The following is a 57,671-nucleotide window of genomic DNA, read 5'->3' as shown; positions in this document are numbered from 1 at the left end:
GCGGGCGGGCGATCGCGCTGGTGGGGGAGCCGGGCATCGGCAAGAGTACGCTGATGTTCACGGCCGCCGCGCACGCCAGGGCGGCGGGGGTCCGGGTGGCTGCGGCCCAGGGGCAGTACGAGATCGCGGCCGCGCTCCCGGGCTTCCGGCCGCTGCTCGACGACAACTGCGACGTGCGCCGGCAGGTGGCGCGGGGCGGTGCCGCCGTGGTGGTCCTGGACGACGTGCACCAGCTCGCCGCCGACCAGATCCCGGGCCTGGAGCGGATGATCCACGCGGCGGCCACCGGCCCGCTGCTCTGCCTGCTGGCCTACCGGCAGCGCCAGCTGTCGCCCGCGATCGCCGCAGTGCTCTCCCGGGCGACGTCCGCCGGCCTGCTGGAGGTGTGGCAGCTCGGCGCGCTCTCCCGGGAGGAGGCCGCGGAACTGCTCGGTGAGCTCCCCGGCGTGAACCGCTTCGCCGACGTGAACCGCTTCGCCGACGTGAACCGCTTCGACGAGGCGCACCGCTTCGACGACGTACACCGCTTCGACGCGCTGTACCGGGAGGGTCTCGGCAACCCGCAGTACCTCCGGATCCTGGCCGCCGACGGCGAGGCGATCGCCGAGGCCGGCACGGCGGTCCTCGGTGAGCTCGCCGCCCTCGACGACGCCGCGCTCGCCGCGGTCCAGGCCGCCGCGGTGCTCGGCGAGCCGTTCCACCCGGAGCTGCTCGCCGCCGTCTCGGGGCTGGAACCGGCCGAGACCATGCGGGCGCTGGACACCCTCACCGGTCTCGACCTGCTGCGCCCGGCCGAACGCGCGCCGCAGCTGGTGCTGCGTCACCGGGCGGTGGCCGAGGTCGTCCACCAGCGCCTCGAACCCAGCCGGCGCCTGACACTGCACCGCCGCGCCGCGGCCGCGCTCGCCGAGCGGGCGGCCCCGATCGCCCGGCGGGCCCACCACGTGGCACGGGCCGCCGATCCCGGCGCGCCGGAGCACGTCACGACCCTGATCGCCGCCGCGCGCAACGCGCTGCACACCTCTCCCGCGACGTCGGCCGAGTACCTCTCGGCCGCCCTGTCGCTGCTCCGGGAGGGCGAGGACCACTGGCACGAGGCACGGGTGCTGCTCGCTCGGACCCGGCTGCTGACCGGGGACGCCGACGAGAGCCGGGCCCTGCTCGACGCACCGAGCGGTGCGGCGCAGGATGCCGGCGGCCGCGACGTCCCCGACCCGTCGGCCGTGCTGGCCGCGCTCACCGGACGGGAACGGGAGATCGCCCGCCTGGCCGGCACCGGTCTGACGAGCGGTGAGATCGCCGGCACGCTGGTCCTCAGCGTACGGACGGTCGACGGTCACCTCGGCCGGATCTACCGCAAACTCGGTGTCGCCAACCGGGCGAGCCTCACCCGCGCCCTGCTGACCGAGGCGCCGGGCGCGGGGTGAGGCGGTCGTGGTCCAGTCGCTCAGCCGCCCACGCCCCGGGCGAGGGCGGTGAGTTGGTCCCGCAGGGTGACCGCGTGGTCGAGTGAGGTGCGGACGAACGGGAACCCCCGCTGCCGCATCACGAACGTGACGTGCTGCCCGTCGCCGACCAGGTGCACGCCCGAAGGGACGAGCGGGGCGAAACCCTCCAACAGGCCCCCGAGCAGCTCGGCCATCGCGGGTGCGGAGGTGGTGACGAGGTAGGCGGCGTCGACCGCGGGCCGTCCGGTGTCCATCGCGGGCAGTTCGTGCAGGCGGTCGATGCTGCCGTGCGGGACCTTGCGGGACGTCACCTCGAAGGGCGGGAACAGCCGTCGCGCCCGAACGGTCATCCCGCAGGCGAACCGTTCGTCCCGGGTGACCGAGCCGAGGCCCCGGACCGACTGCTCCCGGTACTCGTAGGAGAGCTCGACCGGCACCCCCTGCGGTGAGCCGGCCAGCCGGACCCGGACGAGCAGGGGCTGGTCCGGCGCATGGCCGCGCCGCATCTCGGGGTTCGCGATCCGCACGCCCAGGTTCGTCGCCGGGTCGCCCTCGACCAGGTCGAGCCCGAGCAGCCAGGCCAGGTGTCCCGCCTGGTACCGGGCGTACGTGCGGCTGCTGCCGCGTGTCAGCAGCGTGCCCCGGGCCAGGACGAATCCGCCGATCAGGATGCCGATCGCGGGGATGATCAGGGCGGCGGTCACCGGGCGCTCCGTCCGGTCGTGTCCGGCGGCTGCCAGGCGGGTACCGGAGCGGGCTCCGCGCCGGCCAGGAGCCTCGCGAGCCGCGGCGTGTCCTGGACCGGTCCGACGAGGACTTCGTGCCCGCTGAGCAGGGTCACCGTCACGGCGTCGTAGGTGCCCAGCAGGAAGCTGCTGACCCTGGTGCGTTGCACACCCCTGATCTCGGCGTACCTGAAGCTCCGCGTTCCGGTCGGGCGCCGCCAGACGAAGCCCTGCTGGTGGACCTCCACCTCGTGCCGCCACGCCAGGACGGACGGCGACCAGGCCAGGACACCCACCACCAGGCCGTACAGCCCGTTGAGGAGCGCTCCCGTGACGACTCCGGCCACTCCCGCGATCAGCGCCAGGGACCCGATGTAGGGCAGGTACCCGCCGAAGCGGATGGTGCCCCGGAAGTGCGCCACGACAGGGCCGAGGCGGGACTCGCCGTGCTCCGACTCGCCATGCTCCGACTCGCCGTGCCGGGACCCGCTGCGCCGGGATCCGCTGTGCCCGGTCATTTGAGCACCGAGCCGGTGAGCTTGGCGCCGGTTCCGTTGTCGACGGCACAGGTGACCTTGCGGTCGAGGTGCTGCCAGGAGCCCGCGGTCGGGACGAAGTCCACGATGTTCGCACCGCTGCCGAGCTTGGTCCGGTCGACGTTCGGGCCCGCGGACAGCTTCTGACACGCCGCGGCGGCCTCGTCCTTGATCTTCGCCTCGTCGTACGAGGAGTCGGTGAGCATGGAGTAGCCGATCACCTGGGCGTCGTGCGGGTCGCCGCACGGGACGGCCGAGACCCCGTCCACCTGCTGCTGGGCGGCGCCGCTCGGCTCGTCGAAGCACTGACCGGTGGTCAGGTTGCGGAGGCCGAGGTCACCGCCCTTGGTGACGTTGCCGTTGCCGTCGACCTGCGCGTCCGGGGCCGGGTGGGGGCGGTTCAGGACGAGGAAGCCGACGAGGCCGAGCATGCTGCAGAACAGCACGCCCAGGAGCGCGAAGTAGGCGGTCCGGAAGGGGCGGCGCTTCGGCTTCGCCGGCGCGAAGTATCCGGGCGGCGCCGTGGCGGGCCGGCCGTACTGCTGCCCGGCCGACCGGCCGGGCGGGTCCTCCTGGCCGAACTGCCAGGTGTCGTCCGTGAGTTGCCGGACATCCGGGTCGTTCTGGTTGTGCGGTGCAGCCATCGCCTTGTCGTCACCTCTCCGCGTTCACTCGTGTTGCCAGGCCGAGTATGGGGAGGCGGGCGGTGCCGCGGCATCGGTAGAACTACGCGATTCGACTACCCGATCCTCGGGCGCGGAACGGCCGGCCGATGGGCCGGAGCGCACGCCGCAGGACGAGGCCGCGGGCGACGAGACGGCCGGCGTTCGGGCTCAGCGCATCGTCCCCAGGGCCGCGGCCATGGCGCCGAGCGTCTGTCCGTCGGCCGTGGCAGGGTCGATGGCGGGCGTGTCGCCCAGGGCCTGGACCAGGCTGATGACGTTGCCCGACTGGACGAAGTACTCGTGGGCGTCGGAGCCGACGTCCGCGAACGCGACGTGCGGCTTGCCGTCCTTGTCCCGGACGGTGGTGAGCCAGCTGATGCCCCCGGAGCCGGTGGCCGTCTTGACGACCGTGGTCCGGATCGAATCGTCGGACGAACGGGCGGCGCAGTAGGAGTAGTCGTTCTCGATCTTGGCCAGCGCGGCCTTCGCGGCGGCCTCGTCCTTGAAGTAGAGCATCCACTGGAAGGCGGCGGCCCTGGGGTCGTCCTTGAGGTCGGTCCGGTACTGCCTGGTCTGGTAGGCCGAGATCTTCAGGGCGTCGGTCGGTTCCTTGCTGCCGTCGCTGCAGGCGTACATCCAGTTCAGGGCGTCGTCGCTGGACTTCGGGTCCTCGGTGTTCTCGGACACCCACAGGTACGTGCCGTACAGCGGCAGGCTCTTCGCGGGAAGCCAGGCGGACGCCTGGTAGCGGGTGGCATCCCCGTGCGCCGCGGCCTGCGCCGAACCCGCCGAGCCTGCCGAACCCGCCGAGCCCGCCGGGCCGGGCGCCGCTGCGGAGCTCGGCGGGGCGGCGGCGGGCTTGACGGTGTCGGCGGGCTCGGCCGCACCGCCGGAACACGACGTCACGGTGCTCAGGCCGAGGCAGAGGAACCCGGCGAGGGCGGCGGCCCTCACCGAACCGGCGAGCGTGGTCTTCTTCATGATTCGGATGCCTCAGAGGAGTCGATGGTGTGTCAATCCCGGCGCAGAGCGGAGCGGACCTCGCCTCGACGCCGTGGAACCATCGTGTCGGACCTGCCACGCGGGCACATCCGTAGAACTACCGAACCGTCTCCGTTCCGGGAAGAGCACCTCGACCTCGGGTGGTGTCACGCCGCGCGCGCGGCGTTCCTGGGCGTCCGGCGGCGGCCGGCGGGGCCCTGGTCGTCGCGGCCGCCGGCGGACCGGCCCCCCGCGGAGGCGGACCGGGCGTCTCCGCCGGGGCGACCGCGGCGGCCGCGGCTCGTCGACGCGCTGCGGCGCGGCCGCTCGACCACGGGGTCGGCGATGACGACGGGCACGCCGGTGGGCACGCGGGCGCCGGTGATGCGGGCCAGGTCCTCGTCGCCGGCGCTGACCCTGGTGGTGACGGGGGTGATGCCGGCGGCGCTCATCAGGCGGGCCGTCGCGCGGCGCTGGCTGGGCAGGACCAGGGTGACGACGGTCCCGGACTCGCCGGCCCGGGCCGTGCGCCCGCCCCGGTGCAGGTAGTCCTTGTGGTCGCCCGGCGGGTCGAGGTTGACGACGAGGTCGAGCCCGTCGATGTGGATGCCCCGGGCCGCCACGTTGGTCGCGATCAGCGCGGTCACCTCGCCGGTGCGGAACTGGTCCAGGGTGCGGGTGCGCTGCGGCTGGGACTTGCCGCCGTGCAGGGCCGCGGCCTTCACGCCGTTCGCGAGCAGGTCCGTCACCAGGCGGTCCGCGCTGTCCCTGGTGTCGGCGAACATGATCAGTCCGCCGTCGCGGGAGGCGATGTGGGCGATCGTGGCGTTCTTGTCGATGTTCTGCACGTGCAGCACGTGGTGCTCCATGGTGCTGACCGTCGCCGCGGACGGGTCCACCGAGTGGGTGACCGGGTCCTTGAGGAACTGCCGCACGAGGCGGTCGACGTTGCGGTCCAGGGTGGCGGAGAAGAGCATGGTCTGGCCGCCCGCGGCGACCTGTTCGAGGAGCTCGGTGACCTGCGGCAGGAAGCCCATGTCGGCCATCTGGTCGGCTTCGTCGAGCACCGTGATGCCGACCCGGTCCAGCCGGCAGTCGCCGCGCTGGATCAGGTCCTTGAGCCGGCCCGGGGTGGCCACCACGATCTCGGCGCCGCGGTTCAGCAGCCAGGCCTGGCGGCTCATCGACGTCCCGCCCACCACGGTCGCCATCCGCAGGTGCACGGCGCGGGCGTAGGGGGCGAGGGCCTCGGAGACCTGCTGCGCGAGCTCGCGGGTGGGGACCAGGACCAGGGCCAGCGGCAGACGCGGCTCGGCCCGCTGCCCGGCCGTGCGGGCCAGCACGGGGAGGCCGAACGCGATGGTCTTGCCGGAGCCGGTCCGGCCCCGGCCGAGGAGGTCGCGGCCGGCCAGCGAGTTCGGCAGCGTCGCGGCCTGGATCGGGAACGGCGCGGTGACGCCCTCGCGGGCCAGCACGGACAGCAGCGCCTTCGGCATGTCCAGGTCCTCGAAGGCCTCGACGGCCGGCAGCGCCGGGGTGGTGCTCACCGGCATCGCGAACTCGCCCTGGGCGGACGGGCCCTGAGGGGCGCTCCGGCCGGCGGGGCGGCGGCCTCCGGCGGGCCGGTCGCCGTAGAAGGAGCTTCCGCCGGAGCGGGAGCCCCGGGAGGAGCGGGAGTTGGCGTTCTGGTACGAAGAGCGACTGGAGCGGGCCATGCGGAGAACCTTCCTCGGGGCGGCACGTCACGAGGAAGGCTCCGGGGCGCGGGGCGCGGGCGGAGACCGCAAGGGAACGGGCCGAGAATGTGACGGGCGGAGCGTGGACGGTGGAACCGTGCGGCACGTCACCTACGGTCGGCGCTCACCGCGGAGGGCGGGAGCGGGGAACCTCGAACCGTGAGCTGTCACGGCAGGGCGCCGATCCCGACGCGGCGCTGTGCGTCTCGCGTGGGGATGGCCGCCGGTGGCGGAGCCAGGGCCTTGAACGGCCGGGGGGATGCGTCGTGGCGCGATGCCGAGGGGCCCGCACCGGGCGTGTGCGCGGTGCGGGCCCCTCGCTACCAGGCGGGTGCCGTGGCAGAAGTACTACAGCGGGCGGATGTTCTCGGCCTGCGGGCCCTTCTGGCCCTGCGCGACGTCGAACTCGACCTTCTGGCCCTCAAGCAGCTCACGGAAGCCGTTGGCGTTGATGTTCGAGTAGTGGGCGAAGACGTCGGGGCCGCCACCCTCCTGCTCGATGAAGCCGAAGCCCTTCTCCGAGTTGAACCACTTCACGGTGCCATTAGCCATAAAAATTACTCCTTCAAGGGGCTGTCCGAAGCCCGCACGGTGCGGGTTTCGAGTCGCCGCATGGAGTGCCCACCCGGGGAAGAGCCGGGAAAACAAAAAATGCGCCTGCAAAACATCGGCAGGCGCACACAAAGTTCTTGGGAACCACTACTGCAACTAAAACGACTCTAGCAGGCTCGGGCCTGCGACGGGTCGATTTTCCACGCCCGATTCCGGGACGGGTTCCCGTGCCGCGGCCGGAGTACCGTGGAACACGTGGCGCACGAGCGCATGCGCGCGGCAGCCGACGACTCCTCGCAGAGCCCGGTCGGGGCTGTCGGCAGGGTGACGGTGCCCATTCCGCCGGGCGGTCCGGGCGAGGTCCTGGTCGCCCTGCGGGGCGGGTCTGAGGCGTTCGCGGCCTGGTGCTCGGAACCGGTCGGCCGGGACGTCCGGGTGGTCGTGGTGGACGCGATCTCGGCCCGCTCGGTGATCGTCGAGCTCCTGCCGCCCTAGGCGCGTGTCGGAATCCCCGCAGGTCAGGTGGTCGGTCATGTTCTTCTGGCACGTTCCCGCACCCAACGAGGCGATGCTCATATCCGGGTCCAAGCGCCAGTCGCAGGACACCCAGTTCCGCATCGTCACCGGTCACGGCAGCCTGGTCCTGCCGGTCAAGCAGAAGGTCCGGATGCTCTCCCTGGCCCTCCGGGAGGCGACGATCGCCGAGGACTGCGTCACCCAGCAGGGCATCCGGCTCACCGTGCGCGCGGTCTGCGTGTTCAAGGTCGGAGACGACGCCGTGTCGATCGCCAACGCCGCCCGCCGCTTCCTCTCGGAGCAGAACCAGATGGAGGAGCTCGTCGGCCGGATCTTCGCCGGCCACCTGCGGTCGATCATCGGCGGGCTGACCGTGGAGCAGATCATCCGGGAGCGCAGCAGGGTCGCCCAGGAGGTGATGGCGGGCAGCCACGGCGAGATGGAGAAGCTCGGCATCGTGGTCGACGCCCTGCAGATCCAGGAGATCGAGGACTCGACCGGCTACATCGACAACCTCGCCGCGCCGCACGTGGCGGCGGTCGCCAGCCAGGCCCGGATCGCCCAGGCCAAGGCCGACCAGGAGGCCACCGAACGGGAGCAGCAGGCGGCCGCGCTGAAGGCCGAGTACGAGCGGGACACCGCGATCAAGCGGGCCGGCTTCCTCGCCGAGACGGAACAGTCCAGGGCCCGCGCCGCCCAGGCCGGCCCGCTCGCCGAGGCCCGCGCCTCCCAGGACGTCATCGAGGAGCAGACCGCGCTCGCCCAGCGCCGGGCCGCGCTCGCGGCGCAGCAGCTGGAGGCGGAGGTGCGGCGCCCGGCGGACGCGGAGGCGTACCGGCAGCGGACGCTGGCCGAAGCCGCCCGTGACCGGGTGAAGTTCGAGGCGGACGGCAGCGCCTACAGCGAACGGACCCTGGCCCAGGCACAGGCGGACGCCAACACGGCCCGGGCCGACTCGCTGCGCGGCGGGAACCAGGAACTCATCGCCGCCAACCGGATCGTGGAGAACCTCCCGGCCCTCGCCGACGCGGCCGCCCGCGGCATGTCCGGGGCCGACCTCACCGTCCTCAACGGCAGCGACGGCGTCAACCAGATGGCCGCCGGCATCGTCAGCCAGGGCCTCGCGATCCTGCACTCCCTCCAGCACTCGACGGGCCCGCACGGCGACGGCAAGGCCAACCCGGCCCCCCGGATCCCGGAGCGCACCTGAACCCCGGCGGGAGCTCACTCCCGGTGGGTCCGCCCGCTCTCGGGGCGGACCCACCGGGATGATCGCTGCCTAGACGGGGACCGTCACGAAGGTCTGGCCGGACTCGTTCACGACCGACACCGAGGCCACGTCCTCCGGTGCGACGATCGCCGAACCATCCAATGTGGTACCGGACTTGGCGCCGACGGTGGAGACCAGCCAGCCGCCCGCGTCCGCCTTCGTCCCGCCCTTGCCGTTGACCACCAGGTGGCAGCGCTGGCCGGCCGGGATGCCGGTGACGGCCGCGTTGACCCGGACCCAGCCCATCGCCGGGGTCACCGTCAGCGTCATCCGGGCGCCGGTGGCCGGGTCCGTCGCGGAGCCCGTCCTGGTGCCGGCGGGGGGCGGGGTGGCGACGGTGGTGCTCGGAGCCGGGCCGGCGGCCACCGGTGGTGCGGGCGCGGTGGTGCGGCCCAGCGCGATCCCGGCGACGAGCGCTGCTGCCGCAGCGACAGCGGCGGCAGCGCCGATCCGGGCCCGGCGCCGGCGCAGCGCCGAGCCGCGTTCGGCCCGGGCCCGGCGCAGGGTGCGCTGCAGCAGCAGGTCGCCGCCCTCGGGCGGGCCGTCCACGAGCAGTTCGGGCGGCACCTCGCCCAGGGCGGTCTCCAGCTCGCGCAATTCGGTCACCTCCTGACGGCAGGCCGGGCAGTCGGCCAGGTGCCGTTCGACCGCCGCCGCCTCGGCCGGATCGAGCGCACCCAGCACGTAGGCGCCGACGAGCTCCGCGCTCCACTCGTGCGGTGTCGTGCTCATGTTGTTCCTGTTCGCGTCGTTCCCATGCGAGTCGTCCCTGGTCACGCCGACACCTCCTGCCACGTCCCCGACCTGCCGGTGTACGAGCGTTTGAGCGCCCGGAGCGCGTAGTGCGCGCGGGACTTGACCGTTCCGGCCGGCACCCCCAGCTGCTCCGCGGCCTCGCTGACGGACAGCCGCTGGAAGTAGATCGAGCGCAGCACGTCGCGGTGCTCGGGCGAGAGCCGCTCCAGCGCCTGCGACATCACCAGCGCCTCCACCACGCCCTCGGCGTGGTCGTGCTCGACCGGCACGGTGGCCGTCGCCTCGGAGACCTCCGCCACCTCGGCCGGCCGGGCGGCCCGGGCCCGGAACCGGTCGGTGATCAGGTTGCGCTCCACGGTCAGCAGCCAGCCGCGCACCGACCCGCGGGCCTCGGTCAGCGCCTCGGGGTTGCGCCAGGCCCGGATCAGGGTCTCCTGGACGGCGTCCTCGGCCGCCGCGCGGTCGCCGGTGAGCCGGACGGCGTAGGCGAGCAGCGCGGCGCCGTGCTGCTCGTAGAGCGTCCGGATCAGTGCCTCGTCGGCGGCGTCCTGCCGCCCGGCTGATCGTGTCCTCGCCATCCGCCATTCCTCCGTCGTCGGGTGCCACGTCCAGCACGTACGCGGGGGCCGTTCGGTTCAACCGGATTCCCGGCAGGTCCGGTTCTCGTTCAGGCAGGCCACCACGGCGGCGATCTGCCGGTCGGTCATCAGGCCGATGAACACCGCGTGGTCGGTGAGCGGACTGTGGTGCTGCTCGGGGAAGGCGTCCAGGGCGAACTCCCGGGCCGGCGGCGGGCGGTAGCCGACGGTCACCCGCAGGCGGGGGACCGGGAAGGTGTCGTGCGGGCAGACGCCGGCGGCGTCCGGGAACCGTACGTGCGAGCGGTGGCCGGAACTGTCCGTGCCGCGCCCGTCCCAGCAGCTGGGGAAGTCCAGGGTGCGGGTGAGGAGGCTCCCGGCCGGGCAGAGCGGGTAGCGGTCGGTGGTCGTGCGGCCGGCGAAGCCCGTGCAGCCCCAGCGGGCGCCGGCGTCCGCGCCGCCGTCGGTGGCGGCGGTCGGGTCGCCCTCCAGGAGCCGGAGGAAGCGCGGCATCGGCACGACCTTGGCCCATGGATTGCCGAGGTACTCGATGGTGACGGTGTCGGGGGTGAGGATCTCGCCGGTGTTGCCGTGCGGGTCGTCGTCGGGGGCCCCGGTCGTGGTCCGCGGTGCGGCGCCGTCGGTGCGGCGCAGCACCGGCCAGTAGTAGGTCGAGCGGTCGCCGCTGGTGCAGGTGGTCGCGGCGGCGGCGAGGCTGTCGTCGGTGGAGTCCGCGTCCGTGGAGAGGTTGCCGACGTAGTCGTGCACGTGGTGGGCGCCGCCCACGGTGCCGGGTGAGATCACCACGTTGTCCGCGTTGCGGTGCCCCTCCTGGTTGCGCCCGCAGTCCTGCGCGTACGAGCCGGTGGAGGCATCCGGTCCGGCGGCGGACGGAGGGGCGGGTGCGGCGACGGCCACGGCGGTGATGTCGACGAACCCGGCCGCCGGGTCCCGTTCGGCCGGCCAGTACCTGACCGCCAGCAGCGACAGCCCCAGGGTGAGGCAGAGCAGGACGCCGACCGGGAGCGCGACGCCGCCCAGCCGGTGGTGATCACGTTCCCGGTGCACCGCGACAGTCTGGGCGACGGGCCGCCGCCCGGGCAAGGCGGCCCATCACCCGGACCGTCGGGCGCGGCGGGGCGGGTCAGTAGCCTCCGGAGTAGCCGCCCTGCGACGGGGCGGCCGACGGGGTCTGGGCGGCGGACGGGGTCTGGGCGGGGGCCGGGGCGGAGGCCTGGCCGGGCATGCCCGCCGCCTTCTTCCCCTCGGGCGTGCTCGCGAACCAGGTACCGCCGACGCCCTGCCCGCTGGTCTGCCCCGCCGCGGTGTCGCCGGCGAAGCGGTAGAGCGGCCAGCCGTTGAGGGTCACCTGCTTCGTCCCGTCCGGCCGGGTCACGCTGCCGACCAGGGTGGAGTCGACCCCGGTGACCTTCACCGGGTCCTGGGCGGTGAGCGGCGGCCACTTCGCCGCGCAGGCGTCGGTGCAGGTGCTCGCGGACGGCTTGGCGGTGTCCTTGTCGAAGCGGTACAGGGTCCGGCCGGCCGAGTCGGTGACGATCGGCCCGAGCGCGGGCGAGTTCGCGGCGACGATCCGGACCCCGGAGGAGCCGCCGGCCGCGGGGGCGGACGCCGTGGCCGCCGGGGCGGCGGCGGTGCTGGAGCTGTTGCCGCCGTACCCGCTGCTCGTGTCGGGCCCGCAGGCGGTGGCGGCGAGCGCGAGCAGGGCGACGCCGGAGACGGCGACCAGGCGGCGGGCGGCGAAGGCGGGGACGGTGAACGTGGGCATGCTGAACTCCCCCTGGAGCAGGTGTGGTTGTGGATTCGGGCGGTGTCGCCCTGTGCACCCTCCACACGGATCCGCAGCGGGATCGGTTCAACGCCGTCGGAAATTTTTCCTGACCGACTGTCCGTTCCTGTCGGCGCCGGCATCATCGGAGCGGGATCAGCAGTTGCAGGCGCAGCCCACGGCGGCTGTCGGTTCGGCGCCCTGCTCGATGGTGGTGCAGCAGGTGTCGCCCACGGCGGCGGAGCCCCTGTCGAGAGTGTCGGCGTCGGCCTTGACGACGTAGACCTCCCAGGGTTCCTTGCCGGGGCCGTGTACCCAGACCTTGTCCTGGAGGGCGTAGCAGCAGGAGGTGTCGTTCTCCTCGAAGGTGGCCAGGTCGGCCTCCTTGAGCCGGACGGTGGTCGCGGCGACCTGCTCGGTGGATGCGACCTCGACGCCGAGGTGGTCCAGGCGGGTCTCCTCGTCCGCTTCGCCCTCGATGAGGACGAGTTTGAGCGGGGGCTCGGTGATGGCGAAGTTGGCGTAGCCGGGGCGGCGCTTGGCGGGTTCGGTGCCGAAGAGCTTGGCGTAGAAGGCGACGGAGCCTTCGAGGTCGGCGACGCGCAGGGCGAGCTGGACGCGGGACATGGTGATCCTCCCTGATCCGGATTCCCGTTTCGATGGATATCGATACAGGCGAGCTTGCCACCGGATTAGATGAGCGTCAACATAGACACATGTCGAATCTGGAGCTGAAGGTGCTCGACCAGGACGGGACGGCGGTCGCGTGCTGCTCGCCGATGGTCCGCGAGCCGCTGGACGAAGAGGCCGCCGTCGACCTGGCGAGGATGTTCAAGGCCCTGTCCGACCCGGTGCGGCTGCGGCTGCTGTCGCTGATCGCCTCGCACGAGGGCGGCGAGGCGTGCGTCTGCGACCTGACCGGTCCCTTCGACGTCTCCCAGCCGACCATCTCCCACCACCTCAAGGTCCTGCGCGAGGCCGGCCTGGTCGGCTCCGAGCGTCGCGGGACCTGGGTCTACTACTGGGTGCTGCCCGTCGCGCTGGCCAAGCTGTCCGCCCTGCTCCAGGCGCCGGCCACCGCCGGGGGGTCCAGATGACCGGGACGGCTCCGCTGGGCCGCCGGGCGGCCGTCGAGTTCACCGGCACCGGCGCGCTGGTCGCCGTCGTGGTCGGCTCCGGCATCCAGGCCACCGAGCTCTCGCAGGATGTCGGCGTCCAACTGCTGGCCAACTCGCTCGCGACCGTGTTCGGCCTCGGCGTACTGATCCTGCTCCTCGGCCCGGTCTCCGGCGCCCACTTCAACCCCGCGGTCACGCTGGCCGCCTGGTGGACCGGCCGCCGTGACGGGGACGGGCCCACGCTGCGGGAGGCGGCGGCCTACGTCCCGGCCCAGGTCGCCGGGGCGATCGGCGGCGCAATGCTGGCGGACGCGATGTTCGCCGAGCCGGTCGTGGACTGGTCGACTCACGCCCGGTCGGCGCCGCACCTCTGGCTGGGCGAGGTCGTCGCCACCGCCGGTCTCATCCTGTTGATCTTCGGGCTGGCCCGCATCGGCCGGGCGCACCTCGCCCCGGCCGCGGTCGCCGCCTACATCGGCGCCGCCTACTGGTTCACCTCCTCCACCAGCTTCGCGAACCCGGCCGTGACGATCGGACGCGCCTTCACGGACACCTTCGCCGGCATCGCCCCCGCCTCCGTGCTGCCGTTCATCGCCGCCCAACTCGTCGGTACGGCCGTCGGCGTAGCCCTGGTCGCGGTGCTGTTCGGCCGCCCGACCCCGGCCGGCGAGGACGTGGTGGTCCCGCACGGCGGCCACCACCCGGCCCCGGCCGCCCGCTGACCCCGCCTTCCCCTCACTGCCTTCCCCTCACCGCATTCTCCTGCCCGCCCCGAAGACCCGAGGACCCCGTTCGTGAGCACTCCCGCCGTCCCGTCCGTCCCGTCCGTCCCGTCCGTCCCGTCCGTCCCGTCCGTCCCGTCCGTCCCGTCCGTCCCGTCCGTCCCCTCCGTGCTGTTCGTCTGCGTGCACAACGCCGGCCGCTCCCAGATGGCCGCCGCCTTCCTCACCCGCCTCGGCGGCGACCGGGTCGAGGTCCGCTCGGCCGGCTCCGCCCCGGCCGAGGCCGTGAACCCGGCCGTGGTCCAGGCCCTGGCCGAGGTCGGGATCGACATCTCCGCCGAGACCCCGAAGGTGCTCACCACCGAAGCCGTTCGGACGTCCGACGTCGTGATCACCATGGGCTGCGGCGACGCCTGCCCCTACTTCCCGGGTAAGCAGTACCTGGACTGGAAGCTCGACGACCCGGCCGGCCAGGGCGTCGACGCGGTCCGCCCGATCCGCGACGAGATCGAACGGCGGATCCGGGGCCTGCTCGCCGACCTCGGCATCGAGCCCCGCTGACGGCGGCGACGAACGGGCGGGGGCCTCGGGCGAACTGCTGCCCCGCGCGGCGGGCAGCGGAGCACCGGCCCCGCCGGAAAGATCGATGTCAGGCCGTGCGACGCTGGAGCGATGCCGCCCGTCTTTGCCCCCGCGGAGCCGATAACGCCCGATCCCGTGGGCGACGTGCCGAGCACGCTGCTCACCCAGTCCTGGCTCGACCTGTCGTTCCTGCACTGGGCCGCCGACCCCGCGGACGTGGCCCCGCTCCTCCCTCCCGGGACGGTGCCGGACACGCACGACGGCCTCACCTACATCGGCCTGGTGGCCTTCCGGATGCACCGCGTGGGCTGGTTCAAGGTGCCGGGCGTCCCGTACCTCGGCACCTTCCCCGAGACCAACGTGCGGCTCTACTCGGTGGACCGGCACGGGCGGCGCGGCGTGGTGTTCCGGTCGCTTGAGGCCTCGCGGCTGCTGCCGGTGGCCATCGCCCGCAGCGCCTTCCGGCTGCCCTACATGTGGGCCAGGATGGAGATCCGCCGCGACGCGGACACCCTCACCTACACCAGCAGGCGGCGCTGGCCCGGACCGCGCGGCGCCCGCTCCCGGATCGCCGTCCGCGTCGGCGGGCGGATCGAGGAGCCGACCGCCCTCGAACACTTCCTGACCGCCCGCTGGGGCCTGCACAACGCCTTCTTCGGCCGGACGGTGCACCTGCCCAACGTCCACCCGCGCTGGCCGCTGCACCGGGCCGAACTCCTGGAGTGCGACGACGAGTTGGTGGCCGCGGCCGGCCTGCCGGCGCCGGCCGGGCCACCGGTGAGCGTGCTGTACTCCCCGGGCGTGCCCGTCCGCTTCGGGCCTCCCGCCCGCCCGGGCGGCCTGCCCACCCCCTGAGCCCTCCTCCGCACCGACCCCTTGCCAGGCGCGCCCGACCCCCGCTTCGATGCGAGTAAGCGAGGAATGGGAGGGGTTCCCGTGCAAGAGATCTGGTTCGCCGACGTCCTGCGGCACCTGCGCGTGCTGCTCGCCGCGTTACCGCCCCTGATCGAGGAGTACCGCGAGCGGCGCATCGCCGGCGGGATCGAGGGCCTGCTGGAGTGGACGCTCCCGTGGGGCATGGACGACGGCGTCGGGAACGTCCGGCTCACGGTGGTGGAGGTCCCCTCGGGCTGGGGCGAGCGGAAGCGCGTACGGGTCGTCGTGGCGGCGGACGCGAAGCCGTTCCACGAACGGAAGGGCTCGGACGACCTGCCCCTGCCCCGCTACGACGAGAAGGCCCGCCGCCCGCTCTGGTTCCCCCGGAGCGCGAGCCTGGCCAGCGAGATGGCCGGGTACCTGTTGGACCACGTCGACGGCGACACGGGCTCGCTCCGCGCGGAGGCCGGGAACGCGGCGAGCTTCACGGTGGTGATCATGCCGGCCGAGGCCGGGTGATTCCGCCCGGGCGTCGTCTGGAGGAGCCACGATCACTGGCGCCATGATCACCGGTCGACCGACCGGAGGCCGGACGCTGCCCCCGAACCCGCGTCGCCGGCGAGTCGAGTCGTTGAACGCGGTGACGGGCACGGGGACAGGCGGACGGCACCGGTCGCGACGGCCGCCCGGTACCGTCCGCCTGTCGGGACGTCACCGCCCCCGAAGCCACCACATGGCCAGGCCGGCCACTGCTGTACCGCCGGCAGTGGCCGCTGCGCGCACAGCGCTGAACAGGGCCGCCACGGCCAGTCGGCGTGCCGTCCGCTGCACATTCCTTTTCATCGGGTACACCCCCACTCGTTGCCCGGCCGGACGCCGGAGCAGTACTCCCACTCTCATTCGCGTGCGGCAACAACACCTCAAACCGCGGGCGCCCCGGGCAACTTCGGCGATACCCTGCAGCAGGTAGCACTGCCCGCCCCCACCCGCAGCGGGCGAGGCGGGCGGCATCCAGACAGGGGGCAGACCATCCCAACGCCGGATCCCCGCCGACGTCTGCACAGCGAGTTGTCGGCCCTCAAAGCAGCTGCTGATGCCAAGTGCCGGGAGAACGGCGGTCGGCCGCTGTCTCAATCCGATATCCAAAAGGCGCTCCGGAAGCCGCCCTACAACATCCCCGGCTTCCGGGGGCAACGCGTCAGCGATTGGGTTCCGACCGACTTCCGGCGGGCCCAAGCCCCCTCCAGTGACAGCGAGGACGCCCTGTGGGCGCTGGTCTGCCTCTGGAGCGAAACCGCCGGTCGTGCCCCGGGAAAGCGACGGGAGTGGGTGAGACTCGCCGAACAGGCACGTGAAGCCCCTGCCTCCACGGAGGTCCGCGACCTCGGCCGCCCGGACGGCTCTGACGTCGCGGACCCGCCCTGGTCCGGCCCGGAGAGGTCCGCCCGGTACAAGGTCAGCCACTTCCCCCGCGACGGCGCGGACTCCCCGGTGGAGTCGTTGCACGAGCAGCCCAGTCAACTGCTCATGGCACGGCATCAGATAGTGCCGTTCACCGGCCGCCTCGATGACCTCAAACGTCTGACAGCATGGCGGGACGATCCGGTCGGGCCAGTGGCCGCCGTGCGGTTGCTGCACGGTCCCGGCGGGCAGGGCAAGACACGACTGGGCGCGAGATTCGCTGCCGACACACCTGCCGGCTGGCAGGTGTGGCAGGCCGCGTACACCGCCGGTTCCTCGACGGTACCGACCGCGAGAAGGACCGGGCCCCCGGGGCAGCGGGTGCTGGTCATCGTGGACTACGCCGAACGCTGGCCCGCCACCACCCTGATGGAGCTCATGCACGACCTGGCGCGTCGTCGCTGCGAGCGGCTACGGGTTCTGCTCATCGCCCGCTCCGCAGGCTCCTGGTGGCAGAACCTTCCCCACGACCTCCAACTCCTCGGCTACGCGGCGGGCGCGGTCGAGCTGGATCCCCTCAGGGACGGCGCGACCGGGGACCGGGCCGAGGCGTTCCTCGCGGCCCGCGACCGCTTCGCCGATGCCCTCGGCGTAGCGGACGCCGGAGCCGTCGAAGTCCCTGGCAACATCGACGATCCTGCGTTCGGGCTGATGCTCACCGTGCACATGGCCGCCCTCGTCGGGGTGGACCGGCTTCGGCGCGGCCTCAGCCCGACACCCGACCCCGATCCCGAGGCACTCTCCGTCTACCTGTTGAACCGCGAGCGCGCGTACTGGCACAAGCTCCACACGCTCGCCGAGGGTCGTGTGCGCATCGACGCCGATGTCATGGCCCAGGCTGTGTTCACCGCAACCCTGGTTGGCCCTCTGTCCGATGACGAGGCGGAGACGGCGCTCCAGCGGGTGCGCATCAAGTCTTCCGTGCCGGTGGATGAGATCATCGATGACCACGCATTGTGCTATCCGGCGAGCAATCCGCTCACCGTGCTCGAGCCGCTCTATCCCGACAGGCTCGGCGAGGACTTCCTCGCGCAGACCACCCGCGGCCACCACGCCTCCCGTCCGCTCAACCGCTGGGCCGTCAGGGCCGCCGAGCGGTTGCTCGCCCAGCCGGAGGCCACGGACCCACCGGTGTGGACACGTTCGGCCCTGACCGTCCTCATCGAGACCGCCCACCGCTGGAAGCACGTCGCCACCGGCCAGCTCTACCCCCTTCTGCGCAGCCGGCCTCAGCTGGGTTTGGAGGCCGGTGGTGCCGCGCTGGCTCGCCTTGCCGAGATTCCCGACGTGGATCCTGCGGTGCTGCAGGCCATCGAGGCCCAGGTCCCGGATCGGCGCGTCGACCTCGACGCCGGCATCGCGACGCTCGCGCAACGCCTCGCCGACCACCTCCTCGCCACGACCAAGGACCCAGCTGACCGCGCCCGGATTCACCATGACCTCAGCGGGCGGTATTTCAACGCGGGATTCCATGGCCAGGGCGTGGAACCTGCCCAGGAAGCTGTCGACATCTATCGGGAACTGGTGAAAGCGGACGCGTCGGCCCGGTCCGTTTACGAGCCAGCCCTAGGCCGGGCTCTGGACTTGCTCGGAATCCATCTCGAGCTGACCGGCCGACGCGACGACGCCCTCAAAGCAACCGAGGAGGCGGCCTCCATCTTCCGTCGTCTCAGTCAGGCCGAGCGCGAACGCTACGAACCCACGCTCGTACGAATACTGGCCAACCTCGCTGGCCGACACCAGTCCGACCCCGAGCGGCGCCGCGCCGTCGCTGCGGAGGCCGCCGAGCGTGGGAGGCGTTGGGCCGACGCCCTCCACGGCGGTGTCGAGCTGGCCGGAGCGTTGGAGAACCTCGGCTCCGCGTTGGCAGATCTAGGACGCCACCACGAAGCCCTTGCACCGACCCGTGAAGCCGCCGACATCCGGGCTCGACAGGCACGCGATGCTCCCAAGAAGTACGAGCCGGATCTCGCCCGGGTCCTGTGGGCCCTCGGGTCCCGCCTTGAGCGGGACGGGCAGCGAGAGGAGGCGCTGGCTGTGACCCAGGAGGCGGTCGACGTCTGTCGGCGACTTGCCGAGGCGAACCCCGCCGGTTACGAATCCGCCTTGGCCGAGGCGCTGAACAAACTGGGTATCCATCTAACGGCGTTGGGGCGGCTGGACGAGGCACTGGCTGCGACCCAGGAGGCGGTCGACGTACACCGGCGACTTGCCGTGGCGGACTTCACCGCCCACCAACTCTACCTGGCCAAGCTGCTGAACCACCTCAGCATCGATCTGGCGGCGGTGGGACGGCTGGACGACGCGTTTGGTGCGACCCGGGAAGTCGTCGACGTCTACCGATCGCTGGCCGCCACGGACCCAGCCACCCATGAGCCCGGCCTGGCTGTCGCGCTGGACATTCTCGGCGATCGTCTGTGGGGGGCGGGGCGGCTGGACGACTCGCGGGCTGTGACCCAGGAGGCGGTCGACGTCTACCGGCGTCTTGCCGTGGCGGACTTTTCCGCCCACTGGCTAGGCCTGGCTGCGGCGCTGAACCACCTCGGCGCCCGTCTGTCCCGGGTGGGGCGGTGGAAGTAGGCGTCGGCCGCAACCGAGGAAGCGAAACGAAACACGATCCGGAAGGCTGATGAAGCCAGTGGGTTCTGGCTCCACCGCGCGAACGGTGAGGTCAGACTCGCCGGTCTGGGGACCTCCGCGCTATACGTCTTCTCGGCGGCGGCCCGGGGCTGACCCTGGCCGCTCCCGCCGTCACCACCCGTCAGGGGCCGGCGGGGCAGAGGTGGGTGTATTCGTGTGCGTGGGCGCTGTACAGCGTCGGCTGGTCCGGGGCCTCGTCGGTGATGAAGATGAAGTCCACCGTGACGTCCGGGAGATCGGCGACGGTGGTCCGCATGGTGAACTGCGGGAGGGAGTGGGTCTCGGGGACGCGTTCCCAGTGCACACCGGCGGCGGTGAAGGCGCCCGAGAGCTCCCGGAAGCCGGGCGGTCCGGGGAAGGAGCCGTACTCACCCGGCCCGCCGACCGGAAGGACGACGTCGTCGTACCACGTCCGGACGGAGACCGTGTTGACGATCCCGCACCGGCACACGTCGACCGACATGCACCCGAACCGGAACCACTGCGGCCACGGCAACTCGTCGACGACGCGCCCCGAATCCTCGGCCTCGCCCCGCTCGGGCACCGGGTACGGCCCGAGCGGGCGCAGGCCGGCGAAGTCCCCGGTCGAGCCGTACCGCGTCAGGAGGTCCACGAGCGCTGCTGTCGTCATGCGTTCATGATCGCACCGGGTGGCCGGGCAGCGGGGTCAGTCGCACAGGGCGGAGCTGAGGACGTCGAGCATCTTGGAGCCGGAGACGGTCATCGTGTTGGAGACCAGTGAGGCGTGGCGGCCGTTGGGGGCGAAGACGGGTCATCGTGGTGTAGCCGGGCACCCCGCCGCTGTGGCCCCAGGCCGCGCCGCCGCAGCGCAGCGGGAAGGTCTGGAGGCCGAGGCCGTAGCCCGTGCCGCATTCTGTGAGGTTGGATTCTGCGATTCCTTGATGCCGCTGGTGTGCTGGAGGAGCCGGCGCACGGTGATGGTGTTGCCGTCGAAGCCGTTCCCGTCCACGACGCCCGGAAGGTAGCGCTCGATGGGTGCGTCGAGGGAGACCTTGCCCTCGTCGACGATGCGCGCCGTGCACGAGAGCGTTATCGGTCAATCGGCTGTCGGCTGTCGGCTGTTGTCAGCGGAGGGCGCTGGGCGCCGGCCCGAGGCGGAGTCCCTCGGGCCGGTCCGGCGTCGCTCACTTGAGGCCCAGCATCTTCTGGATTTTCGGGGGGATCGAGATGTACCACGTGCCGTCCGGCCGTCGTTGTTTCCCGAGGAGCCGCTGGGCCTTGACGCTCTCGTGTTCCAGCACCCTTGCCCAGGCGCTCCCTTCAGGGGTGTCCCGGCCGAGCGAGTCGGGATCACCGGGAACCTGGATCATGAAACCGGGGGCCTTCGCGAGCCGGCGCACCAGGTCCAGCACCCCCGCCTCGTTCTCCCACTTCTGCGGGATGTTGAGGTTGGGCTCCGCCTGCGCGTGCCCCTGTGCCGGCGCGGCCGCGGCGGACGAGGAGGCTTCCGCGGGGGCGCTCTCGGTGACGACCGGCGGGGGCTCCGTCGGGACGTAGTCCCGCTGGAGGTCCGCCGTGGTGTCGCGGTGGCGCTTCAGGGCGTTGTCGATCAGGTCGCGGTAGTCGTCCTTGCCGGTGACCGGGTGGACGGGACGCGAGAACGGGTCGTAGTCGACGCCGAAGTTCGCGGCCATGTCCATCACGAAGTGGTAGCGGTGGATGTCGGTGAGGTCGCGACGGTAGTCGGTGTACCAGAGGCTGAGGAGCGAGAAGGCGAGGGCCTTCTTCTCCTCCGGGGTGGCGCCCGCCTCGTGGGCGAGCCTGATCAGCTTGCCGGTGGTGCGCGACGGGCCGAGCGAGACCGGGTAGCCCAGCCGGCCGGCGGTCGCGACGTGCGGGTCCAACTGGTTGGGGGTGGCCGCTGCGCCGCGGAAGGTCCGCTCGACGGGGGTCCGGTCCAGAGGGGGGTTCGGAGGCGGATCGGCCGTGGTGCTCGTCCAGTTGGGATACGTGCGTTCCGACGCGGGGTCCGGGACGTCGCCGAGCACGTAGCCCCTGAACTCGATGTCGGAATCCTGCTGCGCGGCCCTCGCGTCGGGCTCGGTGGTGGGCTTGATCTCCTTGACGGTGACGTGGTGCGCGAGGTCCTTCGGCTCCGCCATGTACATGAGTTCCGCCACGTCGTGGATGGTCGAGATCAGCGTGGAGAACGACTCGGTGTGGGGTGAGCCGAGGATGTCGTTGATCGTCTTCGTGCCGTGCTCGACGAACGGGAGGTACAGGCGCTTGAGGGCGGCCAGGTCCGCGCTGCTGCTCCCGAGGTGCTGCGTGAACTCGGCGTTGCCCGTCGTGTTCGCCGCCAGCCACGGGATCAGCTTCGTCTGCACGAAGTTCGAGTTGGACGCGTGGATGTCGGAGTCCTGGCGGACGGACAGGGCGAGGTCGCGCTCGATCTCGGCCATCGGGAGGGACTTGACCCGGTCGAGGACCGCCGAGGCCGCCTGGTCCTTCGTCTTGTAGACGCGGGAGAGCGCGTCCCGGGATTCCGCGCTCCGGCCTCCACCGTTCGCCGTCGGCATGGACGGCGGTGCGGGGGCCGTGACCCACTCCGTGAGGACCTTGACGATCGAGGGCCGTTGGGCCGGGTCGTACCACCGCCGATGGAGGTCCGGGTGGCCCTCCAGGCCGGCGCCGATGTCGTGGTAGCTGCGTTCCGCGTCCTCCTGGACGGTCTTCTCGACCTCCAGGACCTTCGGCGCGTCCCAGCGGGCCAGGTCGTCGGCGTCCATGTGCGGAAGGTCGGTGCGGGTGGCGGTCTCGGGTGCGTCGGGGGCGCCGTGCGGGTGGTCCTTGACGACGGCGGTGTGGTCCACCGTGTCCTCGATGGTCTCCAGGTAGCGGTGGGGCACCTCGGCGGAACTGCTGACGTCGTGGCCCATCACGCCGTCGCGGTGGACGCCGGGGCCGTCGCCGTTGCGGCGGAACAGGCTGTCGGGGTCCTGGTACTCGTCCTTGAGGCCCAGGTAGTGCAGGACCTCGTGGACGACCCGGGGCATGTGGGTGTCGTCGTGGGCCGGGTCGACGGGCACGTTCCAGGAGCGCTGGTCGAGCGGCACCCGCTGGTCGCTGCGGCCGATGGTGATGGCCTCGGGGTGGTCGTCGCCCGCGACGAGCTTCAGGTCGAGGTGGAACTGGTCGCCGGAGCGCGGGAGTTCGAGGCCGCCGTTGAGGTGGTGGTCGATCGCGCGCTGGATCCGCTCGTGCACGCCGGCCAGCTCGCCGGCCGACATGCCGCTGTGCCCGAGGTTCACCGGCAGCTCGACGGTGTGGTGGCGGACCCAGGTGCCGTTCTCGGCCTGGACGCGGCGCACCACGGAGCGGACCAGGGTCTGCGAACCGGCCAGCGAGTGCGGGGCGTTGCCCTTGAGCGGGTCACGCGCGGGGTCGAAGCGCTCGGTGTGCACGCGGGTGGTCGGCGCGCCGTCGAGGCGGGAACGCCAGTCGGGCGAGGCGGGCTGCCGGACCGGGCGGGCGACCGGTTCGGGGGTGGGCTCCGGGACGTGGACCTGCGGGACGACCGGGACGACGACGGAAGCGGGCTGTTCGTGGGTGTCGTGCGGGGTGCCGGGGTCGCTTTCGAGGCGTGGGGGCGGCGGCAGTTCGACGCTCACCGCGACGTGGTCGCCGGTGTGATCGGGCGAGCCCGGTTCGAAGTCCTGGTTGCCGCGCGAGCGCGGGATGACGGTGACGTCGTCGCCGTGCAGCACCACCGGGCCGTCGCTCTGGAGGGTCTCCAGCCGGTCCATGAGCTCGCTGCGCAGGGCGGTGGCGACCGCCTCGGCGCGTTCCTGCCCCAGCTTCAGGGACTTCCCGAAGTGGGGGAGGCCCTGGTCGAGGACGTTCGCGCGTCCCTCGACGGTCACCACCGGCGGGCCGCCGCCGTCGCGGGCGTTGCGCACCCCGAGGTCGGCGACCTGGCGGGCGGTGGAGCTCAGGGCCTGCTGCCGGGGAGCGGTGAGGTCGGCGGAGCCGCCGTCGAAGGCGATCGGGCCGAGGTCGACCCGCACCGGCTCGTGCGGTGCGGCGGGCAGCGGGGGCTCGGGCGGTGCCGTGTGGGGCGGGAGCGGCGGCGGGACGTCGGGGGCCGTGGAGGTGTGCTCGGGGGTTGTGTGATGGACGTCGACCGGGCCGGTGGAGACGTGATCGGCCGGGGTGTGCTCGACCGTGGTGTGATCGACCGGTGCATGGACGGACTGGGGCTGGTCGACCGGGGCCTGGGCGGTGGGGTTGCTTTCCGTGTGGGTGACGGCCGGCTCGCCGGTGGTTCGCACGGGGGCGGCGGTTCGGCTGTCCGTCGAGGTGCTGGTGCTGCTCGTTTCGGTGGTGACCCGGGGGGACTGTGCCGGTGTCTGCGCCGGTGTCTGCGCCGATGTCTGCGCCGGTGCCTGTGCCTGTCCTTCGCCGGGACGGGGCTGGTTGGCCGTTGCCGTGGCCGTGGTGTTGTTGCCGCTCGTGGCGGGGGAGTCGGTGGTGCGCGAGGCGTCGGCGCCGGTCGTCGTCGGCTTGTCGGCGACGGCGGGTCCGGTGATCCCGGTTGTACCGGGCGTACCGGTCGTACCGGGCGTCTCGGCGGGGCGGGTGGCTCCGGCGGTCGTGTCGGTCGGCTTGGTCTCGAAGCCGGGGAGGCCCAACTCCTGGTGGGGCGTCGGGGCCGAGGTCGTGGTTTCGCTGCCGTGGAGGCCGGATCCCGTCGTGCTGCCGGTTTCGCCTCGCGATGCCGTCGTCCGGGCGGGTGACTCGACGGTGGTGTCCGTGGTGCGGGGGCTGGTCCGCTCCTGCGTGCCGACGGAGGTGTCGGGCTGCCCGTGGGTGGCCTCGTTCGTCGTGTGGCTCTCGGAGACGGACGGCGTGTTGACGGTGCGCACGTCGGGCGTGCCGACGGAGTGGGTGTCGGTGTGGGTGCCGATGTCCTCCGAGACCGTCACGGGCCGGGTGTCGGGCGTCGTCGTCTCCTTGACCCCGGCGGTGTTGTCGCCCGATCCGGTCCGTATCGGGGCGGGCGCGGTGTCCGTCGGGTGGACGGCAGGTGTGTGCACATCCGGCGTGTGCACGTCCGGCGCGTGGACGTCCGGAGTGTGCACGTCGACCGGGTGGACGTCCGGGAGATGGAGGTCCGGAGCCTTGATCTCCTTGAGGTTGACGGGGTCGATCTTGGTCTTCCCCTCCTCCTCGCCGCGCCCGTGCTTCCCGCCGCCCAGGGCGCCGATCAGGCCGGAGGTGAGGGCCGAGGTGTAGTCGGCGTCTCCGCCGAAGGCGGCGGTCATCGTGGCGGTGGTGATCACACCGGTGGCGCCGCCGACGGCGAGCTTGCCGATCAGCGAGCCGCCGAACTTCGGTGCGAACGCGCCGAGTCCGCCGCCGAGGATGCCCCCGATGGCGCCGCCGATCGCGCCGCCCTCGACGGCCTGGATGGTGCTGTCGGTGTCCCACTTGGTGCGGTCGTGCAGGAGCAGGATCTGGATGCTCTGGATCAGGGCGTCCATCCCGACCATGAACCCGACGCCGGAGATCACCGACACCAGCAGCCGGCGGAGGATCATCTGGACGATCAGGCGCGCGGAGGTGATCGCGGCCGGGATCGCCTCCGGTGCGGCGAACGAGAGGGTGCTCAACTCATACGCGAGCCAGATGAGTTGAGCGAGGACCATGAGTTTGGCGTATTCGACCTGCACCCCGGTGTTGTCGCCCAGGTCACCGATCTGGTTGGCGGCCTCGGCCATCTGCGGCAGGTTGGTCTGCAGCTGCTGGGTGAACGCGTTGAACTGCTCGGCGACCGGGCCGCTGATGCTGTTCCGCACGCCGAGGGTCGCCGGACCGATCTCCTTGGTGATCGAGTCGAGCTGCTGGGCGGTGTCGTACCAGGCGGCGCCCAGCGCCCGCAGCTTGTCCTCGTCGCCCTTGGGCCAGGACTGGCCGACGGCCAGCCGGGCGACCCAGGCGAGCTCCGGGGGCATGTCGATGCTCATCCGTGCACGGGCCTCTCGGGGGCGGGCCGGTGCTCGCCGGCGCCGGTGTTGATCCGGCGGACGGACTCGATGTTGTTGTCCTCCAGGCGTTCGAAGTTGACGGCCATGGTGCGGATGCCCTCGGCGGTGCTGTGGACCACCTGGCCGATGCCGCCGATGCCCTTGTGGATCTCCTGGTGCGGGGCGTCGTACTGCTTGAAGAACTCCTCGCCGGTGGCGTCGTCGCCCCAGCACGGGCCCAGGTCCGACAGCCGGCCCTCCAGCCCGCCGGCGATCCCCTTGAAGCGGGCCGCGAGCTGCTGGACGTAGGGCAGCTGGAGGTGCAGTCCGTCGGTGTCGACCGAGAACGACTCGTTCGCCATCGTCAGTCCTCCGTTCCGCTGCGCCGGGCGCTGCCGCGGGTCGCCGAGGGGCCGCCCGCGGCGAGGTAGTCCCGCACCGAGTCGGGCATCGTCGGGTCCTCGGCGAGCATGGCCGTCGGATCGGCCTTGCCCTGGAGCAGGTCGGCGACCGAGACGCCGGGCGGCAGGCCGAGCGACGTCAGCTCGGCGACCTGCTGGAGTGCCTGGGCGCGGGCCTGCCGGATGGTGGCCAGCAGGAGCTCGGACAGCTCCTTGGGAGCCATCCGGCGGAAGGCGCCGGTGGGGAAGTCGATGGCGGTGACCTCGCCCTGCGCGGTGACGGTCACCTCGACGGTCTGACGGGGGGCCGTGGCGGTCGAGGTGACCTCGTTGATCCTGCGGCGGGTCTCGACGGCCTCCTCGCGCTGCCGGTGGTACAGCGCCAGCAGGTCCTCGATGCCCTGGTCGTACGGTGTGGTGCTCATGCGCCCCTCCTCGGGGGTGTCGTGCGGTCTCGCGGGCCGGCGGGGGCCCGGGGCGTGTCTTCCGGCTCGGGTCGGTGGGCCGGAGGACACGCCCGAGTGGGTCGGGTGCTCCGTCAGCCGAGGGCCGAGAAGCCCTCCTTGGGTGCGCTGCCCCAGGCGTCGCTCTCCTGGACCAGCAGGTCGGCGATGCCGCGGGGAGCCTCCGGTTCGGCCTCCGGCTCCTCGGCCGACTCGTCCTCCATGAGGAGCGGCTCGTCCCCGGCGGCGCCGGCCCCGCACGAGACGGTGGTGGGGTCGAAGGCGAACGCCGACTGCCCCGGTGCGGCGGCGGCCGGTGCCGAGCGGTCCGGCCGCCAGACCGCGAACTGCGGCTCCTCCGGCTCGGGTCGTCCCGCTTCCCCGCTCCAGGTGGCCGTTGCCTCCGTGGTGTAGCCGGGGGCCATGACCTCCTCCTCGTCCTCGGTCGGCACCGTCCAGAGCAGCGGGACGAAGGCCGAGCCGGCCGCCTCCCAGGCTTCGTGCTCCTCGTGCTCGCCGCTCTCGGTCGGCAGCGGCAGCGGCGCGGACAGCGGGTCGGCAGGCGAGGCCGCCGCCGGGGCCACCTCTTCGAGCTCGGGCTCGGGCTCGACCACGGTGATCTCGGGTGCCTCCGCCTCGACCTCTGCCTCCGCCGAGCTCTTTTTCTTCTCCTCGACGGTGGTGGCGGCGACCGCGACAGCGGCGACAGCGGCCGCCGCGACGATGACCGGCGCGACCGGCGCGACCGGCGCTGCGGGCTCCTCCCACTCCGGCACGACGACCGGAGCGGCAGGTGCGACCGGCGCGGCTGGTGCTGCCGGAGCGGTCGGTGCCACCGGCAGCGGCAGCCCGTCCGAGCCGAGGACGGCCTGCTCGGCCGGAGCCTCCTGCCCGGCGATCGCAGCGGGTTCGGCGCCGAGAGGCGCGTCGCCGGAAACGGTGACGGGGCTCCCGCCGGCCGTGGTGAGACCGGGACCGCCCGCGAGCGCACCGGCGGTGATCTCCTCCTCCGCCGCGTCCAGTTCGTCCGCCCACGGCTCGATGTCGCTGTCCAGCAGACCGGAGGCGTCGCTGCGCTCGCCGGGCGCGTTCTGCCCGGCGGCGCCGCCGCCCATGCCGGGCATCATCGGCATCCCCATGCCGGGCGCCTCCGCTGCGCCCGCCGCGCCCCCGGCCGCGCCGAAGCCGGGCAGGACGGTGGCGCCGGGCGCGGCCTGGGCGTCGGGCAGGCCGAGCCCCGGGCCGTCCAGGTCGGCGGTCTTGACCGGCGGGAGGTCCAGGGCCGCGCCACCGGCGGCGGTGCCGAGCGGGGAGCCGACCTCCTCGCCGGTGAGGGGGCTGCCGGCCCACGGCTCGCCGTTCGCGTCCAGCAGGCCGGAGGCGTCGCTGCGTTCGCCGGGTGCGTTCTGCCCGGCGGCGCCGCCGCCCATGCCGGGCATCATCGGCATGCCTGCGCCACCCATGCCCGCGCCGCCCATGCCGGCGCCGGGGCCCTCGGAGACGAGACCGGTGCCGCCGGCCGGGGAGAAGGCGCCGGGGAGGCCGGACTCCGTCGTGGTCTGGCCGGGGAAGGCGGTGCCGGTGCCCAGGCCGTCGGTGAGACCGGGGAAGGCGGCCGGGGAGCCGGCGTCGATGCCGCTGCCCAGCCCGTCGCCAAGGCCGCTGCCGAGCCCACCGCCCAGGCCGTGCGAGCCGGTCCCGGAGCCGACGCCGGTGGCGCCGGGGAAGGCCACCGGCTTGCCGGTGCCGAACGTGCCGTGCGGGGAGGAGAGTTCGCCGGCGCCGCTGCCGGTGCCGGTCTGGCCGGGGAACCGGGCGCCCCGGGCGTTGGTGGTCGTCCCCGGCAGGCCGACCGGCGCGACGCCCGGCAGGTTGCCGAAGTCGCCCACGCCGGTGCTGCCGGGGAAGCGGACCCCGCTGCCGGTGCCGGGGTTGATCGCGTGGTCGAAGGCGAGCGGGTCGAGGCCGGCCGTCTCCGGCACGCCGGTGCCGGGCCCGCCCGTGCCGAGCTTGCCGGGGAACGGCAGTCCGGTGGTCGGCAGGCCGCTGACCGGCAGGCCGGTGCCGGGGCCGTTTGTGCCCAGGCCGCCGGGGAAGTGCAGGCCGCCGGTGCCCGGCCCGTCGCTCAGCGCGGAGAAGTTCTTGAGGCCGCCCGCGCCGGGGCCGTGGCCGGTCCCCAGGTCGCCGGGGAAGGGCTGCGGCGCGCCGCTGAACTTCTTCAGGTCGGGCATGTTGAAGCTCTTGGCGGGGCCGAGCTGGTTCGGGCCGCCGTGCTCGAAGTCCTTGAGGTCGGGCAGCTTGGTGTTCGGCGCGTTGGTGTCCGTCAGCTTGGGCTGGTTGACCGGCGGGGTGATCGGGGCCGGCGCGCGGACGGAGTCGATGGTGACCTGGTACTCGCCGGCCAGGCTCTTCAGCACCTTGCGCATGTCGGCGGTCATCATCTTGACCAGCTCGGGCTTCTGGCTGATCGGGATGAGCCCGTTGGACATCGCGGTCACGCCCTGGGCGATGGCCTGGTTGGCGTACCAGGTGTCGATCTGGGAGATCAGGTTCTGGGCGTTGACCAGGTTGACCGCGTTGTCCGCGAGTTGCTGGGGAACGGAGTAGGTGTGGGTCGAACCGCCGGACAGGACGTCGGCGGTGGCCTGCACCTGCTTGGAGAAGGTGGTCAGCATGGTCGTGAAGGCGTCGGCCGCGTCGCCCTTCCACGGGCCGTGCTCGCCGGCGAGGGCCTTGCCCTGGTCGACGAGGCTCTTGGCGACGCCGGCGAGGAGCAGCTGGACCTGGTAGAAGGTGTCGGCCGCGTTCTGCAGCGACTGCGGGTCGGAGACCGACTTGCCGTGGCCGCTGTCGTCGCCGGTGCCGGCGGCCATGCCGTTGATGGCGGCCTCGATCTGCTTCCAGTCCCAGGTCTCGTAGTCGCCCGTCGAGCCGGGGTCGCTGCCGGGCGCGCCGTAGACCGCGCCGTCGTTGCCCTGGTTGAAGCCGTTGCCGTTGTAGTTCGGGTCGCCCATCGCGCCCTCTCCCTCCTGTCGTTCCGCCGTCCGTCGGCCGTCCCGTCCGGTGTGGTGCCCGGTGTGTGGCCCGGTGTCCGGGCCCGGCGGTCCCGCCGGGTCCCCCGCGTGTGGTGCGGGGGACCCGGACGGGGTTCCTGCGCGGGGTCGTCAGGTGTTGCCGTTGCCCGGCTTGCCGCCGCCCCCGCCTCCGCCGCCGCCACCGGGGGCCGGGCTGCCCCCGGCATCGGTGACCAGGCCGCCGAAGTCCGCCGACGAGTTGCCCATGAAGGTCTGCAGCTCGGTCGACGCCATGTGGTTGGCGTCCTCGATGGTCTTGTACTTCGTCGCCAGGTCGATGACGCCCTGGTGCAGGTCGGTGAGACCCTTGGCCAGGTCGTCCAGCACCTTCTCGAACTGCTTCTTCAGCCCGTCGTCCCCGTTGGGGCCGTTGACCGCGATGCGCATCTTGTTCGCGTGGTAGAAGGCGCCCGGCGCGATGTTGACCGCGTCCAGGAGCTTCCGCGCGTCGTTGGTCGGCTGGATGAGCAGCTGGATGTTTTTCGCGAAGGTCTCCATCGAGGCCGTGTCCACGGACGTCCCGCTGTGCTGGCCGTCCGGGGGCGGCACCGGCGGCGCGGTGAACGTGGTGTGCGCCGTCGCCGTCCCGGTGCCCGTGGCGTCGGGGACGCTGGTGCTCCCGTGGTACGGGTCGATCGGGGGCTTCGGCTTCGGCTTGTAGTGGTTCGGGGGGATGTAGCCCGGCATGCCGTCAGCCCCAGAGCTGAACGCCCTGGCGCTCACCGTGGGAGTAGTACTCGTTGATGGTGCCGAGCATCTGCACGGCGGTGGCGGCCTTGGCCGTCATGTCGGCCGCGGCCTGGTCCCACTGCGCCTTGACCTGGGTGTAGGTCGCCTGGGCGTCGCTGGTCCACGCCTGCAGGTTGATCCTGGCCTGGCTGTCCAGCTCGGCCAGGGTCTGGTTGAGCTTCTGGGTGATGGCGTTCATCTCGCCGACGATGTAGTCGACTTGCTCCATCTGGACCGTGTACGTGCTCATGCTGCGTTCTCCTCGACTGGGACGGGGTGCCGGGGCGGTGCGGACCGCCGCCGGCGGTGGAAGGGGGTGGCTCAGACCGGGAAGCCGGGCAGGCCGGTGACGCCGGAGGCCATGGCGGAGGCCACCTGGCCGGCGATCTGCTGGGTGTTCTCGTGGGTGTTGGCGTACACGTTGGTGTTGGCCGCGAGCTTCTCCAGCATCGTGGTCAGCGCCTGGTTGACCTTCTGGAAGTCGGTCAGCCAGTCCTGCATCGCCTGGTGGTAGACCTGCGCGGCCTCGCCGCTCCAGCTGCCGCGCAGGCCGTCGATCTGGCCCTCCATCTGCGCGTACGAGCCGCTGGCCTCGTCCAGGGCGGTCTGGAAGGTGCCCTGGGCGGCCGTCATGCCCTGGATTTCCACGGAGGTCAGTGCCATGGGTACGTCCTTTCATTTCGGGGGTCGCACGGCGCTCGCGCACCGTGCGGGGTCTCGGAGCCGGGGTCAGGAGTGCACCAGGGGTGCGGTGCCCGGCGTCCGGGGCTCTTGGGGGACCGGGACGGTCTGCGGCGGCGGCGCGGCTGGCGTCTCCGGTGCGGTGGGCACGGGCGGCAGGTCCTCGACGGTGACGGTGCGCGCGCGGGCCGAGCGGGCCAGCGCGTCGCCCAGCCGGTGCGCCGCGAACGCGCCGCCCTGCGGCGGCTGCGTGGTGTACCGCGCGACCAGCTCGGTGCCCGCCGCCTCGCCCAGCTGGAAGCCGAGCGAGCGCAGGCGGCGGTCGGTGAGCGTCACGAGCTCCTCCGCGCGGTACGCGGCGAGTTCGACGTTCTCGGCGAAGGCCTCCATCAGGTCGGTGTGCTCGCCCAGCACCTCCATGACGTGGGCCGTGCTGCCGCTCAGGGCCAGCACCACGCCCGGCCCCGAGGCGGCCAGCCGGGTCAGCGACGTCAGCACGGCGGTGCGGGCGGCGGGTGCGCGCTCGGCGAAGGCCGGGTCCAGGTCCAGCAGGAGGAGCCCGCCCTCCGCCTCGGCGCAGGCGGCGGCGAACCGGAACCCGGGCTGCTCGGCCCACCGGGCCGGGACGGTGGAGAGCGCCAGCCGGTGGGTCACGCCGGTGGACAGCAGGCCGAGTTCGGCCAGGCCGCGCCCGTATAGCCCGGCGAGCGCCCGACGGCCGCCGCCGGGCGGGCCCTGGAGGATGATGTTGCCCAGGCCGGCGAGCGGTTCGCCGGCGTCGCGGAGGCGGGCCAGCTGCGTGAGGCGGGAGCGCAGGGTCCGCCGGGCGCCGTCCAGGCCGACGAGGCCGTCGATGCGGCGCAGCGCAGGCGTGTCGAGCGGGAGAGTGCCCTCGCTCACGGGGACCGGCGCGGCGGACGCCGTCGGCGCGGTGGCCCGGGCGGCCGGCTGGGTGGCCGGTTGGGCGGCCGGTTGGACGCCCGCCTGGTCGCCGGGGACGGTGATGACGTCCTCGCTGCTCAGCCGGCTCAGTTCGCTGTCGTCGGTCGGCGGGTGGACGGCCAGCCGGGACGCCTGCCGGCTGATCATCTCCTCGAAGACCTGCCGGGCGACGCGGCCGTTGCCGAACGTGGCGCCCTTCGGCACGTCCTCGAAGTAGCGGTTGAGCGCCTCCAGGGCGCCGGCGTCCAGTTCGTAGAAGTGCTTGGCGCACAGGCCGCGCACGATCGTGACCAGCTCGGCGGGGCTGTAGTTGGGGAACTCGACGGTCCGGGCGAAGCGGGAGGCCATGCCCGGGTTGGAGGCGAGGAACTGGTCCATCTGCGCCGAGTAGCCGGCCACGATGACGACGATCTCGTCGCGGTGGTCCTCCATCAGCTTCATCAGGGTCTCGACGGCCTCCTGCCCGAAGTCCGGTCCGCTGCCCCGGGACTGGTTGGTCAGGGTGTACGCCTCGTCGATGAAGAGGACGCCGCCGAGCGCCTTGGTGAAGACCTCGGAGGTCTTGATCGCGGTGCCGCCGATGATCTGGGCGACCAGGTCGGCGCGGGCGACCTCGACGATGTGGCCCTGGCTGAGGATGCCGAGCTCGGCGAGGACGGCGCCGTACAGCCGGGCGACGGTCGTCTTGCCGGTGCCGGGCGGCCCGGCGAAGACGAGGTGGCGGCTCATCGGCGGCATCGGCAGGCCCATCTCCTGGCGCCGCTGGGCCATCTTGTTGACGTTGATCAGGCCGGTGACCTCGTGCTTGACGCTCTCCAGGCCGACCAGGGCCTCCAGTTCGGCGAGCGGCCCGGTGCCCAGGTGGCGCGGCGCGCCCGCCGGGTCGGCCGGTCCCTGCCCGCCACCCCCGGCCGGCGCGGTGCGCTCGTCGCCGCCGGTGTCGAGGCGCTCGACCGAGACCCGTCCGCCGGACTTGAGCTGGTGGACCGCGGTGCCGCCGTTGTCGCGGATCTCGCAGTCGTGCACGCGCACCGGCTCGTCGGTGTTGCAGCGCACGCCGTCACCGGAGTTGTCGAAGACGGCGCAGTTGTCCAGTTCCGCGCGGGAGGACGCCTGGACGTTCAGGCCGTGGCCGCGCGCGCCGCTGATCCGGCAGCCGACGGCCGTCACCGCGCCGCCGCCCGAGACCTTGATGCCGTCGGCGTCCGAACCGGCGAACCCGCTGTCCCGGGCGGTGAGTTCGCAGTCGGGGCCGACGACGGTCCGGCAGCCCTCCAGGAGGGTGGCGGTCAGCTCGGCGCGGGCGCCGCCGGCCATCGCCAGGCCGGTGCCCGCGGTGGCGCGCAGGCGCAGACCGGTGAGCGACGCCTGCGCGCGGTCGGCGAGGTCCAGGCCGATGCCGCCCGGACCGCCGTCCATCGTGAACTCGCCCTGCCGCACCGTCAGTTTGGCCTCGCCGGTGGCCCTGGCGGCCACGCCCGCGCCGGTCACCGTGAGGTCGGCGCAGTCCGCCTCGCCGCCGGCCTCGACCAGCAGGCCCACCGGCGTGCCGGCGATCCGGCAGTGCTCCAGCTGCGCCCGCGAGCCTGCGGCGACCTGCACGCCGCCGCTCGTGGCGCCCTCGATGACGCAGTTGCGCAGGACCGGCGCCGCGCCGCCGCTGACGTGGACGGCCTGGCCGCCCGAGCCGGTGAACGTGCAGTCGGTCAGCAGGGTCTGGACGGCGCTGGTGAGGTAGGCGTCCAGGGCGGCGCTGCCGGTGACGGTGAGTTTGCGCAGGTCCGCGCGGCCGTTCTGCTCGACGGCGATCGCGGGCTTGCCGCTGCCGTCGATGCGGCAGGACTCGACCAGCGCGGTGCCGTGGCCGTTGACGCAGATCCCGTTGCCCCGGGCGCCCCGGACGGAGCACTCGCGCACGGTCAGCCGCCCGTGCTCGGCGACCACGACGGCCGACGAGCCGACGTCGGTGATCTCGCAGCGCTCCACGACGTTGCCGCCGCCGGAGGTCACGACGATCCCGGCGCCCTGCGTATTGGTCACCGTGCAGTCGCGCAGGCCGAGCACGCCCTCGTGCCAGGCCAGGACCGCCGCCCAGGCCTCGCCCGCGACCTGGCAGCCGTCGAGCGCGGCCTGCCCGCGCCGCACGTCCAGGACCGGCGCCTCGCGGTCCGCGCCGCTCAGGTGCAGGCCGGACAGCTGGACGGCCTCCGCGTCGAGCACCACCGTGCTGCCGGCCGCGGAGTGGATCCGCACGGTGCCGGCCGGGCCCTCGGCGGCCAGCGTCACCGCCTTGGTGACCGTCAGCGCCTCGTCGTAGCGGCCCGGTGCGACGGTGATCAGCGCGCCGTCCACGGCGTCGGCCAGGGCGGCGGCGATGGACCGGTGGGCGCCCGGCCGGTCGCCGGACACCAGGAGGACTTGCCGGGTCACTTCTCTGCTCCCTCGATAGGTGCACGGGTGCCCTGGGCGGCGCGGGCCGACGGCTCGGGCGGGGCGGTGATCAGTCCGGGCGGGGCGGTGAGCGGCGGGCCGCCGGGCCCGGGGCGTCCGTGGGTGGGCAGTTGCTCGGCGGCCTGGGTGAGGCCCTCCAGGGCGATCTCGTCCAGCGGCAGCCGGGGGGCGTCCGGGTCGGTGTCGTCGTCGCCCTCGGACGGCAGCAGCTCGCGCAGCAGCACCGGTTCCGTCGCGGAGCCCGCGCGCAGCACCTTGAAGGCCGTCCCGGGCGGGAAGAGCACGCGGTCGGGGTCGGAGGGGTCGAGCAGGCTCGTCCGGCGCGCGGTCATCGACCAGATCAGGAAGTCGGTGGTGCCGTCGCCGGGGGTCTCGGGCACGGTGATCCGCGCGGTGCAGAACGCCCACTCGGTGGCCGCCCTGCCCTCCTCGTACCAGTCGAGCTCCGGACCGGAGACCGCGGCCCGCAGCAGGGCCACACCCCGGTACGAGGGCAGGCGGTTCAGCCCGGACGCCACGCAGCGGGCCAGCGGCACGTGCGGGCCCGCCGTTCCGGCGCGCACGGCGGCGTCGACGGCGGCGCTGTCGCCGGAGAGGTAGAGGCGTACGGCGACGAGGTCGGTGAGGGCGTCGCCGTCCAGTGCGCGCGAGGAACTGCGCAGGCCCGGCGACTCGGACATCACCCGGGCCACCGTGCCCGCGACGGCGTGGTACTGGGCGCTGAACTTGCGGCGCACCCAGTCGCGTTCGCGCTCCAGCCCGCGCTCGGGCGGCAGCGCGAGGGCGGCGGCCGACGGGACGGGCTGCACGCGTACGGCGGTCGCGCGGGTGGCGGCCGGGGGAAGCGTCGGCGTGGTGGGTGTGGTGGGCGCGGTGGGCGGGGGCGCCGGGGCGTCGAGGGCAGGGGAGGGCTCGACGGGCGGCGTGCTGGGGGCGCCGGACTCCAGGCGGATCCGGGGCATCGCCGGGACGGGCGCGGGGGTGGGAGCGGGCGTCGGCGGGGCTTCGGCGGGCGGGGCCGTCGGCGCTGCCTCGGGGGCGACGACAGGGGCGTTCGACGGCTCGATGGACGGCAGCGGCGGCGTGACGGGCGCGACCGGGGGGACCGGCGTCGCGGGCTCGGGTGCCGGGGCAGGCGTCGTCGGTTCGGGGTTGGCGGCAGGGGCGTTGGAGGGCTCGATGGACGGCAGCGGCGGCGTGACGGGCGTGACCGGGGGGACCGGCGCGACGGGCGCGACGGGCGCCACGGGCTCCGGCGGAGCCGACTCCAGCAGGGACGTGAGGACCGGGGGACTCGTCGGGGCGGGCGCGTGCTCGGGGAGGGCCTCGGACTCCGTCTCCAGCACGGGGACCTTCGGCTCGAAGGCCGGAGCCGGCCAGTCGGCGACCGGACCCGGGGAGGACGTCACCAGCGACGTCGGCAGCGGCAGCGGCGCGGAGACGGGCTCCGCCACCGGATCCGGGCCGCTCACCGGCTCCGGGTCCGGCTCGGCGACCGTCCCGGCGGCGGGCGTGGGCGCACTCACCGTCACTGGGTTCGGCTCGATGACAGCCCCGGCCGCCGGCATCGGCGCGCCCACCGTCACCGGCTCCACATCGACGACCGTCCCAGCTGCCGGCGTCGGCGCGCTCACCGGCACCGGGCCGAGCTCGACGACCCCCTCGGCAGCCGCCGTCGACACCGGCACCGACACCGGCGCCTCGACGGGCGCGACCGGCGGCTCCACCACCCGCACCGCAGGGGCGTCCGCATCCGCGTTCCACGCCGGCGGCTCCGCCAGGTACCCGGGCGCCGGCGAGTAGACCACCTCGCCCTGGAGCACCGGCCCGCCGCCGACGGCCTCGGCGGCCGTCGGCCCCGGCGACAGCACGACGCGCTGGCGCAGCGCGTCCGCCAGCACCTGTCCGAGCGCGCCGCTGCCCTCCGGCAGCGCGACCGGCCCGAAGTGGACGAACCGCACGCCGGTGCGGGCCGAGGGCAGCACGGTGCCCCAGAAGCGGGTCACGTCGGCCAGCGGCACGGCAGGTCCGCCGGGGCTGCCGAGGACGACGGTGAGCGCGTTCGGGTGGCCGGGCAGCGAGGCGATCAGTCGGCGCCGTCCGGCGGCGAGTTCGGCGGGCCGGGCGCTGCGCACCCACACGCCGCCGGGCACGGGTTCGACGACGCCGAGCGGGCTGGTCTGCCAGATGCGGTCGTAGGTGGCGAACTCCCACAGCGGCTTGGGGTAGCGGTGCGAGTCGCGTTCGGCCGCGCGGCCGGGCCGCAGGCGCAGCCAGCCGGTGCCGCTGTCGGCGGGGACGAACAGGCCGCCGCCGGCGGTGGGCAGCGCCTCGCCGTCGGGGGTGAGGACCGTCCGCCGTAGCTGGTCGGCGATCCGCTGGCCGACCGGCGGGCCCTCCACCGAGGGGTGGAAGACCAGGCGGAGGCTGCCGGGGCGGCGGGCGAGCAGGTCGGCGAGTGCCGGCCAGGCGGTGTCGAGGTCGGCGGGCAGCAGGTCCACCACGACCAGCGTGTGCTCGGGGTCGGGCGTGAGCGCCCCGGCGAAGGCCAGCGCGCTGGGCTCCGGCGGTCCCTTGGGGTGGACCAGCAGGGCGTGCCCGGCGGTCCGGATCCGCAGGGCGGGGCCGGCGGCGCGGGCGGGCTTCATCGCGAGGCGCACGGCTAGCCTCCCTGCACGGTGTCGGCGGCCGTCCGGGCGGTGAGCGTCGGGCCGTGGCCGAGGAGCTTGAGGAGGTCCTCCGGCAGCGCGGTCGCGGGGGCGCCGGTGATGCCGAGGGCCGTGCCGGCGCGGCTGTCGCCGAGCGGGTAGGCGATGCCCTGATCGGTCACCAGGAACGTCTGCGCGTTGCCGTTCTGGCGGGCGAGCTGCTCCAGGTCGACGGCGAGCATGCCGCGGGTCGGCGGGACGAGCACGGTCCGGGTCCCGGTGGCGGCCTGGCCGCCCTCGACGACCAGCTGGCTGGTCAGCCTGGTGCCGTCCGCGCGCTGGCGCAGGCAGGCGGTCTGGGCGCCGGCGTCCAGGCCGGGGGCGCCGAGGACGTCCGGCAGCGCGGTGAGCAGCGACTGGTCGGGGGAGACGGGGGCGGCGGCGATGTCGGTGGCGCCGACGGTCAGGACGGCCGGGGCGCCGGGGCGGGCCGCCAACAGGGCCGCGGCGGTGGCGCTGGCCGGGGCGACGCCGGCGTCGGTCATCACGTAGGAGTGCTGGACGCCGCCGGTGGCCGTGCGGAAGAGCTGGCCGACGGTGACCTCGTGTCCGGCGACCCGGCCGGCCGGCTTACCGGTGTCCGGGACGGCGGCGGCCAGCGGGGCGCCGGTGGGCAGGGCGCCGAGCCAGTTCTGCGGGGTGGGCACCGGGCGGTCGCCGTCCAGGCCGAGCGCGATGAGCGCGGTGTCGGAGGGCACGGGGTAGCGGACGCCGCGCCAGAGCAGCCAGTGCGAGCCGTCGGGGGCGGCGAGCAGCACCTGCCGGTCGTCGGGGAACGCGGCGGTCTGGCCGTCGGGGGCGAGGTCGAGCAGCTGGCCGCCCGCGAGGTCGGGCCGCAGGCACCAGGTCCAGGGGCCGGGCAGCAGGCCCGCGGGCGCGGGCAGCGAGTCGGGGGCGCCGGGGATGCCGACGGGGGCGCCGTGCGGGGTGGTGCCGAGTTCGGCGCCGGAGACGGTGTGGACGGCGCTGCTCTTGCCGCCGAGGAGGAGGGCGGAGGCGTAGTTGCGCACCGGCCGGAGCTGTCCGTCGAGGAGCAGGTACCGGTTGCCGGTCTGCTGCTCCACGATGATCGACCCGGGGTTGCGCCAACGGGTGTCCGCGACGGGCGCGATGAGCCCGTAGACGGCGAAGCCGACGCAGAGCAGCACCACGACTCCGGCGCCGAGCACGGTGGCGAGCGTGGCCCGCCCGGTCGGTCCCTCGCCGCGGCCGACGTCGCCCCGGACGAGGGCGGTGGCCAGGCGGGCCATGGCGAAGCGGTACGCCTGGAGGTGGTCGCGTCGTGTCTGCATGCCCGGCCCCCGCTCAGCTCGCCAGCACGCGCAGCGCGCTGTAGACGTGCAGGGCCTGGAGGACCAGCGGCAGGAGGGCGATCACGGTGGCCGTCTCCAGGATGTCCCCGGCGTGCCCCCAGATCGGCAGCAGCCGGTCCGTCAGCCGGGGCGCGCGGACCAGCAGGAGGACGGCCGCGGCGAGCAGCGCGGCGGGCACCAGGATCCGGGCGGCGGTGCCGTGCGAGGCGGCGTGCGCCAGCAGGAGCAGCGCCAGGCCGAGCGTGCCGGCGAGCACGGCGCAGACCCGCTGCAGGACGCCGGTGAGCCCGCGCGAGCGCAGCAGCACCGCGCCGGCGAGGACCAGCGGCAGCACCCAGTTGATCCAGCCGGGCTCGCGCACCAGGAACCAGAAGGCCGCGGCGTACAGCACCGCCGACGCCAGGGCCAGCGCGTCCAGGTAGTCGTTGGCCGCCCCGGCGGCGCGCTCCAGGCGGGCCTGGGGTTCGGGGGTGATGTCCTGCTGGAGCTCCTCGGCGTCGTGCGGCAGGGCGGGCACCCGCACCCCGGCCAGCCGCAGCGCCAGCCGCGGGCCGAGCTGCCCGAGGACGAACAGGGCCGCCGCGACCACCGCGAGGGCCTGCGCGGCGTCCCAGTGCGCGACGTGGACCAGGCCGGCACCGGCCGCCGCCGCGACCGCGGTGAGCAGCGCGGTGCCTGGCAGCAGGAACGGCAGCGGACGGACGATCAGCAGGACGCCGCAGACGACGGCCGTGGCGATGGCGCCGGCGAGGACCTCGGCCGGGCCGAGCAGGAACGCGTGGTCCGGCCCGCCGCGGAAGGTGAGCCCGGCGAGGGCGGCGAGGGCCATGGCGCCGACGGCGGCGGTCAGCACGGTGCCGCGCCGTGCGCCGGGCCGGGTGCCCACCAGGCAGGCGGCCGCCAGCAGCGCGGCGGCGCTCACGCCGGTGGTGGCCGCGGTGAGCGGTCCCGGGCCGCCACTGAGCAGGGCGGCGGCGAGGACGGCCAGCAGCAGGGCCCCGGCCGCCAGCGCGAGGCGGACGGTGGCCACCGGCTGCCAGCGGTCCGTCCGGCCGCCGATCACCTGGGCCACGCCGTCGGCGACGTCGTCGAAGTGCAGCGCGGGCAGCGCGGCCTCGGCGGGCCGCAGGTGGAGCACGTCGCCGTGCTTCAGCCCGAGGCTCTCGGGGGTGCCGTCGGGGTCGAGGGGGTTCTCGCCGAGCCGCTGGAGCACCTGTACGGTGCCGCGCTCCTGCGGGCTCAGCGTAAGCCTGCCGAGGAGCACGGGGAGCAGGGCCGAGACGGGGGTGGAGACGGGGACGGAGACGTCGAAGCGGCCGTCGGTGTGGACGACGGTCAGCCGGCACACCTCGGTGACCGGCGGGGCACCGGCGGGCGCGGGGGTCGACATGTTGCTCCTGGACGGCGAAGAGGCGGAAGAGGCGGAAGGCACGGTGGACGGGGCGGTGGACGGGAGAGCGGCGGTCACGCGGGCGTCACCAGCCCGGTCTGGACGAGGCGCACCGCCCGGCGGGTGACGAGCTGGGCGCGCCCGGCGGGCAGCGTGCGCGGCTTGGCCTCGCCGAGGAACTTGCCCTCCTCCTTGGGGTAGGAGAAGAGCAGCGCCGGGTTGCCGAGCTCCCACATCCGCCGCAGGACGGGGTCGGTCATCGACCGCATCGCCCCCGAGGTGCTGCGGGCGATGATCACGTGCATCCCGATGTGCTGCCCCTGCGCGAGGAGCGGGACGAGCGGCGCCAGCGGGGTGGGTGCGCCGGGCGCCCCCGCTAGGAGGTCGTAGTCGTCGACGACGACGAACAGCCGCGGGCCCTCCCACCAGTCGCGCTGCGCCAGTTGCTCCGGGGTGATGTCCGGCCCGGGCACCCGCTTGCCCACCGAGTGGGCGGCGTTCGCAGCGAGCTGGGCGAGCGAGTCGCGGTCGACGACGTAGCCCGCCCGGTACTCCTCGGGGACGGAGGAGAGCAGGCCGCGCTCGGGGTCGGCGACGACGATCCGGGCCTCGTCGGTGCTGAAGCGCGAGGTGATCGCGCGGACGGCCAGGCGCAGCGCGTTGGTCTTGCCGGTCTCGCCGTCGCCGAACACCATGAGGTGCGGGCTGGTCGAGAAGTCGTGCCAGGTGGGCTCCAGGCGCTGCTCGTCCCAGCCGAGGCAGAGCCGCAGGTCACCCTCGGCGGGCGGCAGTTGGTCGGCCGGCAGCCGGGTAGGCAGCAGGCGCACGCCGGGGGCGGGGGAGCCGGTCCAGAAGGCGTCGATCTCGGCGACGGCCGCCTTGGTGGCCGGGGTGAGGTCGGCGGTCCCGCCGGAGCTGTCCAGGCGCGGCAGCGCGGACAGGAAGTGGTGGCCGCCGGCGCTCAGGCCGCGGCCGGGCTGGTGCGGGACGGCATTGGCGATCCGCGAGCCGACCTCGGACTCCAGCGCGTCGCCGAGGCGCAGTTCGAACTTGGTGCCGAGCAGGTCGCGCAGGCGGGGCCGCAATTCGGACCAGCGCACTGCGGAGGCCAGCAGGTGCAGGCCGAAGGACAGGCCGCGGGCGGCCAGGTCGATGACCCTGGCCTCCAGGTCCTCGAAGTCCTGGCGCAGCGTCGACCAGCCGTCCACCACGAGGAAGACGTCGCCGTACGGGTCGTCGATCTCGCCGGCCGCGCGCAGCGCGCGGTAGGCGGCCATCGACTCCAGGCCGCGCGAGGTGAACTCGCGCTCGCGGCGCTCCAGCAGCTGCGTCAGCTCCTCCACCGTGCGCAGGACGCGGTCGCGCTCCAGGCGGGTGGCGACCGAGCCGACGTGCGGCAGGCCGGCGGTGGAGACGAGGCCGCCGCCGCCGAAGTCGAGGCAGTAGAACTGGATCTCGCCCGGGGTATGGGTGAGCGCCAGCGACAGGATGAGGGTGCGCAGCATGGTGGACTTGCCGGTCTGTGGGGCGCCGGCGAGCCCGACGTGGCCGTCGGCCCCGGACAGGTCGGCGACCAGCAGTTCGCGCAGCTGCTCGTAGGGGCGGTCGACGATGCCGAGCGGGACGCGCAGCGTGCCGAGCGACGTATGGCCGGCGGCGCTCATGCCGCGGACCGGGTCCGGCACGATGCCGGGCAGCAGCTCGTCCAGGCTGGGGGAGGCGGCCAGCGGCGGCAGCCAGACCTGCCGGGCCGGCGGCCCGCTCTCCTTCAGGCGGCCGACCAGCACCTCCAGGAGGCTCTCGGCGTTCGCCTGCTCGTCGGGCGCGGCGGCGGCCGGTTCGGGACGGCCGGTCGGGGCGAGTGCGGCCAGCGACTCGTCGGTGCTCTCGGAGCGCAGCACGCCCTGCCGCGCCAGGCCGAAGTCGGTCAGCACGCCGGACGCGCCGGCCTCCTGGGCGGGCTGCTCGTCGGCGGCGAGCGGCTCGGGCGCCGGGCCGGAGACGTAGGCGGCCTTGAACCGCACCAGGTTGGTGGTGTCGATCTTCAGGTAGCCGTTGCCCGGCGAGGACGGCAGCTCGTAGGCGCTGGCGACGCCGATCACGCTGCGCGACTCCATCGCGGAGAAGGTCCGCAGGGCGATCCGGTAGGAGAGGTGGCCCTCCACCTTGTGGATGCGGCTCTCGTCGAGGCGCTGCGAGGCGAGCAGCAGGTGCACGCCGAGGCTGCGCCCGAGCCGGCCGATGGAGACGAAGAGGTCCACGAACTCGGGTTTGCTGGCGAGCAGTTCGGAGAACTCGTCGACCACGATCAGCAGCGAGGGCAGCGGGGCGAGGCCGGCGCCGGCGGCCCGCGCCTTCTCGTAGTCGAAGAGCGAGGAGTACCCGGCCTCGCGCAGCAGCTCCTGGCGGCGGATCATCTCGCCGTTGATGGAGTCGCGCATGCGGTCGACGAGGTGGATCTCGTCGGCCAGGTTGGTGATGACCGCGGAGGTGTGCGGCAGGCGGTCCATGTGCAGGAAGGTCGCGCCGCCCTTGAAGTCCACCAGGACGAGGTTGAGCACCTCGGAGGAGTGGGTGGCGGCCAGGCCCATCACGAGGGTGCGCAGCAGCTCGCTCTTGCCGGAGCCGGTCGCGCCGATCAGCAGGCCGTGCGGGCCCATGCCGCCCTGCGCGGACTCCTTGAGGTCCAGCTCCACGACCTCGCCGTCGTCGGTGACGCCGAGCGGCACGGTCAGGCGGGCGGACTGCACCTGCCGGGGCCGCCACTTGGCGGCGACGTCGAAGGTGTGCGGGTCGCGCAGGCCGAGCAGGGTGACGAGGTCGAGGTCCGATTCGAGCGGACGGTCGGCCAGGTCCACGCTGCCGCTCGTGCGCATCGGTGCCAGCGAGCGGGCCAGGGCCTCGGCGGCGGTGGCGGTGAGCGCGTCGGCGTCGGCCGAGTCGGTGTCCTCGCCGGAGGCGAACTCGACCTTCCCGTCGTTCACGGTCAGCCGCAGCACCTTGGGGCCGCCGGGCATCGTGCCGGTGACGTCGAGCAGCACGACGTTGCGCAGACCGCCGCCCGCCAGGCGGGAGTTGGCGGGGATCCGCACGCCCTGGGCGACGACCACGACGAACGGCTCGGCGACGCTGGGCGAGGCCGCCGGGTCGTGCTCGGGGCGGTCGCGGACCTCCTGGCCGAGCAGGTCCAGCAGGGTCTCGGGGTCCTCGGCGGCCAGGCGCGCCGGCCCGGCGGCGTCCTCCTCGCCGGGGTGGGCGTTGTGCGGCAGCCACTTCAGCCAGTCCCACTGCGCGCGGGCGCCCTCGTCGCCGAGGAACGCCACCCGCAGCTCGTCGGGGGAGTGCAGGACCGCCAGCTGCCCGACGATCGCCCGCGCGAGGCCCAGCGCGTCCTCGGCCGTGCCGGCGAACTCGACGCTGCTGAAACGGCGCAGACCCACCGGGACGGGCAGCCCGGGGACGCTCTGGTGGGCGTGCGTGAAGCGGCGCAGGGACACCGCGCACAGCGGTTCCAGGTCCTCGACCGGCTTGGTGCGCGGCGGCAGGAACTCCAGGGCGGCGCGGCGCGCGCCCAGCCCGATCCGCACCCGCGCGAAGTCCTCGTGCCCGGGGCGCCGCTCCCACAGCCGGGTGCCGCGGGCCAGCGCCCACAGCTCCGACGGGTCCGGGTGGTCCCACAGCACGGCGGCGCGCTGCTCGGCCGCGGCCTGCCGGGCCTGGACGCGCTTCTGCGTCAGGTAGCGGAGGTAGTCGCGGCGTTCGGCGCGCATCCGGCGCCGGCGCTCGGCGCCCGGGCGGCCGATCTGGGTCAGCGTCATGCTGACCATCGCGACGCCCATCATCCCGGACATCATGTAGGTCGACGCACCGCCGCCGCGCATGGAGAACATCAGCACCATCGCGCCGGCGCCCAGGCCCATCGGCAGGTACATCAGCGCGGAGCCGAGGTCGGGGGTGGCGGGCTCGCCCAGCACTGGGGGCTCGGCCAGTTCGATCTGCCCCTCGGGGAGCGGGGGGCCGTCGGCGCGAGGCGGGCGCTTGACGAGGACCGTGCTCAAATCCCGTACTCCGTTTCCTCTTCTCCGCGGAGGAACGAGCTTGCCCCCAGTCGATCAACGTGGGATACGCGCGTGGTCTACGCGGCCGGGGGCCGCCTCGGCGGCGGGTTGCGGTGCGGCGAAGAGCGCCGGATATCGGACGGATATCGGGGGCTGGGAGGCTGTGGCCGCAAGCGGTGCCGTGCACGCGGCCGCCGCGAGGGGAATCCGCGCTCACGGAGATGCGCGCGGGAGCAGCGAAGGAACTCGCGCTCACGAAGATGCGCGCGGGAGCAGTGAGGAGGGCCGGCGACATGAAGGTCTGGAACAACACCGGGTCCTGACCCCGGCGGGTCGCTGCCCGCCGGGGTCGCCGTTCCGGCCCCGGCGGGCCGGGGTGTGTTCTACGCGACGCCCACGACGTACCCGGTCTTCGCCGGTGCTTCGGGTGCGTCGGCCGAACCGTCCAGCCGGGCCAGCACCCGCCGCACGTCCTCGGCGTCGGGCAGTCCGAGCCCGTCGAACAGCTCCTGCGCCTCGCGCAGCCGGTCGAGGGCCTCCTCGGTGCGGCCGAGGCCGTCGAGCGTCCTGGCGACGATCACCAGGGCGTGGCCCCGGTCCCGCTCGGCGGCGAGCTCCCGGCAGTCGGCCAGGGCCCGCAGCGCCTGGTCGAGGGCCTCCTCGTGACGGTCCAGCAGGCGCAGCGTGTCGGCCAGGCGGTAGCGGGCCTGCGCCTCGCGCAGCGGGATCCCCGCGGCCCGGCAGATCCGCAGGCACTCCTCCAGCGCGGTGACGGCCTGCTGGTGCTCGCCGAGCTCGTGCGAGGCCAGGCCGAGCACGTAGAGGGCGTAGGACAGGCCGGTCCACTCCTCCGCGTCGGTCAGGCCAGGCAGCAGGCGGCGACAGGCGGCGGCGGCCTCGGCGGGCCGGCCGTCGCGCACCTGGGCAAGCGCCGAGTTGAGCGCCGTCGCCGTCTGCCCGTCGCGGTGGCCGAGCGCGCGGGCCAGCGAGTTCGCCTCGTCGTAGAGGCGCACCGCCTCCTGGTAGCGGTGCTGGAACTGTGCGAGCAGGCCGAGGTCGTTCAGCGCCTGCTGCAGCACCACCACGTCGCCGCCGGCCCGGCAGGCGTCGGCCGCGCGGCGGCTGTGCTCGGCGGCCTCGTCCAGCCGGGCCGCCTGGACGGCGAGGTTGCCGCGGACGAACTCGGCGCGGCCCAGCGAGCGCTGATCGCCGAGCGCGTCGGCCGCCTGGGCGACGGCCGCGGCGGCGTCGGCGAGACGCCCGTAGCGCGGGTCGGCGTCGAACGGGCTGAGCGCGACCAGGAGGTCGGCGGCGGCCCGGACGTCCTCGACCGGCGCCGCCCGGCGGGCCGTCGCGAGGACCGCGGTGATGGCCGCCTCGAACTCCTCGGCCACCCAGTCGGCCGCCGCCTGGGCGTCCTCGAAGGCGGGGCCCGGGGTGAGCGCGGGGGCGAGGGCGGGGGTGAGCGCGGTGCCGATCGGATCGCCGGGCACCAGCCGCTGGAAGGCGGCGCTGGCGTTCGCCAGCAGGAAATGCAGGTGGTGGCGCTGCGCCGTGGCCTGCTCCTCGGCCTGCTCCTCGGCGCCGTCGGGGCCGTCGGGGCCGGTGATCTGGAGGGCGAAGACCCGCAGCAGGTCGTGGTAGCGGTAGCGGCCGGGCCGCGGGGCGGTGAGCATGCCGGCGTCGACCAGCGACTCCAGCAGGTCCTCGGCCCGGCGCGGCCCGGTCCCGAGGACGGCCGCCGCGGCCCGTGCGCCGATGTCCGGCCGGCACACCGCGGCGACCACTCGGAACGCGTCGGCCTGCTCCGCCGTCAACTGGCGGTAGCCCCACTCGAAGGCGCCCGCCACGGCCAGGTCGCCCAGCCGCAGCTCGGCCATCCGGTCCTGCTCGGCGGCCAGCCGGTCGGCGAGCCGGGCCACCGTCCAGGCCGGGCGCGAGGCCAGCCGGGCCGCCACGATCCGCACCGCCAGCGGGAGCCGCCCGCAGTGGCGGATCAGCTCGCCGACGGCCGCCGGGTCGTCGGCGACCCGCTCGGCGCCGGCCGTGCGGGCCAGCAGTCTGCGCGCCTCGGCGACGCTGAACACGTCCAGGTCGACCTGGACGGCGGTGGCCAGGCCGAACAGCCGGGCGCGGCCGGTCACGAGGACGGCGCAGCGGGCCGAGCCGGGCAACAGCGGGCGGACCTGGGCGGCGTCCCTGGCGTTGTCGAGCACGACCAGCACCCGGCGGACGTCGAGCAGCGAGCGGAAGAGCCGGGCCCGGTCCTCCAGTGCCTCCGGGACGGCGCCCGGCGCGATGCCGAGGGCGGTCAGGAAGCTGGCCAGCAGGACGTTCGGGTCGGCCGGCGTGTCCTGGTCGCCGCGCAGGTCCGCGTACAGCTGGCCGTCGGGGAAGCCGGCGCGCAGCCGGTGGGCGACCCGCAGGGCCAGCGCCGTCTTGCCCACCCCGCCCATCCCGGAGACCGCCGCGATGGGCAGTGCGGAATTCCCGGCCGGCTCGCGCACAGCTGCGGTCAGCGCGGTGTGCAGCGCCTCGAGTTCGGCCTCCCGCCCGGTGAAGTCGGCGATGTCGGCCGGGAGTTGGGCCGGCACCGGGCCGGGCTGCACGGCCGGTGCCGGACGCGTGGCGGCCGTACCGAGCAGGGTGGGGTCGTTGCGTAGGATCCGCTGGTGGATCTCGCGCAGCTCCGGGCCCGGGTCGACGCCCAGCTCCTCGGCGAGCAGCCGGCGGGCCCGGTCGTAGAGCGCGAGCGCGTCGGCCTGGCAGCCGCTCTGGTAGAGCGCCCGCATCAGGAGCGCGTACGGCCGCTCGCGCAGCGGGTGTTCGGCGGTGAGGTCGCGCAGCACCGGGATGGCGAGGGCGGTGTCGCCCAGCTCCAGGTCCAGGCCGCAGCGCTCCTCCAGCAGGCTGGTCCGCAGCTCCCCGAGCCGGGTGCGCTGCTGCTCGGCGAACGGTCCGGGCACCCCGGTGAGCGGCTCGCCGCCCCACAGCTCCAGCGCCTCGGCGAACAGCCGCCGCACCTGCGCGGGTTCTTCACCGCCGCGCGCCGCGCCCATCGCGGCGGCGGCCAGCTTCTCCATGTGCAGCGCGTCCACGGCCCCGGCCGGCACGACGGTGCGGTAGCCGTCGCCCACCGAGGTGAGGATCACCGGTGCGTCGCTGTCGTGCTCCAGGACCTTGCGCCACCGCCAGGCGTACGTGCGCAGCATGGCGGACGCGCTGGCGGGCGCCTCGTCGCCCCACAGTGCCTCGATGAGTTCTCCGGCGCCGGCCGCCCGGCCGTCGCGCAACAACAGTGCGGCCAGCATCGCCTGCTGCAGCGGCGATCCGACCGGTAGCCCCTCGTCCCCGTACTGTGCCCGAATCGTGCCCAGCAGGAAGAACCGGACGGGATGGATCATGGACTGCGGTCCCCTCGTGCGTGACGCCCAGGCGTCCCGGTGAGGGCCCGTGGCCGCCATGTCCGATGTGTGGTCCCGGGTTCCCCGCCTCCCCGAGGGGCGTCATTATTCGTATTACTAGCACACCTTTGTCATGGCACCGCATCTCGGTGATCGTGACCCTTGACGCGGCGTCAGCGTTCGTTCACGATCGATGGCCGCGCTGCCGCAGGCCTCCGGGAATGCGCGCCGATCGGGCCGGAAAGGCGGAGTGGGAAAACCGGATCGGGTTGCTCCGCGGGAAATTTGACCAAGGTTTGAATCTTGCGTCGCCCGGATCCGCATACCGCCCCGGCGGGAGGGCGGTCCCACCGGGGCGGCGTCGGTCCGGGCGGCGTCGGTCCGGGCGGCGTCACGAGGACGGTGTCACCAGGGCGGTTTCGGTCCTGGCCGCGTCACGAGGTGTGCGCCGGCTCCCGGTCGGACGTGCCCTCAGCGGCGGCGCCCCGGCCGTCGGCGACCGGCGCGGTGCGGTCCGCACGCGCGCCGCGGCCCGCACGCGCGGCCGGACGCAGGAGCACGGCACACGTGAGCGCGGCCAGCAGGGCGAGCGAGGCCGACACGACCAGGCACAGCCGGAGGCCGTCGAGGAACGAGCCGCTCAGGGCGGTCAGGGCCGGTCCGGTGGCGGCGTCCAGGTGGAGTGCGGCCACGGCGCTGAGCCCCTGGCCGTGCGCGGTGGCGAGGACGCGGTCGACGGTCTCGGCGGGCATACCCGCGTCGGCGAGGTGTGCAGGAAGGGTGTGCAGGGCCCGGGTGGTGAGCAGGGTGCCGAGCACGGCGGGGCCGAGCGCGCCGCCGACCTGACGGAAGGCGTTGTTCCCGGCCGCGGCCATACCGGCCAGGTGGTGCGGGACGGAGGCGACGGCCGAGGCGGTCATCGGAGTGAGGACGGCGCCCAGGCCCAGGCCGAGCAGGACCAGCCGCCAGGCGATCGAGCCGAAGGAGGTGTGGGCGTCCAGCGTGGTCAGCGACAACAGCGAACCCGCCGTCACCACCAGGCCCGTGGTGATCAGGACCCGGGCGGACACCCGGTGCATCAGCCGGCCGACCGGCCCGCCGGCGACGATGGCCGCCCCGGTCACCAGCACCATCCGCAGCGCCGCCTGGATCGTCGTCAGGTGCTGCACCAGACCGAAGTACAGGCTCAGCACGAAGAAGAAGCCGATCAGGCCCAGGAAGCTGATCATCGCCACCAGGGCGGTGGCGGTGAAGGCCGGGCTGCGGAACAGCGCCGGGTCGAGCATCGGGCTCGTGCTGCGCCGCTCCACGGCGACGAACGCGGCCGCGCTCACCGCGCCCAGCACCAGGGCCGCCACCACGGCGGGCTCGCCGAAGCCGTTCGCGCCGCCCTCGATCACGCCGTAGACCACCGCGGTGACCGCGACCGCCGCGCTGATCTGGCCCGGCCAGTCGAGCCGGCGGCCGTGCGGCGCGCGCGAGTCCGGCAGCACGAACGCTGCGACGACCAGCACGATCAGGGACACCGGGACGGGCAGGAGGAAGATCCAGCGCCACGCGACGTGCTCCAGCAGCACCCCGGCGATCAGCGGGCCCACGGCGAGTGACGCCAGCAGGGACGTCGCCCACAGGCCGATGAACCTCCCGCGCTCCCGGTGGTCGGGCACCGCGTGGCTGATCATCGCCAGCGTGGTGGGCAGCAGCGCCGCCGCCCCCAGCCCGGAGGCCGCCTGCCCGACCCACACCGACCCCACCGAGTCGGACGAGAGCGACACGGCCGCACCGAGCGCGCAGAAGGCCATGCCCGCCTGGAACACCCGCTTGCGGCCGTGGACGTCGCCCCACACGCCCGTGGTGAGGATCAGCGCGGCCATCGGCAGCACGAACGCGTCCGACACCCAGGACAGCTGGGACGTGGAGGCGCCCAGTGCCCGCTGGATCGCGGGCAGGCTCACCGACACGGTGGTCACGGGGAGGTAGGCGACGAAGACGCCCAGGCAGGCCATGACGAGCGTGACGCCCCGTCCGGCCGTGGGGCCCTGCACCGTTGCGGAATTCACGAGACGTTCCTTCGACTGCGGAGGTGCCGCACGGGCACCGGCTGCGGTGGGGGCGCCGCCGTCCGGCGCACGCCCGGCTCCCGGACCGGTCGCACCGGGGGAGCCGCCGATCAGCTTCGCGCCCGGGTGCGAGGAATCCCCAACTGATCTCGTGAACCGTGGTGGAACCTCCGTAGGGGTTTCCGCATGTGTGACGATTCCCCCATGACCGACGACCTGGACCGTAAAATCATCCACGGACTCCACTGCGCCCCGCGCGTCTCGTTCCGGCGCCTCAGCGAGGTCGTCGGCGTTTCCGAGCAGACCGTGGCCCGCCGCTACAACGCCCTGCGCCGGGGCGGCCTGGTCCGCGTCGTCGGTCTGAGCAGCCCCGCCGCCCACGGCCAGACCGAGTGGATCGCCCGCCTGCGCTGCCGTCCGGACGCCGTCGGCCCCCTCGCCGACTCCCTCGCCCGCAGGCCCGAGGTGGCCTACGCCAGCCTCGCCTCCGGCGGCTCGGAGATCATCTGCATCATCCGCTCACCCGCCGGCACCGCCCGCGACGACGTCCTCCTCCGACAGCTCCCCAGGGCCGCGTCGGTCCTCGACATGAGCGTCGACCTGATCATGCACGCCTTCGGAGTCCCCGGCCCGACGGGCTGGACGGGAGGGGAAGGCTCCCTCACCGCCGACCAGGCGCGCGAGCTGATCGCGGAACGCCCCGTCCCCGTCGGGCCGCCGCTCCCGCCGACCGACGAGGACCTGCCGCTCCTCGAAGCCCTGGCGGAGGACGGCCGCGTCTCCCACACCCGCCTCGCCGAGGTCACCGGCTGGTCCAAACCCCGCGTCGCCCGCCGCCTGGAGGCCCTCGAAACCAGCGGCTCCCTCACCTACGACGTCGACACCCTGCCCGAACGCCTCGGCTACGAACTCAACGCCGCCCTCTGGCTCCAGGTCGACCCGCCCCGCCTCCACACCATCGGCGAGGAGCTCAGCCGGCACGACGAATGCGCCTTCGCCGCGGCCACCAGCGGCAAGCACAACATCATGGCCATCGTCATCTGCAAGGACACCGCGGACTTCTACCGCTACCTCAGCACCCGGCTCGCCCACGTCGAGGGCGTCAAGGGTTACGAGATCAGCGTCCGCGTCCGCCGCCTCAAGCAGGCCGCCTCCCTCATCCACCACGGCCGCCTGATCGACCCGGCGCTCGCGTGAGGGCTCGATGGTCGGGGCTCGCGGGCTCATGGCCTCACGGGCTCAGCGGGCCGCCACGCCGAGCCGCACGGCTTTGGACGGCGTAGCCCCGCCCGGAGACCGAACCCGGACGAATCGGTAGGCATGAACGCGCGGGACGGGGATAGACGAGTGGGACGACCGATCGCCCCGACCGACCGCCCCGACTGGAAGGACCCGCCGTGGCCGACGCCGCCCGCCTGCCTGCATCCCGCCTGCCCGAAGCATCCGAGCACCACTGGAGCCGCGGGGAGGACGGAGCCTGCCGGACCGCCGACCGCGGCATCTTCGACCGCCCCGCCCAGGAGCACGGAGCCGCCGCCAAGGACCGGGAGGAGGCGGCGAAGGCCGTCTGCGCGGGCTGCGAGGTCCGGGTGGAGTGCCGGCGGCACGCGCTCGCCGCGCGGGAGCCGCACGGCGTGTGGGGCGGGCTGGCAGAGGAGGAACGCCGCGCGTTGTTCACCAGCGACTCCGGGCCCAGGGCGGCGTGACGGGCGTCGCGTCCTGTGGCGTCCATCGGGGGTGAGGGCGCGACCGCTCACGCGAGCAGCCTGGCCACCGCGGTGTCGATGTCGAGGTGGCCGGACTCGCAGCCGGCCGGCACCAGGTTGAACGAGTCCAGGAGGAACGCCGTCACGACGTCGGAGGGAATGCTGATCACCGCCCGCCGGTCGTGGCCGCACAAGGTCACCAGTACTCGCCCCTCCGGCCCGGGCGCGACGGTGACGTCCCCCCGGCCGACGCGACCGTGGCGTCCCTCGTTCAGCAGGTCCCGCGCGAAGAACCACCGCCGTTCCTCGCCGTCGCCGAGCGCCGGGAAGGCCAGGCACACCGCGTACGGCAGCGAGGAGTCGAAGCGCAGCTGCGCCTCCAGGGCGACGTGCGGGAACGCGCCCTCGGGCAGGGTCACGGAGGTGGACCAGCAGGTGGCGGAGGTCATGCGGTGGGGCTCTCCATGCGGTCGAACAGCAGCGGGCCGGTGATGCTCAGGTGACGGCCGTCGGCCCCGGTGGCGGACCGGCCTGCGGGCCGACGGCGGCCGTGCTCGTGCGGGTGAGCGCGGAGTGCAGGCGGCGCACGGCGTCCTCGGCGTCGGAGATCTCGTCGGGCGTCGGCAGCACGATGCCGCCGGAGGCCTGTACCTGGTCTGTGCCCGGGGCGCGCCACTGCAGGACGGGCGCGAGGACGATGCCGGCCCGGGCCAGGAACCACGCCAGGCGGCCGTGCGAGCGCGCGATCCCGAGGGCGAGGGCGGCGAGGGCCTCGCGCAGGCGCTCCAGGCGGTCGACGACCAGGAGCCGCTCCTGCTCGGCGGCCGGGCCCACCGCTTCCGCGAGGTCGTCGGCGATCTTCCCGGCCAGGGCCGATTCCACCAGGGCCGATTCCACCAGGGCCGATTCCATCGGGGCCGATTCCGACACCCCGTCCCGGGACTGCCGTTCGGCCTCCTCGGCGAGCTCCGCGACCTGCGCACACAGCTCCGCGCCGGAACGCGGGGGACGATCCGGCGGGGCTGCGTGCGCGGTCAAAGCGGTCCCTCCCCGTGGAGCAACGGACACCCCGGGACGGGTGCACGTCCAACGCTGGTACACCACGGCGACCGCCCACAGCTCCGGGAACGAAGTACCCCGCGCCCGCGCAGCCGCCGGAACGAAACAGGCCTTGTCAGGAGCGGCCGGGTTTTCCGTAACACCCCTGGACGCGTAGCCTCGGCGCCGGGGTGCGGGGACGAGGCCGCCGCGCCGACGGGGGCGGATGGTGATGATGGTCGAGACGTTGTCCTTCGAGAGCGCGAGCGTGGACGCCACGCAGGAGTTCCTCTCCACGGCCTACACGCCGATGCGCATCGCCAAGTCGGTGGCGGACGCCCGGGCGAGCATCAGCCGCCGGGCGGTGAACGGGCTCACCGTGGACCGGATCTCCTTCGGCTACGACCTCACCTACGACGCCGACAGCCTCGGCCGGGTGTGCCTGCTCAGCATGCACAGCGGCACGCTCGCCGACCGGACCGGCGGCCGCGAGACGGTGTTCGGCCCCGGCGAGACGTTCCTGGTCGCCCCGCCGGACGCCCCCTACCGGGGAGAGGTCCACTCGGCCCGCTACACGATCGCCATGTTCGACAGCAGCCTGCTGGACGCCTTCGCCCCCACTGGCGCCAACGGACGCGGCCCGGTGCGCCTCACCGGGCTCCGCGCCGTCGACGAGGCGGCCGACCGGCAACTGGGCGCCGCCGTCGCCTACGTCCGCGACCACGTGCTCGACAACCCGGCCGCCTGCGCGAACGACCTGCTCGTCGCCACCGCCGCCCAGCACCTGGCGGCCGCGACCCTGGCCGCCCTGCCGCATACCGCCCGCACCGACTCGGCCCCCGCCGACCGGACCGACGCCACGTCCACCACGCTGCGCAAGGCGATCGCGTACATCGAGACGAACGCCGAGCGGGAGATCACCCTCGCCGACATCGCCGCGGCCGCCTTCGTCACCCCGAGGGCCCTCCAGTACGCCTTCCGCCGCCACCTGGACACCACCCCGCTCGCCTACCTGCGCCGCGTCCGCCTCGACGCGGCCCACCGCGACCTCCTGGCCGCCGGCCCGGGCACCACGACGGTGACGGAGGTCGCGATGCGCTGGGGCTTCGCCCACCCCGGCCACTTCGCCGGCCTCTACCGCGACGCCTACCGGCGCCCCCCGAGCGACACCCTGCGCCTGCACCTCTGAGCCTTCAGTCAACCGGCCCAGCCCCGCGCGCGGTCGTGTACCCGGCCTGGTGAGCTGTGCGGGGAGTCCGCGACCCGAACCGGCCTCCCCGCCACCCCGAGGGAGGACCCCGTGCCGGACCCGACGACGTCCTACGCCGACCTGCGCGCCCTGGTGATCAACTGCACGCTCAAGCGCTCCCCGGAACGCAGCCACACCCAGGGCCTGATCGACGTCAGCACCGGCATCCTGGAACGCCAGGGCGTCGAGGTCGAGGTCCTGCGGGCGGTCGACATCGACATCGCGACAGGCGTCTGGCCGGACATGACCGAACACGGCTGGGAAACCGACGAGTGGCCGGTCATCTACTCCAAGGTGATGTCCGCCGACATCCTGACCCTGGCCGGCCCGATCTGGCTGGGCGACAACTCCTCGGTGATGAAGAAGGTGATCGAGCGACTGTACGCGTGCTCGTCGATCCTCAACTCCGAGGGCCAGTACGCCTACTACGGCCGCGTGGGCGGCTGCCTGATCACGGGCAACGAGGACGGCGCGAAGCACTGCGCGATGAACGTGCTCTACAGCTTGCAGCACCTGGGCTACGTGATCCCGCCGCAGGCCGACGCGGGCTGGGTCGGCGAGGCGGGCCCTGGCCCGTCCTACCTGGACCCCGGCTCGGGCGGCCCGCAGAACGACTTCACCAACCGGAACACCACGTTCATGACGTGGAACCAGCTCCATCTGGCGAGGATGCTCAAGGACGCTGGCGGCATCCCGGCCCACGGCAACCAGCGCTCCGAATGGGACGCCGGCTGCCGCTTCGACTTCGAGAACCCCGAACACCGCTGAGCCAGCTCCGAGACCTCCCGTAATGCACCCGATGCCGCGCCACTCCTGCCCGGAGTGGCGGGGCGCCCTTCATCCGGTGCGAGCGCCGGCAACTCGGCCACCGGGGTGCGGGCCCCTCGGGCGGTGGCAATCGGTGAGCCCGGGTGGCGCCGCGACTGGCGGGATCTGCTGGCCCGGGAGGTGGTGAAAGGGGGGCTCGGCTGCTGCCTGCGGCGAGGCTGGGTGAGTCTGCCGCGAGGGCGCTGCAGTGGTCCAGGGGGATCCGCTCGGTAGGGAGGCCGGTCGCCTCGCGGATCAGGCCCTACACGGTGGTGATCTTGCCGTCCCATTCGCCGCCGGCCGGGACGGAGGCGTGCTGGTGGATCAGTTCCCAGCCGTTCTCACGCCGCTCGAAGCAGTCGGTCTGCCGGGCCATGACGTGCTTGGTGGAGCCGTTCCTGAGCACGATGTTCGTGCTCTGCACCGTGCAGACGATGCCCATGTCCCCGTTGACCTTCGCGTCCAGTTCGAGGATCTCGACGTTGCAGGACTCGAAGTCGGCGAAGGTGTCGTCGAACAGCTTGCGCGCCGGGGCGACGCCCTTGGACGCGAACGGGGGGATGTCGAACCACAGCACGTCGGACGCCCAGTGCCGGGTGCTCTGCGCACCGGTCATCGACGCCGCCATCTCGCGGACGATGGCGATGATGGCTTCCTTGTCCTGCTCGGTCGTCGTCATGACTTTGCTCCCTTCGTCTCGTGGCCCTGATCGGCCGCTACGCACAACCCTGCGGCGTGCCGTCAGGGGAGGTGCAAGAGCCGGCCCCGCGACGGGATCTCCCCCGAGGGGAGAGCCCCTGCCAAGGGCCTGCCGTCAGTGCTGGACATCGGGGGTTTCCCCCGCGAAGCCGGCCGCTCAGAGGGCCGCCAGGGTGCGGATGCGGTCGGCGAAGGCCCGTCGGGCGGCCCCGGACTGGGGGGCGAGGCGGTCCCATCCGTGCGGGACCCCGGGATGGACGTGCAGTTCGACGGGGACGCCCGCGGCAGCCAGGCGCGCGGCGTAGGCGATGTCCTCGTCGCGGAAGATGTCGAGGTCACCGGTGTCGATGTAGGCGGGGGCCAGTCCGGTGAAGTCGGTCAGGCGGGCCGGTGCGGCGATCGGGGAGACGTCCGCGGTGTCGAACGTGTCGCCGAGCACCGCCTTCCAGGCCGTGTAGTTGTTGTCGTAGGTCCAGGTCAGGAAGGGTTCGCGGGCCGGGTCGGGGCCCTGGTTGCGGTCGTCGAGCATGGGATAGACCAGGATTTGCCGAGCCAGGGGAGTGCGCCGGTCGCGGGCCAGGATGGCGGTGGCCGCGGCAGGTGCGCCGCCGCCGCTGTCGCCCATCACCGCGATGCGTCCGGTGTCCACGGCCAGTTCGTGCGCGTGGTCGGTGAGCCAGGTCAGGCCGGCGAAGACGTCCTCGGCGAGCATGGTGCCGGTCGCCTCGGGGGCCAGGCGGTAGCCGACGGACAGGAACGGCACCCGACTGTGCGCGACGTACCAGGAGAGCAGGGTGTCGTAGGCGTCCAGGTCGCCCAGGATCATGCCGCCGCCGTGGGCGTAGAGCACGGCCGGGCCGGGCGCCGTGGTCTCGCCGGCGGTGTACCAGCGCAGTTCGATCCGGGCGCCGTCGGGCGCCGTGGCGAGGTAGGTGGCGGTCTTGATCCCGGTGACCGGGGGGACCAGGGCCGCCATGGCAGCCTGGCCGAGGTTGCCGGCCTCGCGAATCGACCTCCAGTCCCCGCGCTCGCGGGCGGCTACGCCGGCGGCCTGCTCGGAGCGGGCGGCCAGGAGGGGGACAACTTCGGGGTCGAGGGTGTAGTTCATGGGAAGTGGTACCCGCTTTCCGGAGGTGGAGGGATGGGTGCGCAACGAAGTGGCGGCGCACGCGGGTCGGCAGCCCGGTCGACCGCCTGCAAGCAGGCTCGGGCGTGCCCCAACGAGAGGTGCAAGACCCGTGCGCGCCCCTGCATCTCCCCTTGGGGGAGGTGGCACAGTGGCAGGCATGGACGCGACACTGCCGATCGGGGACTTCGCGAGGGCCACGCACCTGAGCGTGAAGACGCTGCGCTACTACCACCAGGTGGGCCTGCTGGAACCGGACGAGGTGGACCGGCACACCGGCCACCGGTACTACACCACCGCGCAGATCCCGACCGCGCAGATCATCCGCCGCTTCCGCGCCCTGGACATGCCGGTCGAGCAGATCGCCAGGGTGCTGGCCGCCCCCGACCTCGACACCCGCAACGCGCTGCTGGCCGCACACCTGAACCAGATGGAGCAGGAGTTGGCGCGCAGCCAGTCCGCGGTCGCCTCGCTGCGTGACCTGCTCACCCGCCCGCCGGGCGGCACCCGGGCCGAGATCGGGCGCCGGAGCGTTCCGGCCACGCCGGCGGCTGCGATCACCGAGACGGTGGACGTCGCCGAGGCGTTGACCTGGTACCAGGGTGCGCTCGGTGAGATCTACGCGACGCTCGACGCCCAGGGCCTGGCCGCCGACGCGCCGGCCGGTGGGATCTTCGGTACCGACCTGTTCACCCACGGGCACGGACCGGCGACGATCTTCGTGCCGTGCGCCGGACCGCTGCGCCCCATGGGTCGGGTCGACGCGCTGGTCATCCCGGCGGTCGAGTTGGCGACGATTGTGCACCGCGGCCTGCATGCGAATATCGACCTGGCTTATGGAGCCCTCGGCACGTACGTCGCTGAACATGCCCTGGCCGTGGACGGCCCGATCCGCGAGTACTACCCCGTTGGCCGCCACGAGAGCGCGGAGACCGTCGAGTGGCGCACCGAGATCTGCTGGCCGATCTTCCACACCGGACCGGTCCCCAACGAACCCCCGGTGCCCACGGGTGACGGCGGCCGGTAAAGGGCGCTGTCGCTACCCGCGAACCAAAGCCAGGAGAGCCGACCTCCCATAGGCGAACTGCCACTCGGCCATCCAACGGACGATGCCAGGGAACACGGCATGGTCGAAATATCGACAATCCGCCGGTCCAATGCGCGGTACTGCATCGGATGCAACGTGAACAGAGTGTTGGACCTGCCGGGCTCGGCCGAAGACCTCCGCAGATCGAGATCAGCGGCGCGTGGGGGCGTAGCGTGGTGAGGGTGACGAGCCGCGCGGAGAGCGGAGCGGGGGTGCGTCTGGCGGAGCTGGTGGCCGCGCTCTCGCTGGGCGTGGACCTCGGCTTCGGCCAGCCGATGGAGCACGTGCTGCGCCAGTGCCTGATCGCGTTGCGGCTGGCCGAGCGGCTCGGCCTGGACGACGACGCCCGGTTGGTCGTCTACTACACCGCGTTGCTGGTCAACGTCGGCTGTCACTCGGACGCGCACGAGCAGGCGAAGTGGTTCGGCGACGACATCACGCTGAAGTCCGGCAAGTACTCCTACGAGCAGCGCAGTCTGGCGGGCGCGGCGGCGACGCTGCGGTTGATCGGATCGGGCAATCCGCCGCTGCACCGGTTCCGGGTCGGCCTGGAGTTCACGCTCGGCGGGTTCCGCGATATGAACGGGATGATCAGCTCGCACTCGGCGCTGGCCCGCGAGCTCGCCCGGCGGCTCGGTCTGCCGGACGCCGTGCAGGAGGCGGTGGCCTGTTCGTACGAGCAGTGGGACGGGCGCGGCTGGCCGGGGGAGCTCAAGGGCGAGGCCGTGCCGCTGCCCTCCCGGCTCGCCCAGCTGTCCGAGTACGTCGAGGTGGCGCACCGGATCGGCGGGACCGGCGCGGCCACGGCGCTGGCCAGGCGTCGGGCGGGGACGCAATTCGATCCCGGACTCGCGGTCGAGTTCTGCCGGGAGCCCGAGGAGATCGTCGGCGGACTGGACACGGCCCGTACCTGGGAGGCGGTGATCGGGGCCGAGCCCGCGCTCGGCGTGCGTCTCGGCGAGGAGGAGTTCGACGCGGCGCTGCTCGCGGTCGCCGACTTCGTGGATCTGAAGTCCCCGTACACGCTGGGCCACGGCCGTGCCGTGGCGGCGCTGGCCGAGGCGGCGGCGCTCGGGCTGCGGATGGATCCGGCCGAGGTGACGACGCTGCGCCGGGCCGGCCTGGTGCACGGCCTGGGCCGCCTCGGCGTCTCCAACGCGATCTGGGACAAACCGGGACCGCTGGGCGCGGGGGAGTGGGAACGGGTGCGGCTGCAGCCCTATCTGACGGAGCGGATGCTCCGGCAGTCCCCGGCGCGGGCCCCCCCGGGGGGGGGGCGCGGGGCGGGGCGGCGGCGGGGGGGGGGGGTCGGGGGCCCCGCGCGGGGGGGCGGGGGGGGGGGGAAGCCCGCGCTCCGGGATCGGGGAGGG

The 57,671-nt window shown here is 73.7% G+C and carries 46 protein-coding genes (1 of these 46 running past the window's edge); 15 read left to right on the top strand and 31 right to left on the bottom strand.

Translation table 11 applies throughout. From position 1 onward, the window contains the following. Positions 1-1,427, top strand: partial view of a LuxR C-terminal-related transcriptional regulator gene (locus ACFV4F_RS25660; RefSeq protein WP_380505713.1) — the 3' portion only. The gene continues 142 nt to the left of window position 1, outside the view; 1,427 of the gene's 1,569 nt are visible here — the last part of the coding sequence; the start codon falls outside the window, past its left edge; the stop codon is at positions 1,425-1,427. A 20-nt stretch (positions 1,428-1,447) separates the two neighbouring features. On the opposite strand, the gene ACFV4F_RS25655 is transcribed toward ACFV4F_RS25660, so the two are convergent. The 6 genes from ACFV4F_RS25655 to ACFV4F_RS25630 form a co-directional block, all read right to left on the bottom strand. Beyond that, the gene (locus ACFV4F_RS25655; protein ID WP_380505710.1) at positions 1,448-2,152 is read right to left on the bottom strand and encodes a hypothetical protein; all 705 of its coding nucleotides are present in this window, start codon (positions 2,150-2,152) and stop codon (positions 1,448-1,450) included. Further along, positions 2,149-2,691, bottom strand: coding sequence for a hypothetical protein (locus tag ACFV4F_RS25650; RefSeq protein WP_380505707.1), 543 nt, complete (start codon positions 2,689-2,691; stop codon positions 2,149-2,151). Before ACFV4F_RS25650 ends, ACFV4F_RS25655 begins: the two co-directional genes overlap by 4 nt. Then, positions 2,688-3,353, bottom strand: coding sequence for a hypothetical protein (locus tag ACFV4F_RS25645; RefSeq protein ID WP_380505704.1), 666 nt, complete (start codon positions 3,351-3,353; stop codon positions 2,688-2,690). The genes ACFV4F_RS25650 and ACFV4F_RS25645 overlap by 4 nt, the downstream gene beginning before the upstream one ends. A 189-nt stretch (positions 3,354-3,542) precedes the next feature. Next, the gene (locus tag ACFV4F_RS25640; RefSeq protein ID WP_380505701.1) at positions 3,543-4,355 is read right to left on the bottom strand and encodes a hypothetical protein; all 813 of its coding nucleotides are present in this window, start codon (positions 4,353-4,355) and stop codon (positions 3,543-3,545) included. 167 nt (positions 4,356-4,522) lie between these two features. Next, complete coding sequence (locus ACFV4F_RS25635) at positions 4,523-6,070, bottom strand: DEAD/DEAH box helicase (protein WP_380505698.1); 1,548 nt, start codon at positions 6,068-6,070, stop codon at positions 4,523-4,525. Between the two features lie 369 nt (positions 6,071-6,439). Next, positions 6,440-6,643 (bottom strand): cold-shock protein, encoded by a 204-nt coding sequence (locus tag ACFV4F_RS25630; RefSeq protein ID WP_359959873.1) that lies wholly within the window; start codon positions 6,641-6,643, stop codon positions 6,440-6,442. 255 nt (positions 6,644-6,898) lie between these two features. Here ACFV4F_RS25630 and ACFV4F_RS25625 point away from each other — a divergent pair, with 255 nt between their 5' ends. Continuing rightward, a complete protein-coding gene (locus ACFV4F_RS25625; RefSeq protein WP_380444666.1) occupies positions 6,899-7,138 on the top strand; it encodes a hypothetical protein in 240 nt (79 codons plus the stop codon). A 37-nt stretch (positions 7,139-7,175) separates the two neighbouring features. Further along, positions 7,176-8,369 carry an SPFH domain-containing protein gene (locus ACFV4F_RS25620; protein ID WP_380444668.1) on the top strand — a complete coding sequence of 398 codons (1,194 nt, stop codon included), beginning with the start codon at positions 7,176-7,178 and terminating at the stop codon, positions 8,367-8,369. A gap of 69 nt (positions 8,370-8,438) precedes the next feature. Here ACFV4F_RS25620 and ACFV4F_RS25615 read toward each other — a convergent pair whose 3' ends face one another. The 5 genes from ACFV4F_RS25615 to ACFV4F_RS25595 form a co-directional block, all read right to left on the bottom strand. After that, positions 8,439-9,161 carry an anti-sigma factor family protein gene (locus tag ACFV4F_RS25615; protein ID WP_380505695.1) on the bottom strand — a complete coding sequence of 241 codons (723 nt, stop codon included), beginning with the start codon at positions 9,159-9,161 and terminating at the stop codon, positions 8,439-8,441. 41 nt (positions 9,162-9,202) lie between these two features. Further along, complete coding sequence (locus ACFV4F_RS25610; RefSeq protein ID WP_380444671.1) at positions 9,203-9,763, bottom strand: sigma-70 family RNA polymerase sigma factor; 561 nt, start codon at positions 9,761-9,763, stop codon at positions 9,203-9,205. Positions 9,764-9,820: 57 nt separating this feature from the next. Beyond that, positions 9,821-10,831 (bottom strand): DUF1996 domain-containing protein, encoded by a 1,011-nt coding sequence (locus ACFV4F_RS25605; RefSeq protein ID WP_380505692.1) that lies wholly within the window; start codon positions 10,829-10,831, stop codon positions 9,821-9,823. A 76-nt stretch (positions 10,832-10,907) separates the two neighbouring features. Next, entirely contained in the window at positions 10,908-11,549 is a 642-nt protein-coding gene (locus ACFV4F_RS25600; protein ID WP_380444674.1) for a hypothetical protein, read from the bottom strand. Between the two features lie 156 nt (positions 11,550-11,705). Further along, on the bottom strand, positions 11,706-12,176 hold the full coding sequence (locus ACFV4F_RS25595) for an ArsI/CadI family heavy metal resistance metalloenzyme (RefSeq protein ID WP_380505689.1): 471 nt from the start codon (positions 12,174-12,176) through the stop codon (positions 11,706-11,708). Positions 12,177-12,265: 89 nt separating this feature from the next. Here ACFV4F_RS25595 and ACFV4F_RS25590 point away from each other — a divergent pair, with 89 nt between their 5' ends. From ACFV4F_RS25590 to ACFV4F_RS25565, 6 genes are all read left to right on the top strand, one after another. Beyond that, positions 12,266-12,646 (top strand): ArsR/SmtB family transcription factor, encoded by a 381-nt coding sequence (locus ACFV4F_RS25590; RefSeq protein ID WP_380444678.1) that lies wholly within the window; start codon positions 12,266-12,268, stop codon positions 12,644-12,646. Next, positions 12,643-13,389, top strand: a complete 747-nt coding sequence (locus ACFV4F_RS25585) for an aquaporin (protein ID WP_380505686.1) — start codon at positions 12,643-12,645, stop codon at positions 13,387-13,389. Before ACFV4F_RS25590 ends, ACFV4F_RS25585 begins: the two co-directional genes overlap by 4 nt. 168 nt (positions 13,390-13,557) lie before the next feature. After that, positions 13,558-13,950: an arsenate reductase ArsC gene (locus tag ACFV4F_RS25580; protein ID WP_380505776.1), complete on the top strand. Its 393-nt coding sequence runs from the start codon at positions 13,558-13,560 to the stop codon at positions 13,948-13,950. A gap of 111 nt (positions 13,951-14,061) precedes the next feature. After that, a complete protein-coding gene (locus ACFV4F_RS25575; protein ID WP_380505683.1) occupies positions 14,062-14,826 on the top strand; it encodes a YqjF family protein in 765 nt (254 codons plus the stop codon). 81 nt (positions 14,827-14,907) lie between these two features. Continuing rightward, positions 14,908-15,366 (top strand): hypothetical protein, encoded by a 459-nt coding sequence (locus ACFV4F_RS25570; RefSeq protein WP_380444682.1) that lies wholly within the window; start codon positions 14,908-14,910, stop codon positions 15,364-15,366. Between the two features lie 810 nt (positions 15,367-16,176). Further along, positions 16,177-18,888, top strand: a complete 2,712-nt coding sequence (locus ACFV4F_RS25565; protein ID WP_380505680.1) for a tetratricopeptide repeat protein — start codon at positions 16,177-16,179, stop codon at positions 18,886-18,888. Positions 18,889-19,069: 181 nt separating this feature from the next. Here the strand turns inward: ACFV4F_RS25565 and ACFV4F_RS25560 are convergent, their stop codons facing one another. From ACFV4F_RS25560 to ACFV4F_RS25485, 16 genes are all read right to left on the bottom strand, one after another. Continuing rightward, complete coding sequence (locus tag ACFV4F_RS25560; protein ID WP_380505677.1) at positions 19,070-19,579, bottom strand: hypothetical protein; 510 nt, start codon at positions 19,577-19,579, stop codon at positions 19,070-19,072. A 141-nt stretch (positions 19,580-19,720) separates the two neighbouring features. Beyond that, a complete protein-coding gene (locus tag ACFV4F_RS25555) occupies positions 19,721-19,942 on the bottom strand; it encodes a hypothetical protein (RefSeq protein ID WP_380505773.1) in 222 nt (73 codons plus the stop codon). Between the two features lie 151 nt (positions 19,943-20,093). Further along, positions 20,094-24,935, bottom strand: coding sequence for a hypothetical protein (locus tag ACFV4F_RS25550; RefSeq protein WP_380505674.1), 4,842 nt, complete (start codon positions 24,933-24,935; stop codon positions 20,094-20,096). After that, positions 24,932-25,297 carry a WXG100 family type VII secretion target gene (locus ACFV4F_RS25545; protein WP_380444688.1) on the bottom strand — a complete coding sequence of 122 codons (366 nt, stop codon included), beginning with the start codon at positions 25,295-25,297 and terminating at the stop codon, positions 24,932-24,934. The genes ACFV4F_RS25550 and ACFV4F_RS25545 overlap by 4 nt, the downstream gene beginning before the upstream one ends. 2 nt (positions 25,298-25,299) lie before the next feature. Beyond that, complete coding sequence (locus ACFV4F_RS25540) at positions 25,300-25,761, bottom strand: YbaB/EbfC family nucleoid-associated protein (RefSeq protein WP_380444690.1); 462 nt, start codon at positions 25,759-25,761, stop codon at positions 25,300-25,302. A gap of 113 nt (positions 25,762-25,874) precedes the next feature. After that, on the bottom strand, positions 25,875-28,793 hold the full coding sequence (locus ACFV4F_RS25535; protein WP_380505671.1) for a hypothetical protein: 2,919 nt from the start codon (positions 28,791-28,793) through the stop codon (positions 25,875-25,877). Positions 28,794-28,943: 150 nt separating this feature from the next. Beyond that, positions 28,944-29,540 carry a hypothetical protein gene (locus ACFV4F_RS25530; protein WP_380505669.1) on the bottom strand — a complete coding sequence of 199 codons (597 nt, stop codon included), beginning with the start codon at positions 29,538-29,540 and terminating at the stop codon, positions 28,944-28,946. A gap of 4 nt (positions 29,541-29,544) precedes the next feature. Continuing rightward, positions 29,545-29,832, bottom strand: coding sequence for a WXG100 family type VII secretion target (locus tag ACFV4F_RS25525; RefSeq protein WP_380444695.1), 288 nt, complete (start codon positions 29,830-29,832; stop codon positions 29,545-29,547). A 71-nt stretch (positions 29,833-29,903) separates the two neighbouring features. Next, positions 29,904-30,245, bottom strand: coding sequence for a WXG100 family type VII secretion target (locus tag ACFV4F_RS25520; protein ID WP_380444696.1), 342 nt, complete (start codon positions 30,243-30,245; stop codon positions 29,904-29,906). 66 nt (positions 30,246-30,311) lie between these two features. Then, complete coding sequence (locus tag ACFV4F_RS25515) at positions 30,312-33,635, bottom strand: right-handed parallel beta-helix repeat-containing protein (RefSeq protein ID WP_380505666.1); 3,324 nt, start codon at positions 33,633-33,635, stop codon at positions 30,312-30,314. Continuing rightward, positions 33,632-36,316 carry a hypothetical protein gene (locus ACFV4F_RS25510; protein ID WP_380505663.1) on the bottom strand — a complete coding sequence of 895 codons (2,685 nt, stop codon included), beginning with the start codon at positions 36,314-36,316 and terminating at the stop codon, positions 33,632-33,634. The genes ACFV4F_RS25515 and ACFV4F_RS25510 overlap by 4 nt, the downstream gene beginning before the upstream one ends. A gap of 2 nt (positions 36,317-36,318) precedes the next feature. Beyond that, positions 36,319-37,656 (bottom strand): type VII secretion protein EccB, encoded by a 1,338-nt coding sequence (gene eccB / locus ACFV4F_RS25505; protein ID WP_380505661.1) that lies wholly within the window; start codon positions 37,654-37,656, stop codon positions 36,319-36,321. 13 nt (positions 37,657-37,669) lie between these two features. Then, positions 37,670-39,067, bottom strand: a complete 1,398-nt coding sequence (gene eccD, locus ACFV4F_RS25500; RefSeq protein WP_380505658.1) for a type VII secretion integral membrane protein EccD — start codon at positions 39,065-39,067, stop codon at positions 37,670-37,672. Between the two features lie 74 nt (positions 39,068-39,141). Then, on the bottom strand, positions 39,142-43,125 hold the full coding sequence (gene eccCa / locus ACFV4F_RS25495; protein WP_380505655.1) for a type VII secretion protein EccCa: 3,984 nt from the start codon (positions 43,123-43,125) through the stop codon (positions 39,142-39,144). A gap of 383 nt (positions 43,126-43,508) precedes the next feature. Next, positions 43,509-46,529 (bottom strand): BTAD domain-containing putative transcriptional regulator, encoded by a 3,021-nt coding sequence (locus tag ACFV4F_RS25490; RefSeq protein WP_380505652.1) that lies wholly within the window; start codon positions 46,527-46,529, stop codon positions 43,509-43,511. Positions 46,530-46,963: 434 nt separating this feature from the next. Then, positions 46,964-48,535 (bottom strand): MFS transporter, encoded by a 1,572-nt coding sequence (locus ACFV4F_RS25485; protein ID WP_380505770.1) that lies wholly within the window; start codon positions 48,533-48,535, stop codon positions 46,964-46,966. 258 nt (positions 48,536-48,793) lie between these two features. Between ACFV4F_RS25485 and ACFV4F_RS25480 the strand changes: the two genes are divergently transcribed. Next, positions 48,794-49,786 (top strand): Lrp/AsnC family transcriptional regulator, encoded by a 993-nt coding sequence (locus ACFV4F_RS25480; protein ID WP_380505649.1) that lies wholly within the window; start codon positions 48,794-48,796, stop codon positions 49,784-49,786. Positions 49,787-49,986: 200 nt separating this feature from the next. Further along, positions 49,987-50,295: a WhiB family transcriptional regulator gene (locus ACFV4F_RS25475; protein ID WP_380505646.1), complete on the top strand. Its 309-nt coding sequence runs from the start codon at positions 49,987-49,989 to the stop codon at positions 50,293-50,295. Positions 50,296-50,342: 47 nt separating this feature from the next. Here the strand turns inward: ACFV4F_RS25475 and ACFV4F_RS25470 are convergent, their stop codons facing one another. Both ACFV4F_RS25470 and ACFV4F_RS25465 read right to left on the bottom strand, forming a co-directional pair. Then, on the bottom strand, positions 50,343-50,744 hold the full coding sequence (locus tag ACFV4F_RS25470; RefSeq protein WP_380505643.1) for an SsgA family sporulation/cell division regulator: 402 nt from the start codon (positions 50,742-50,744) through the stop codon (positions 50,343-50,345). 46 nt (positions 50,745-50,790) lie between these two features. After that, positions 50,791-51,333, bottom strand: coding sequence for a hypothetical protein (locus ACFV4F_RS25465; RefSeq protein WP_380505640.1), 543 nt, complete (start codon positions 51,331-51,333; stop codon positions 50,791-50,793). 235 nt (positions 51,334-51,568) lie between these two features. On the opposite strand from ACFV4F_RS25465, the gene ACFV4F_RS25460 reads away from it, so the two are divergent. After that, entirely contained in the window at positions 51,569-52,522 is a 954-nt protein-coding gene (locus tag ACFV4F_RS25460; protein WP_380505637.1) for an AraC family transcriptional regulator, read from the top strand. Positions 52,523-52,633: 111 nt separating this feature from the next. Continuing rightward, positions 52,634-53,350 (top strand): flavodoxin family protein, encoded by a 717-nt coding sequence (locus tag ACFV4F_RS25455; RefSeq protein ID WP_380494723.1) that lies wholly within the window; start codon positions 52,634-52,636, stop codon positions 53,348-53,350. A gap of 301 nt (positions 53,351-53,651) precedes the next feature. Here the strand turns inward: ACFV4F_RS25455 and ACFV4F_RS25450 are convergent, their stop codons facing one another. After that, positions 53,652-54,068 carry a YybH family protein gene (locus tag ACFV4F_RS25450; protein ID WP_380505634.1) on the bottom strand — a complete coding sequence of 139 codons (417 nt, stop codon included), beginning with the start codon at positions 54,066-54,068 and terminating at the stop codon, positions 53,652-53,654. Between the two features lie 177 nt (positions 54,069-54,245). Beyond that, on the bottom strand, positions 54,246-55,196 hold the full coding sequence (locus ACFV4F_RS25445) for an alpha/beta hydrolase fold domain-containing protein (protein ID WP_380505631.1): 951 nt from the start codon (positions 55,194-55,196) through the stop codon (positions 54,246-54,248). Between the two features lie 178 nt (positions 55,197-55,374). Here ACFV4F_RS25445 and ACFV4F_RS25440 point away from each other — a divergent pair, with 178 nt between their 5' ends. Further along, on the top strand, positions 55,375-56,241 hold the full coding sequence (locus tag ACFV4F_RS25440; protein ID WP_380444717.1) for a MerR family transcriptional regulator: 867 nt from the start codon (positions 55,375-55,377) through the stop codon (positions 56,239-56,241). Positions 56,242-56,483: 242 nt separating this feature from the next. Then, the coding region (locus tag ACFV4F_RS25435; RefSeq protein WP_380505629.1) for an HD domain-containing phosphohydrolase at positions 56,484-57,671 on the top strand (1,188 nt) is incomplete at its 3' end.

This window comes from Kitasatospora sp. NPDC059722 (genome assembly GCF_042733235.1).
GTDB lineage: Bacteria > Actinomycetota > Actinomycetes > Streptomycetales > Streptomycetaceae > Kitasatospora.
This window is presented reverse-complemented; position numbering and strand designations above follow the sequence as displayed.

Excerpts from the sequence above, each read along its gene's own strand:
- ACFV4F_RS25650 (WP_380505707.1), bottom strand. The coding sequence starts at position 2,691 with ATGACCGGGCACAGCGGATCCCGGCGCAGCGGGTCCCGGCACGGCGAG.
- ACFV4F_RS25645 (WP_380505704.1), bottom strand. The coding sequence starts at position 3,353 with ATGGCTGCACCGCACAACCAGAACGACCCGGATGTCCGGCAACTCACG.
- ACFV4F_RS25640 (WP_380505701.1), bottom strand. The coding sequence starts at position 4,355 with ATGAAGAAGACCACGCTCGCCGGTTCGGTGAGGGCCGCCGCCCTCGCC.
- ACFV4F_RS25635 (WP_380505698.1), bottom strand. The coding sequence starts at position 6,070 with ATGGCCCGCTCCAGTCGCTCTTCGTACCAGAACGCCAACTCCCGCTCC.
- ACFV4F_RS25630 (WP_359959873.1), bottom strand. The coding sequence starts at position 6,643 with ATGGCTAATGGCACCGTGAAGTGGTTCAACTCGGAGAAGGGCTTCGGC.
- ACFV4F_RS25620 (WP_380444668.1), top strand. The coding sequence starts at position 7,176 with ATGTTCTTCTGGCACGTTCCCGCACCCAACGAGGCGATGCTCATATCC.
- ACFV4F_RS25615 (WP_380505695.1), bottom strand. The coding sequence starts at position 9,161 with ATGAGCACGACACCGCACGAGTGGAGCGCGGAGCTCGTCGGCGCCTAC.
- ACFV4F_RS25610 (WP_380444671.1), bottom strand. The coding sequence starts at position 9,763 with ATGGCGAGGACACGATCAGCCGGGCGGCAGGACGCCGCCGACGAGGCA.
- ACFV4F_RS25600 (WP_380444674.1), bottom strand. The coding sequence starts at position 11,549 with ATGCCCACGTTCACCGTCCCCGCCTTCGCCGCCCGCCGCCTGGTCGCC.
- ACFV4F_RS25595 (WP_380505689.1), bottom strand. The coding sequence starts at position 12,176 with ATGTCCCGCGTCCAGCTCGCCCTGCGCGTCGCCGACCTCGAAGGCTCC.
- ACFV4F_RS25590 (WP_380444678.1), top strand. The coding sequence starts at position 12,266 with ATGTCGAATCTGGAGCTGAAGGTGCTCGACCAGGACGGGACGGCGGTC.
- ACFV4F_RS25585 (WP_380505686.1), top strand. The coding sequence starts at position 12,643 with ATGACCGGGACGGCTCCGCTGGGCCGCCGGGCGGCCGTCGAGTTCACC.
- ACFV4F_RS25575 (WP_380505683.1), top strand. The coding sequence starts at position 14,062 with ATGCCGCCCGTCTTTGCCCCCGCGGAGCCGATAACGCCCGATCCCGTG.
- ACFV4F_RS25560 (WP_380505677.1), bottom strand. The coding sequence starts at position 19,579 with ATGACGACAGCAGCGCTCGTGGACCTCCTGACGCGGTACGGCTCGACC.
- ACFV4F_RS25550 (WP_380505674.1), bottom strand. The coding sequence starts at position 24,935 with ATGAGCATCGACATGCCCCCGGAGCTCGCCTGGGTCGCCCGGCTGGCC.
- ACFV4F_RS25545 (WP_380444688.1), bottom strand. The coding sequence starts at position 25,297 with ATGGCGAACGAGTCGTTCTCGGTCGACACCGACGGACTGCACCTCCAG.
- ACFV4F_RS25540 (WP_380444690.1), bottom strand. The coding sequence starts at position 25,761 with ATGAGCACCACACCGTACGACCAGGGCATCGAGGACCTGCTGGCGCTG.
- ACFV4F_RS25535 (WP_380505671.1), bottom strand. The coding sequence starts at position 28,793 with ATGGGCGACCCGAACTACAACGGCAACGGCTTCAACCAGGGCAACGAC.
- ACFV4F_RS25530 (WP_380505669.1), bottom strand. The coding sequence starts at position 29,540 with ATGCCGGGCTACATCCCCCCGAACCACTACAAGCCGAAGCCGAAGCCC.
- ACFV4F_RS25525 (WP_380444695.1), bottom strand. The coding sequence starts at position 29,832 with ATGAGCACGTACACGGTCCAGATGGAGCAAGTCGACTACATCGTCGGC.
- ACFV4F_RS25520 (WP_380444696.1), bottom strand. The coding sequence starts at position 30,245 with ATGGCACTGACCTCCGTGGAAATCCAGGGCATGACGGCCGCCCAGGGC.
- eccB (WP_380505661.1), bottom strand. The coding sequence starts at position 37,656 with ATGCAGACACGACGCGACCACCTCCAGGCGTACCGCTTCGCCATGGCC.
- eccD (WP_380505658.1), bottom strand. The coding sequence starts at position 39,067 with ATGTCGACCCCCGCGCCCGCCGGTGCCCCGCCGGTCACCGAGGTGTGC.
- ACFV4F_RS25490 (WP_380505652.1), bottom strand. The coding sequence starts at position 46,529 with ATGATCCATCCCGTCCGGTTCTTCCTGCTGGGCACGATTCGGGCACAG.
- ACFV4F_RS25485 (WP_380505770.1), bottom strand. The coding sequence starts at position 48,535 with ATGGCCTGCCTGGGCGTCTTCGTCGCCTACCTCCCCGTGACCACCGTG.
- ACFV4F_RS25480 (WP_380505649.1), top strand. The coding sequence starts at position 48,794 with ATGACCGACGACCTGGACCGTAAAATCATCCACGGACTCCACTGCGCC.
- ACFV4F_RS25470 (WP_380505643.1), bottom strand. The coding sequence starts at position 50,744 with ATGACCTCCGCCACCTGCTGGTCCACCTCCGTGACCCTGCCCGAGGGC.
- ACFV4F_RS25460 (WP_380505637.1), top strand. The coding sequence starts at position 51,569 with ATGGTCGAGACGTTGTCCTTCGAGAGCGCGAGCGTGGACGCCACGCAG.
- ACFV4F_RS25450 (WP_380505634.1), bottom strand. The coding sequence starts at position 54,068 with ATGACGACGACCGAGCAGGACAAGGAAGCCATCATCGCCATCGTCCGC.
- ACFV4F_RS25445 (WP_380505631.1), bottom strand. The coding sequence starts at position 55,196 with ATGAACTACACCCTCGACCCCGAAGTTGTCCCCCTCCTGGCCGCCCGC.
- ACFV4F_RS25440 (WP_380444717.1), top strand. The coding sequence starts at position 55,375 with ATGGACGCGACACTGCCGATCGGGGACTTCGCGAGGGCCACGCACCTG.